The 57,671-nt window shown below is 55.6% G+C and carries 42 protein-coding genes, 7 tRNA genes, 5 rRNA genes and 1 riboswitch (2 of these 55 cut by a window edge); of the genes, 38 read left to right on the top strand and 16 right to left on the bottom strand.

The features are described from left to right. A protein-coding gene (gene ubiD / locus ACR809_RS24435; RefSeq protein ID WP_009309755.1) for a 4-hydroxy-3-polyprenylbenzoate decarboxylase crosses the window boundary here: on the top strand, positions 1-1,065 show its 3' portion. It extends 411 nt beyond the left edge of the window; the window shows 1,065 of its 1,476 coding nt (coding positions 412-1,476); its start codon lies off the left edge, out of view; its stop codon occupies positions 1,063-1,065. Between the two features lie 49 nt (positions 1,066-1,114). Then, positions 1,115-1,816: an NAD(P)H-flavin reductase gene (gene fre / locus ACR809_RS24430; RefSeq protein ID WP_002883448.1), complete on the top strand. Its 702-nt coding sequence runs from the start codon at positions 1,115-1,117 to the stop codon at positions 1,814-1,816. Between the two features lie 106 nt (positions 1,817-1,922). Here fre and fadA read toward each other — a convergent pair whose 3' ends face one another. Both fadA and fadB read right to left on the bottom strand, forming a co-directional pair. Continuing rightward, complete coding sequence (gene fadA, locus ACR809_RS24425) at positions 1,923-3,086, bottom strand: acetyl-CoA C-acyltransferase FadA (protein ID WP_023287002.1); 1,164 nt, start codon at positions 3,084-3,086, stop codon at positions 1,923-1,925. Between the two features lie 9 nt (positions 3,087-3,095). Next, complete coding sequence (gene fadB / locus ACR809_RS24420) at positions 3,096-5,285, bottom strand: fatty acid oxidation complex subunit alpha FadB (RefSeq protein WP_122051617.1); 2,190 nt, start codon at positions 5,283-5,285, stop codon at positions 3,096-3,098. 191 nt (positions 5,286-5,476) lie between these two features. Here fadB and pepQ point away from each other — a divergent pair, with 191 nt between their 5' ends. The 11 genes from pepQ (at position 5,477) to birA (ending at position 17,429) form a co-directional block, all read left to right on the top strand. Beyond that, the gene (gene pepQ / locus ACR809_RS24415; protein WP_004152060.1) at positions 5,477-6,808 is read left to right on the top strand and encodes a Xaa-Pro dipeptidase; all 1,332 of its coding nucleotides are present in this window, start codon (positions 5,477-5,479) and stop codon (positions 6,806-6,808) included. Further along, positions 6,808-7,422: an IMPACT family protein gene (locus tag ACR809_RS24410; RefSeq protein WP_002883449.1), complete on the top strand. Its 615-nt coding sequence runs from the start codon at positions 6,808-6,810 to the stop codon at positions 7,420-7,422. The genes pepQ and ACR809_RS24410 overlap by 1 nt, the downstream gene beginning before the upstream one ends. 38 nt (positions 7,423-7,460) lie before the next feature. Then, a complete protein-coding gene (gene trkH, locus ACR809_RS24405) occupies positions 7,461-8,912 on the top strand; it encodes a Trk system potassium transporter TrkH (protein ID WP_002883450.1) in 1,452 nt (483 codons plus the stop codon). A gap of 11 nt (positions 8,913-8,923) precedes the next feature. Then, positions 8,924-9,457: a menaquinone-dependent protoporphyrinogen IX dehydrogenase gene (gene hemG / locus ACR809_RS24400; RefSeq protein WP_002883453.1), complete on the top strand. Its 534-nt coding sequence runs from the start codon at positions 8,924-8,926 to the stop codon at positions 9,455-9,457. A gap of 387 nt (positions 9,458-9,844) precedes the next feature. Continuing rightward, positions 9,845-11,384: ribosomal RNA gene (locus tag ACR809_RS24395) — 16S ribosomal RNA — on the top strand. A 69-nt stretch (positions 11,385-11,453) separates the two neighbouring features. Further along, a tRNA-Ile gene (locus ACR809_RS24390) sits at positions 11,454-11,530 on the top strand. A gap of 36 nt (positions 11,531-11,566) precedes the next feature. Further along, positions 11,567-11,642: transfer RNA gene (locus ACR809_RS24385), tRNA-Ala, on the top strand. 169 nt (positions 11,643-11,811) lie between these two features. Next, positions 11,812-14,713 (top strand): 23S ribosomal RNA (locus tag ACR809_RS24380). A gap of 195 nt (positions 14,714-14,908) precedes the next feature. Beyond that, positions 14,909-15,024, top strand: a 5S ribosomal RNA gene (gene rrf / locus ACR809_RS24375). The 16S, 23S and 5S rRNA genes sit together here with 2 tRNA genes alongside, the layout of an rRNA operon. A 417-nt stretch (positions 15,025-15,441) precedes the next feature. Further along, complete coding sequence (murB, locus tag ACR809_RS24370; protein WP_002883510.1) at positions 15,442-16,470, top strand: UDP-N-acetylmuramate dehydrogenase; 1,029 nt, start codon at positions 15,442-15,444, stop codon at positions 16,468-16,470. Continuing rightward, the gene (gene birA / locus ACR809_RS24365) at positions 16,467-17,429 is read left to right on the top strand and encodes a bifunctional biotin--[acetyl-CoA-carboxylase] ligase/biotin operon repressor BirA (RefSeq protein WP_002883521.1); all 963 of its coding nucleotides are present in this window, start codon (positions 16,467-16,469) and stop codon (positions 17,427-17,429) included. Before murB ends, birA begins: the two co-directional genes overlap by 4 nt. Before the next feature lie 25 nt (positions 17,430-17,454). Here the strand turns inward: birA and coaA are convergent, their stop codons facing one another. Continuing rightward, on the bottom strand, positions 17,455-18,405 hold the full coding sequence (coaA, locus tag ACR809_RS24360) for a type I pantothenate kinase (RefSeq protein WP_002883524.1): 951 nt from the start codon (positions 18,403-18,405) through the stop codon (positions 17,455-17,457). A gap of 428 nt (positions 18,406-18,833) precedes the next feature. On the opposite strand from coaA, the gene ACR809_RS24355 reads away from it, so the two are divergent. The 14 genes from ACR809_RS24355 (at position 18,834) to dcuB (ending at position 34,872) form a co-directional block, all read left to right on the top strand. Then, positions 18,834-18,909 (top strand) — tRNA-Thr (locus tag ACR809_RS24355). Between the two features lie 10 nt (positions 18,910-18,919). Further along, positions 18,920-19,004, top strand: a tRNA-Tyr gene (locus ACR809_RS24350). Between the two features lie 115 nt (positions 19,005-19,119). Further along, positions 19,120-19,194: transfer RNA gene (locus tag ACR809_RS24345), tRNA-Gly, on the top strand. Between the two features lie 5 nt (positions 19,195-19,199). Then, positions 19,200-19,275 (top strand) — tRNA-Thr (locus tag ACR809_RS24340). A gap of 115 nt (positions 19,276-19,390) precedes the next feature. Next, positions 19,391-20,575: an elongation factor Tu gene (tuf, locus tag ACR809_RS24335; protein ID WP_004174069.1), complete on the top strand. Its 1,185-nt coding sequence runs from the start codon at positions 19,391-19,393 to the stop codon at positions 20,573-20,575. A 336-nt stretch (positions 20,576-20,911) separates the two neighbouring features. Then, positions 20,912-21,295: a preprotein translocase subunit SecE gene (gene secE / locus ACR809_RS24330; RefSeq protein ID WP_002883772.1), complete on the top strand. Its 384-nt coding sequence runs from the start codon at positions 20,912-20,914 to the stop codon at positions 21,293-21,295. Position 21,296: 1 nt separating this feature from the next. Further along, positions 21,297-21,842, top strand: coding sequence for a transcription termination/antitermination protein NusG (nusG, locus tag ACR809_RS24325; RefSeq protein WP_001287521.1), 546 nt, complete (start codon positions 21,297-21,299; stop codon positions 21,840-21,842). A 156-nt stretch (positions 21,843-21,998) separates the two neighbouring features. Then, positions 21,999-22,427 (top strand): 50S ribosomal protein L11, encoded by a 429-nt coding sequence (gene rplK / locus ACR809_RS24320; protein WP_002884034.1) that lies wholly within the window; start codon positions 21,999-22,001, stop codon positions 22,425-22,427. A gap of 3 nt (positions 22,428-22,430) precedes the next feature. Beyond that, positions 22,431-23,135: a 50S ribosomal protein L1 gene (gene rplA, locus ACR809_RS24315; RefSeq protein WP_002884036.1), complete on the top strand. Its 705-nt coding sequence runs from the start codon at positions 22,431-22,433 to the stop codon at positions 23,133-23,135. Positions 23,136-23,548: 413 nt separating this feature from the next. After that, a complete protein-coding gene (gene rplJ / locus ACR809_RS24310) occupies positions 23,549-24,046 on the top strand; it encodes a 50S ribosomal protein L10 (protein ID WP_001207203.1) in 498 nt (165 codons plus the stop codon). A 66-nt stretch (positions 24,047-24,112) separates the two neighbouring features. Next, positions 24,113-24,478, top strand: a complete 366-nt coding sequence (gene rplL / locus ACR809_RS24305; RefSeq protein WP_002884142.1) for a 50S ribosomal protein L7/L12 — start codon at positions 24,113-24,115, stop codon at positions 24,476-24,478. Between the two features lie 324 nt (positions 24,479-24,802). Then, positions 24,803-28,831: a DNA-directed RNA polymerase subunit beta gene (rpoB, locus tag ACR809_RS24300; protein WP_004901914.1), complete on the top strand. Its 4,029-nt coding sequence runs from the start codon at positions 24,803-24,805 to the stop codon at positions 28,829-28,831. 76 nt (positions 28,832-28,907) lie between these two features. Then, on the top strand, positions 28,908-33,131 hold the full coding sequence (gene rpoC / locus ACR809_RS24295; protein WP_002884146.1) for a DNA-directed RNA polymerase subunit beta': 4,224 nt from the start codon (positions 28,908-28,910) through the stop codon (positions 33,129-33,131). Between the two features lie 400 nt (positions 33,132-33,531). Further along, positions 33,532-34,872 carry an anaerobic C4-dicarboxylate transporter DcuB gene (dcuB, locus tag ACR809_RS24290; protein WP_004192681.1) on the top strand — a complete coding sequence of 447 codons (1,341 nt, stop codon included), beginning with the start codon at positions 33,532-33,534 and terminating at the stop codon, positions 34,870-34,872. Positions 34,873-34,914: 42 nt separating this feature from the next. On the opposite strand, the gene ACR809_RS24285 is transcribed toward dcuB, so the two are convergent. The 10 genes from ACR809_RS24285 to ACR809_RS24240 all read right to left on the bottom strand — a co-directional run bounded on the left by ACR809_RS24285 (position 34,915) and on the right by ACR809_RS24240 (position 43,687). Further along, on the bottom strand, positions 34,915-35,232 hold the full coding sequence (locus tag ACR809_RS24285; protein WP_004212847.1) for a PTS lactose/cellobiose transporter subunit IIA: 318 nt from the start codon (positions 35,230-35,232) through the stop codon (positions 34,915-34,917). A gap of 3 nt (positions 35,233-35,235) precedes the next feature. Then, positions 35,236-35,541, bottom strand: coding sequence for a PTS sugar transporter subunit IIB (locus tag ACR809_RS24280; protein ID WP_002884150.1), 306 nt, complete (start codon positions 35,539-35,541; stop codon positions 35,236-35,238). Positions 35,542-35,713: 172 nt separating this feature from the next. Continuing rightward, positions 35,714-37,246 (bottom strand): sensor domain-containing diguanylate cyclase, encoded by a 1,533-nt coding sequence (locus ACR809_RS24275; protein ID WP_004171439.1) that lies wholly within the window; start codon positions 37,244-37,246, stop codon positions 35,714-35,716. Between the two features lie 316 nt (positions 37,247-37,562). Then, entirely contained in the window at positions 37,563-38,696 is a 1,134-nt protein-coding gene (gene thiH / locus ACR809_RS24270; protein WP_023283120.1) for a 2-iminoacetate synthase ThiH, read from the bottom strand. Further along, positions 38,693-39,463 carry a thiazole synthase gene (gene thiG, locus ACR809_RS24265; RefSeq protein WP_004152308.1) on the bottom strand — a complete coding sequence of 257 codons (771 nt, stop codon included), beginning with the start codon at positions 39,461-39,463 and terminating at the stop codon, positions 38,693-38,695. Before thiG ends, thiH begins: the two co-directional genes overlap by 4 nt. Before the next feature lies 1 nt (position 39,464). Further along, the gene (gene thiS / locus ACR809_RS24260) at positions 39,465-39,665 is read right to left on the bottom strand and encodes a sulfur carrier protein ThiS (RefSeq protein ID WP_002884183.1); all 201 of its coding nucleotides are present in this window, start codon (positions 39,663-39,665) and stop codon (positions 39,465-39,467) included. Beyond that, positions 39,649-40,404, bottom strand: a complete 756-nt coding sequence (gene thiF / locus ACR809_RS24255; protein ID WP_004177871.1) for a thiazole biosynthesis adenylyltransferase ThiF — start codon at positions 40,402-40,404, stop codon at positions 39,649-39,651. The genes thiS and thiF overlap by 17 nt, the downstream gene beginning before the upstream one ends. Then, positions 40,397-41,032, bottom strand: coding sequence for a thiamine phosphate synthase (thiE, locus tag ACR809_RS24250; protein WP_004152310.1), 636 nt, complete (start codon positions 41,030-41,032; stop codon positions 40,397-40,399). Before thiE ends, thiF begins: the two co-directional genes overlap by 8 nt. Further along, a complete protein-coding gene (gene thiC, locus ACR809_RS24245; protein ID WP_009485012.1) occupies positions 41,032-42,927 on the bottom strand; it encodes a phosphomethylpyrimidine synthase ThiC in 1,896 nt (631 codons plus the stop codon). Before thiC ends, thiE begins: the two co-directional genes overlap by 1 nt. An 85-nt stretch (positions 42,928-43,012) precedes the next feature. Next, positions 43,013-43,137, bottom strand: a riboswitch (TPP riboswitch). A gap of 52 nt (positions 43,138-43,189) precedes the next feature. Further along, positions 43,190-43,687, bottom strand: a complete 498-nt coding sequence (locus tag ACR809_RS24240; RefSeq protein WP_002884324.1) for an Rsd/AlgQ family anti-sigma factor — start codon at positions 43,685-43,687, stop codon at positions 43,190-43,192. A 93-nt stretch (positions 43,688-43,780) separates the two neighbouring features. Here ACR809_RS24240 and nudC point away from each other — a divergent pair, with 93 nt between their 5' ends. The 6 genes from nudC to ACR809_RS24210 all read left to right on the top strand — a co-directional run bounded on the left by nudC (position 43,781) and on the right by ACR809_RS24210 (position 48,143). Continuing rightward, positions 43,781-44,554: an NAD(+) diphosphatase gene (gene nudC / locus ACR809_RS24235; protein ID WP_002884327.1), complete on the top strand. Its 774-nt coding sequence runs from the start codon at positions 43,781-43,783 to the stop codon at positions 44,552-44,554. Positions 44,555-44,594: 40 nt separating this feature from the next. Beyond that, positions 44,595-45,659: a uroporphyrinogen decarboxylase gene (hemE, locus tag ACR809_RS24230; protein WP_002884329.1), complete on the top strand. Its 1,065-nt coding sequence runs from the start codon at positions 44,595-44,597 to the stop codon at positions 45,657-45,659. A 12-nt stretch (positions 45,660-45,671) separates the two neighbouring features. Beyond that, positions 45,672-46,343, top strand: coding sequence for a deoxyribonuclease V (nfi, locus tag ACR809_RS24225; protein ID WP_004152311.1), 672 nt, complete (start codon positions 45,672-45,674; stop codon positions 46,341-46,343). A gap of 42 nt (positions 46,344-46,385) precedes the next feature. Next, positions 46,386-46,976: a YjaG family protein gene (locus ACR809_RS24220; RefSeq protein WP_002884331.1), complete on the top strand. Its 591-nt coding sequence runs from the start codon at positions 46,386-46,388 to the stop codon at positions 46,974-46,976. Between the two features lie 186 nt (positions 46,977-47,162). Further along, complete coding sequence (gene hupA / locus ACR809_RS24215) at positions 47,163-47,435, top strand: nucleoid-associated protein HU-alpha (protein WP_002884342.1); 273 nt, start codon at positions 47,163-47,165, stop codon at positions 47,433-47,435. Between the two features lie 12 nt (positions 47,436-47,447). Then, positions 47,448-48,143 carry a DUF1481 domain-containing protein gene (locus ACR809_RS24210; protein ID WP_004895020.1) on the top strand — a complete coding sequence of 232 codons (696 nt, stop codon included), beginning with the start codon at positions 47,448-47,450 and terminating at the stop codon, positions 48,141-48,143. A 3-nt stretch (positions 48,144-48,146) separates the two neighbouring features. On the opposite strand, the gene zraP is transcribed toward ACR809_RS24210, so the two are convergent. Beyond that, positions 48,147-48,584 carry a zinc resistance sensor/chaperone ZraP gene (gene zraP, locus ACR809_RS24205; protein ID WP_002884346.1) on the bottom strand — a complete coding sequence of 146 codons (438 nt, stop codon included), beginning with the start codon at positions 48,582-48,584 and terminating at the stop codon, positions 48,147-48,149. Between the two features lie 259 nt (positions 48,585-48,843). Here zraP and zraS point away from each other — a divergent pair, with 259 nt between their 5' ends. Both zraS and zraR read left to right on the top strand, forming a co-directional pair. After that, positions 48,844-50,238 (top strand): two-component system sensor histidine kinase ZraS, encoded by a 1,395-nt coding sequence (gene zraS, locus ACR809_RS24200; protein WP_040245145.1) that lies wholly within the window; start codon positions 48,844-48,846, stop codon positions 50,236-50,238. Beyond that, positions 50,225-51,556, top strand: a complete 1,332-nt coding sequence (gene zraR / locus ACR809_RS24195; protein ID WP_004895015.1) for a sigma-54-dependent response regulator transcription factor ZraR — start codon at positions 50,225-50,227, stop codon at positions 51,554-51,556. The genes zraS and zraR overlap by 14 nt, the downstream gene beginning before the upstream one ends. Here the strand turns inward: zraR and purD are convergent. After that, entirely contained in the window at positions 51,546-52,841 is a 1,296-nt protein-coding gene (purD, locus tag ACR809_RS24190) for a phosphoribosylamine--glycine ligase (RefSeq protein WP_004192662.1), read from the bottom strand. The two genes, zraR and purD, sit on opposite strands and share 11 nt — an antisense overlap. A 15-nt stretch (positions 52,842-52,856) precedes the next feature. After that, positions 52,857-54,446 (bottom strand): bifunctional phosphoribosylaminoimidazolecarboxamide formyltransferase/IMP cyclohydrolase, encoded by a 1,590-nt coding sequence (gene purH / locus ACR809_RS24185; RefSeq protein ID WP_002884359.1) that lies wholly within the window; start codon positions 54,444-54,446, stop codon positions 52,857-52,859. A 627-nt stretch (positions 54,447-55,073) separates the two neighbouring features. Here purH and ACR809_RS24180 point away from each other — a divergent pair. The 3 genes from ACR809_RS24180 to ACR809_RS24170 all read left to right on the top strand — a co-directional run. Beyond that, a 16S ribosomal RNA gene (locus ACR809_RS24180) occupies positions 55,074-56,613 on the top strand. A gap of 86 nt (positions 56,614-56,699) precedes the next feature. Further along, positions 56,700-56,775, top strand: a tRNA-Glu gene (locus ACR809_RS24175). 190 nt (positions 56,776-56,965) lie between these two features. After that, positions 56,966-57,671 (top strand): 23S ribosomal RNA (locus ACR809_RS24170) (it continues 2,197 nt past the right edge of the window).

Genomic DNA, 57,671 nt, shown 5'->3' with positions numbered 1-57,671 from the left:
GATCTGAATAAAATCCCGATTATGACCTGCTGGCCGGAAGATGCCGCGCCGCTGATCACCTGGGGGTTGACGGTAACCCGCGGGCCGCACAAAGAGCGGCAGAACCTGGGAATTTATCGCCAGCAGCTGATCGGCAAAAACAAACTGATTATGCGCTGGCTGTCTCATCGCGGCGGCGCGCTGGATTTCCAGGAGTGGTGCGCGGCGCGTCCGGGCGAACGCTTCCCGGTTTCCGTGGCGCTTGGCGCCGATCCGGCAACCATTCTTGGCGCGGTGACGCCGGTGCCCGATACCCTGTCGGAATATGCCTTTGCAGGCCTGCTGCGCGGCACCAAGACCGAAGTGGTTAAGTGCGTCTCCAATGACCTTGAAGTGCCGGCCAGCGCGGAAATTGTGCTAGAAGGCTACATTGAGGCCGGTGAAATGGCGCCGGAAGGCCCGTATGGCGACCACACCGGTTACTACAATGAAGTAGACCAGTTCCCGGTGTTTACGGTAACCCATATTACCCAGCGTGAAGACGCGATTTATCATTCTACCTATACCGGCCGACCGCCCGATGAGCCAGCGGTGCTGGGCGTGGCGCTGAATGAAGTCTTCGTCCCGATCCTGCAAAAGCAGTTCCCGGAAATCGTTGATTTCTATCTGCCGCCGGAAGGGTGCTCCTATCGCCTGGCGGTGGTGACCATGAAAAAACAGTACGCGGGACATGCCAAGCGCGTAATGATGGGCGTCTGGTCGTTCCTGCGCCAGTTTATGTATACCAAGTTCGTGATTGTCTGCGATGACGACGTCAACGCACGCGACTGGAACGATGTGATTTGGGCGATCACTACCCGTATGGACCCGGCTCGTGATACGGTACTGGTAGAGAATACGCCAATTGATTATCTGGATTTTGCCTCGCCGGTTTCCGGCCTGGGTTCAAAAATGGGGCTGGATGCCACCAATAAATGGCCTGGCGAAACCCAGCGTGAATGGGGTCGCCCAATCAAAAAAGATCCTGCCGTTACGGCGCGTATTGACGCCATCTGGGATGAACTGGCCATCTTTAAACAACAGTAAGCGGGGCTAACGCCGCTGTTTTGCTCTATTGACCCGACAGAGGGGACGCATGACAACCTTAAGCTGTAAAGTGACCTCGGTGGAGGCGATTACCGATACCGTATATCGTGTTCGATTAGTGCCGGAAGCGGCATTTTCCTTCCGTGCCGGCCAGTATCTGATGGTGGTAATGGATGAGCGCGACAAGCGCCCGTTCTCCATGGCTTCCACGCCGGCGGAACAGGAATTTATCGAGCTGCATATCGGCGCCTCGGAGCTCAATCTGTACGCGATGGCGGTCATGGATCGCATTCTGAAAGAGCGTGAAATTGAGGTTGATATTCCGCATGGCGAAGCGTGGCTGCGCGATGACGAAGATCGCCCGCTGATTCTGATCGCCGGCGGTACCGGATTCTCTTATGTGCGTTCTATTCTGTTAAGCGCGCTGGCGCGTAACCCGGATCGCGATATCGCCATTTATTGGGGCGGCCGCGAGGCTAAGCATCTGTACGATCTGGCCGAGCTGGAAGCGTTAAGCATCAAGCATCCGAATCTGCGCATCGAGCCGGTGGTCGAACAGCCGGAAGAAGGGTGGCGTGGTCGCTCCGGTACGGTACTCACCGCCGTGCTGCAGGATTACGGTACGCTGGCCGAGCATGACATCTACATTGCCGGTCGTTTTGAGATGGCGAAGATCGCTCGCGACCTGTTCTGTAATGAGCGCGGCGCGCGTGAAGATCGCCTGTTTGGCGATGCGTTTGCGTTTATCTGAAAATAAAAAACCCGCCCCTGACAGGCGGGAAGAACGGCAACTAAACCTGCTCTCTTCGCCATAGCCGCCAGGTTCTGGTGGCAATGGCGTTGAGATACCCTTTCGCTTAAACCCGCTCAAACACGGTAGCGATCCCTTGTCCCAGGCCGATACACATGGTGGCGAGGCCGAACTGAGCGTCTTTGCGCTCCATCTGGTTGATCAGCGTGGTGCTAATACGCGCCCCGGAACAGCCCAGCGGATGACCGAGCGCGATCGCCCCGCCGTTGAGGTTGATCTTCTCATCGATCTGCTCCATTAAGCCCAGATCTTTAATACACGGTAGGATCTGCGCGGCAAATGCTTCATTCATTTCAAAAACGTCGATATCGCTGGTGGATAAGCCCGCTTTTTTCAGCGCCAGCTTTGAGGCCGGAACCGGGCCATAACCCATAATGGACGGGTCGCAGCCGACCACCGCCATTGAACGGACGCGAGCGCGCGGCTTCAGCCCCAGCTCGCGAGCGCGGCTTTCGCTCATCAGCAGCATCGCCGCTGCGCCATCGGAAAGGGCGGAAGAGGTACCCGCCGTTACCGTACCGGTCACCGGGTCAAACGCCGGTTTAAGCGTGGACAGCGTCTCGACGGTGGTTTCCGGGCGGATCACCTCGTCATAGTTAAAGGACTTGAGTACGCCATCGGCATCGTGGCCGCCGGTGGGGATAATCTCCGCTTTGAATGCGCCGGACTGGGTTGCGGCCCAGGCACGAGCGTGAGAGCGCGCGGCGAACTGATCCTGCATCTCGCGGCTAATACCGTGCAGACGCGCCAGCATCTCCGCAGTCAGCCCCATCATCCCTGCCGCCTTTGCCACGTTGCGGCTCAGGCCCGGATGGAAATCGACGCCATGGCTCATTGGCACATGGCCCATGTGCTCGACGCCGCCAATCAGGCAGACGCTGGCATCGCCGGCCATGATCATACGGGCCGCATCGTGCAGCGCCTGCATGGAAGAACCGCACAGACGGTTGACCGTATTTGCTGGTACCGAATGCGGGATCTCCGCCAGCAGCGCCGCGTTTCGGGCGATGTTAAAACCCTGCTCGAGGGTTTGCTGCACGCAACCCCAGTAGATATCGTCTATCGCGCTTGCCTCAAGCGACGGATTGCGCGACAGCAGGCTACGCATCAGGTGCGCGGAGAGGTCTTCCGCGCGCACGTGGCGAAATGCGCCGCCCTTCGAACGGCCCATCGGGGTGCGAATTGCATCGACAATGACAACCTGTTCCATTGTGACTCCTTAAGCCGTTTTCAGAGCGCCAACCGGACGGGCTGGCTCTACCTGGGGATAATACGCTTCGTTATGGCGCGCTTTGTCACGCAGACCGGCTGGCACTTCATACAGCGGGCCAAGGTGCTGGTATTGCTGTGCCATATCGAGATACTTCGCGCTGCCGATGGTGTCCAGCCAGCGGAATGCGCCGCCGTGGAACGGAGGGAAGCCCAGGCCGTATACCAGCGCCATATCCGCTTCCGCCGGGCTGGCGATAATGCCTTCTTCCAGGCAGCGGACGACTTCGTTAACCATCGGGATCATCATGCGGGCGATAATCTCTTCATCGCTGAAATCGCGCTTCGACTGGCTGACGTCGGCCAGCAGGCTGTCGACGGCAGCATCTTCTTCTTTCTTCGGCTTACCTTTGCTGTCGTCTTTATAGCGCCAGAAGCCGAGGCCGTTCTTCTGGCCGAAACGGTTGGCGTCAAACAGGGCGTCGATGGCGTCGCGATAATCTTTCTGCATCCGCTGCGGGAAGCCCGCCGCCATGACCGCCTGAGCATGGTGCGCGGTATCGATGCCGACCACGTCCAGTAGATAAGCCGGGCCCATCGGCCAGCCAAACTGTTTCTCCATCACTTTGTCGACTTTGCGGAAGTCCGCTCCGTCGCGCAGCAGCTGGCTGAAGCCGGCGAAGTAGGGGAACAGTACCCGGTTGACGAAGAAGCCGGGACAATCATTCACCACAATCGGCGTTTTGCCCATTTTGCTGGCCCAGGCCACCACTTTGGCAATGGTATTATCCGAGGTTTTTTCGCCGCGGATCACTTCAACCAGCGGCATGCGATGCACCGGGTTAAAGAAGTGCATACCGCAGAAGTTTTCCGGGCGCTGCAGAACGCTGGCCAGCTCGCTGATGGGGATCGTTGAGGTGTTGGACGCCAGCACGGTATCCGGGCGCACTTTTGTCTCGGTTTCCGCTAGTACGGCTTTCTTCACTTTCGGGTTTTCCACCACCGCTTCAACGACGACGTCCACGCGGTCAAAACCGCTGTATTCCAGGGTTGGCTGAATGGTGCTAATCACTCCGGCCAGCTTCAGACCGTCGATTTTGCCGCGTTCCAGCTGTTTATTCAGCAGTTTCGCCGCTTCGGTCATACCCAGGGTCAGCGATTTGTCGCTGATGTCTTTCATCACCACCGGCACGCCCTTCCAGGCCGACTGGTAAGCGATACCGCCGCCCATAATGCCAGCGCCCAGGACGGCAGCATGCTTCGGCGTCTCGACATCTTTGGTCAGCTTTTTCGCTTTCGCTTTGACGTACTGGTCGTTCAGGAAGATACCAACCAGCGCGCGGGCCTCATTGGTATGGGCCAGCGGGACAAAGCTTTTATTTTCCAGCACCAGGGCTTCTTCACGACCAAGACGCGCGGCGGCTTCAATGGTTTTGACCGCGGTGATCGGCGCCGGGTAATGCTTCCCGGCGGTTTGCGCGACCATGCCTTTGGCAATCGTGAAGCTCATGGCGGCTTCAATTTTGCTGAGCTTCAGCGGCTCCAGCTTCGGCTGACGTTTCGCTTTCCAGTCCAGGTCGCCATTCATGGCCTGACGTAGGATCGCCAGCGCGCCGTCGCGTAGTTTTTCCGCAGCGACCACGCCATCCACCAGGCCGATTTTCAGTGCTTGATCGGCGCCGACGTCTTTCCCGGCGGCAATAATTTCCAGCGCGCTATCGGCGCCGAGCAGGCGCGGCAGACGCACGGAACCGCCGAAGCCGGGCATAATGCCGAGCTTGGTTTCCGGCAGCCCAATGCGCAGATCCGGCGTCGCCAGGCGGTAATCGGTCGCCAGCACACATTCGCAACCGCCGCCCAGCGCATAGCCATTGACGGCAGAGATTGTGGGGACGGGGAGATCTTCCAGACGATTGAAGACGCTGTTAGCAAAATGCAGCCACTGGCTTAACTGCTCCTCAGGGACCAGGAACAGCGAGAGGAATTCGGTGATATCCGCGCCGACGATAAATGCCGCTTTTTCAGAGCGCAGCAGCAGACCTTTGAGATCGCTTTGTTTTTCCAGTACGTCCAGCGCATGACTGAGGCTGGCTACGGTTGCGGTATCAAGCTTGTTGACCGAACCTGGGGCATCGAACACCAGTTCGGCGATGCCATCTTCCAGCCAGTCGAGGTACAGGGTGTCGCCTTTGTAGAGCATGTCAGTCTCCTGAATCCAGCAATATGATCTGGTCATACCAGATGAAACGGAGTGTGGAATTTATGTTAAAGAATTGCAAATTAGTCTTTAAATAATTGCTGGTCGGATCACATCCGGCGGAAATCACCCGCACGCAGGTCGATGTGCTAAGATGCGGTGTATCACGATCCCATAAAAGCAAAGGATAAAAGATGGAATCCCTGGCCGCGCTCTATAAAAATCATATTGTTACCCTACAAGAACGTACCCGCGACGTCCTGGCCCGTTTTCAAATGGATGCTCTGCTGATTCACTCCGGCGAGCTGGTTAACGTCTTCCTTGATGACCATCCGTACCCGTTCAAGGTCAATCCGCAGTTCAAAGCCTGGGTGCCTGTGACTCAGGTGCCTAACTGCTGGCTGCTGGTGGACGGTGTGAATAAACCGAAGCTGTGGTTCTATCTGCCGGTAGATTACTGGCATAACGTTGAGCCGTTGCCGACCTCTTTCTGGACCGAAGAGATAGACGTGATCGCGCTACCGAAGGCCGATGGCATCGGCAGCCAGCTGCCTGCTGCTCGCGGTAATATTGGCTATATCGGCCCGGTGCCTGAGCGCGCGCTGGGCCTGGGTATCGCCGCGGATAAGATCAACCCGAAAGGGGTTATCGACTACCTGCATTACTACCGGGCTTACAAAACCGATTACGAGCTGGCCTGCATGCGTGAAGCGCAGAAGTCGGCGGTGAATGGTCATCGTGCGGCCTACGAAGCTTTCCAGTCGGGGATGAGCGAATTCGATATCAACCAGGCCTATCTCACCGCCACCGGCCATCGTGATACCGACGTGCCTTACAGCAATATTGTCGCGCTGAATGAGCATGCCTCCGTCCTGCACTACACCAAACTGGACCATCGTGCCCCGGCGGAGATGCGCAGTTTCCTGCTCGACGCCGGTGCGGAATATAACGGCTATGCCGCAGATCTGACGCGCACCTGGGCGGCGCACGGCGATAACGACTTTGCCCATCTGATCAAAGACGTTAACGATGAGCAGCAGGCGCTGATTAGTACCATGAAGGCCGGTACCAGTTACATTGATTACCATATCCAGTTCCATCAGCGTATCGCGAAGCTGTTGCGTAAACACCAGTTGGTTACCGACATGAGCGAAGAGGCGATGGTGGAGAATGACCTGACCGGGCCGTTTATGCCGCACGGGATTGGCCATCCGCTGGGTCTGCAGGTGCATGATGTCGCTGGCTTTATGCAGGATGACACCGGTACGCATCTGGCGGCGCCGTCGAAATACCCGTATCTGCGCTGCACCCGTATTATCGAGCCGCGGATGGTGTTAACTATTGAACCCGGCATCTACTTCATCGAGTCGTTACTGGCGCCGTGGCGTGAAGGCCCGTTCAGCAAGCACTTTAACTGGCAAAAAATTGACGCCATGAAGCCGTTCGGTGGGATCCGTATCGAAGATAACGTGGTGATTCACGAAAACAGTATCGAAAATATGACGCGCGATCTGAAGCTGGCCTGATGGAGAGCTGGTTAATCCCGGCGGCGCCGGTTACCGTCGTTGAGGAGATTAAAAAAAGCCGTTTTATCACGCTGTTGGCGCATACCGACGGCGTGGCGGCGGCAAAAGCTTTTGTCGAGTCCGTCAGAGCGGATCACCCTGATGCCCGCCACCACTGCGTGGCGTGGGTCGCGGGGCCGCCTGATGATTCGCAACAGCTGGGGTTTTCAGACGATGGCGAACCGGCGGGAACGGCGGGTAAACCGATGCTGGCGCAGCTGATGGGAAGCGGCGTCGGCGAGATAACCGCTGTCGTCGTGCGTTACTACGGTGGTATCCTGCTGGGCACCGGCGGTCTGGTTAAGGCCTATGGCGGCGGGGTGCATCAGGCGCTGGCGCAGCTGACGACGCTGCGCAAGACGCCGTTAACGGCATATACTTTGCAGTGTGAGTATGGGCAACTGGCCGGCGTCGAAGCGCTGCTCGCCCAATTCTCCGGAAACGTCGTTGAAAGCGAATATCTGGCGTCAGTTCGGCTGCGCGTGGCGCTTCCCCAGGCCGAAGTGGCGGCTTTTTCAGCAAGACTGGCTGATTTTAGTCGTGGTTCATTGCAATTACTGAAGATTAACGAATAATCCCCTCTGTTTTTTGCCTATCAAAGGAAGCGCCAGAGATGCATTTTCGCGCCATAACCCGAATCGTTGGACTGCTGGTCATCTTGTTTTCGGGGACGATGATCGTCCCGGGATTAGTGGCCCTGATATATCGCGATGGCGCGGGACGGGCCTTCACTCAAACCTTCTTTGTCGCTCTGGCGATCGGCTCCATGCTGTGGTGGCCGAACCGTAAGCAAAAAGGCGAACTGAAATCTCGTGAAGGGTTTCTGATCGTGGTGCTGTTCTGGACCGTGCTGGGGAGCGTGGGGGCCTTGCCCTTTATCTTCTCCGAACAGCCGAACCTGACGGTGACAGATGCCTTCTTCGAGTCATTTTCCGGCCTGACGACGACCGGGGCGACCACTCTGGTGGGGCTGGACTCGCTTCCGCACGCTATCCTCTTTTATCGCCAGATGCTGCAGTGGTTCGGCGGCATGGGGATCATTGTGCTGGCGGTAGCGATTCTGCCTATCCTCGGCGTCGGGGGGATGCAGCTCTACCGCGCGGAAATGCCCGGCCCGCTGAAGGATAACAAGATGCGTCCGCGTATTGCCGAGACGGCGAAGACATTGTGGCTCATCTATGTGTTACTCACAATCGCCTGCGCATTGGCGCTCTGGTTTGCCGGTATGCCGGCGTTCGATGCGATCGGGCACAGTTTCGCCACCATCGCCATCGGCGGTTTCTCGACTCACGATGCCAGCGTCGGCTATTTCAACAGCCCGATGATCAACTCCATCATTGCCATCTTCCTGCTGATCTCCGGCTGTAACTACGGTCTGCATTTTTCGTTGTTGAGCGGACGCAGCCTGAAGGTGTACTGGCGCGACCCCGAATTTAGGATGTTCATTGGCGTCCAGTTGACGCTGGTCATCGTCTGTACGCTGGTGCTATGGCTTCATAACGTGTACGGCTCGGTGTTGACGACGCTGAACCAGGCGTTTTTCCAGGTGGTGTCGATGGCGACCACCGCGGGGTTCACCACCGATAGCATTGCACGCTGGCCGCTGTTCCTTCCGGTGCTGTTGCTGTGCTCCGCATTTATCGGCGGCTGCGCTGGCTCCACGGGCGGTGGATTAAAAGTGATCCGTATCCTGTTGCTGTTCAAACAGGGCAACCGTGAGCTGAAGCGGTTGGTGCACCCGAATGCGGTGTATAGCATTAAATTAGGTAACCGCGCGCTGCCGGAACGTATTCTGGAAGCAGTATGGGGATTCTTCTCCGCCTATGCGCTGGTCTTTATCATTAGTATGCTGGCGATTATCGCCACCGGGGTGGATGACTTCTCTGCTTTCGCCTCCGTGGTGGCGACATTGAACAACCTCGGGCCTGGGCTCGGCGTCGTCGCGGATAACTTTGCCACCATGAACCCGGTCGCGAAATGGATCCTGATTGCTAATATGCTGTTTGGTCGTCTGGAAGTGTTCACCTTACTGGTGCTCTTTACCCCCACTTTCTGGCGCGAATAACAGGAGTGCTCGTGAAAACTTTAATTCTCTTCTCCACCCGCGACGGGCAGACCCGTGAAATCGCTTCGTTTCTCGCCTCTGAGCTTAAAGAGCTGGGCATCGATGCGGACACCCTGAACCTGAACCGTACCGATGTCGTCGAATGGCATCACTACGATCGGGTGGTCATTGGCGCGTCGATTCGCTACGGGCACTTTCATCCGGCGGTGGACCGCTTTGTGAAAAAGCATCTGGCAGCATTGCAGGCGCTGCCGGGGGCATTCTTTTCGGTTAACCTGGTGGCGCGTAAACCCGAGAAGCGCACGCCGCAGACCAACAGCTATACGCGTAAGTTTCTGCTGAACTCGCCGTGGCAGCCGCAGAGCTGCGCGGTATTTGCCGGCGCGCTGCGCTACCCGCGCTACAGCTGGTACGATCGGTTTATGATCCGCCTGATTATGAAAATGACCGGGGGTGAAACGGATACCCGCAAAGAAGTGGTCTATACCGACTGGCAACAGGTATCCCGGTTTGCTCGGGAAATCGCACAAATGGCGCGCAAATAGCGCGTAAAACTCGCGTTGTGATGGAAAATCGAGCGAACGAAAAGTTTTTTTGCATTTCCCCTTGCCACCTCAGAATTACTCCCTATAATGCGCCTCCACTGACACGGAACAACGGCAAACAAGCCGCCGGGTCAGCGGGGTTCCGGTGAGAACCTCGCAGAGAAAAGCAAAAATAAATGCTTGACTCTGCAGCGGGAAAGCGTAATATGCACACCCCGCGCCGCAGCGAAAACGAAGCGGCACTGCTCTTTAACAATTTATCAGACAATCTGTGTGGGCACTCAAAGTGACATGGATTCTTAACGTCCTCGGACGAAAAATGAATACCAAGTCTCAAGAGTGAACACGTAATTCATTACGAAGTTTAATTCTTTGAGCATCAAACTTAAATTGAAGAGTTTGATCATGGCTCAGATTGAACGCTGGCGGCAGGCCTAACACATGCAAGTCGAGCGGTAGCACAGAGAGCTTGCTCTCGGGTGACGAGCGGCGGACGGGTGAGTAATGTCTGGGAAACTGCCTGATGGAGGGGGATAACTACTGGAAACGGTAGCTAATACCGCATAATGTCGCAAGACCAAAGTGGGGGACCTTCGGGCCTCATGCCATCAGATGTGCCCAGATGGGATTAGCTAGTAGGTGGGGTAACAGCTCACCTAGGCGACGATCCCTAGCTGGTCTGAGAGGATGACCAGCCACACTGGAACTGAGACACGGTCCAGACTCCTACGGGAGGCAGCAGTGGGGAATATTGCACAATGGGCGCAAGCCTGATGCAGCCATGCCGCGTGTGTGAAGAAGGCCTTCGGGTTGTAAAGCACTTTCAGCGGGGAGGAAGGCGTTAAGGTTAATAACCTTGGCGATTGACGTTACCCGCAGAAGAAGCACCGGCTAACTCCGTGCCAGCAGCCGCGGTAATACGGAGGGTGCAAGCGTTAATCGGAATTACTGGGCGTAAAGCGCACGCAGGCGGTCTGTCAAGTCGGATGTGAAATCCCCGGGCTCAACCTGGGAACTGCATTCGAAACTGGCAGGCTAGAGTCTTGTAGAGGGGGGTAGAATTCCAGGTGTAGCGGTGAAATGCGTAGAGATCTGGAGGAATACCGGTGGCGAAGGCGGCCCCCTGGACAAAGACTGACGCTCAGGTGCGAAAGCGTGGGGAGCAAACAGGATTAGATACCCTGGTAGTCCACGCCGTAAACGATGTCGATTTGGAGGTTGTGCCCTTGAGGCGTGGCTTCCGGAGCTAACGCGTTAAATCGACCGCCTGGGGAGTACGGCCGCAAGGTTAAAACTCAAATGAATTGACGGGGGCCCGCACAAGCGGTGGAGCATGTGGTTTAATTCGATGCAACGCGAAGAACCTTACCTGGTCTTGACATCCACAGAACTTTCCAGAGATGGATTGGTGCCTTCGGGAACTGTGAGACAGGTGCTGCATGGCTGTCGTCAGCTCGTGTTGTGAAATGTTGGGTTAAGTCCCGCAACGAGCGCAACCCTTATCCTTTGTTGCCAGCGGTCCGGCCGGGAACTCAAAGGAGACTGCCAGTGATAAACTGGAGGAAGGTGGGGATGACGTCAAGTCATCATGGCCCTTACGACCAGGGCTACACACGTGCTACAATGGCATATACAAAGAGAAGCGACCTCGCGAGAGCAAGCGGACCTCATAAAGTATGTCGTAGTCCGGATTGGAGTCTGCAACTCGACTCCATGAAGTCGGAATCGCTAGTAATCGTAGATCAGAATGCTACGGTGAATACGTTCCCGGGCCTTGTACACACCGCCCGTCACACCATGGGAGTGGGTTGCAAAAGAAGTAGGTAGCTTAACCTTCGGGAGGGCGCTTACCACTTTGTGATTCATGACTGGGGTGAAGTCGTAACAAGGTAACCGTAGGGGAACCTGCGGTTGGATCACCTCCTTACCTTAAAGAACCTGCCTTTGCAGTGCTCACACAGATTGTCTGATGAAAAACAGCAGTAAAAACCTCTACAGGCTTGTAGCTCAGGTGGTTAGAGCGCACCCCTGATAAGGGTGAGGTCGGTGGTTCAAGTCCACTCAGGCCTACCAAATTTGCGAAGCAAATTTGAAGAGGTTGCAAACGATGGGGCTATAGCTCAGCTGGGAGAGCGCCTGCTTTGCACGCAGGAGGTCTGCGGTTCGATCCCGCATAGCTCCACCATCTTTACTGCGAACACAAGAAAACTTCAGAGTGAACCTGAAAAGGTGCACTGCGAAGTTTTGCTCTTTAAAAATCTGGATCAAGCTGAAAATTGAAACGATACACAGTTAATGTGTGTTCGAGTCTCTCAAATTTTCGCAATCAGAAGTGAAACATCTTCGGGTTGTGAGGTTAAGCGACTAAGCGTACACGGTGGATGCCCTGGCAGTCAGAGGCGATGAAGGACGTGCTAATCTGCGAAAAGCGTCGGTAAGGTGATATGAACCGTTATAGCCGGCGATGTCCGAATGGGGAAACCCAGTGTGATTCGTCACACTATCGTTAACTGAATACATAGGTTAACGAGGCGAACCGGGGGAACTGAAACATCTAAGTACCCCGAGGAAAAGAAATCAACCGAGATTCCCCCAGTAGCGGCGAGCGAACGGGGAGCAGCCCAGAGTCTGAATCAGCTTGTGTGTTAGTGGAACGGTCTGGAAAGTCCGACGGTACAGGGTGATAGTCCCGTACACCAAAATGCACAGGTTGTGAACTCGAAGAGTAGGGCGGGACACGTGGTATCCTGTCTGAATATGGGGGGACCATCCTCCAAGGCTAAATACTCCTGACTGACCGATAGTGAACCAGTACCGTGAGGGAAAGGCGAAAAGAACCCCGGCGAGGGGAGTGAAAAAGAACCTGAAACCGTGTACGTACAAGCAGTGGGAGCACCTTCGGGTGTGACTGCGTACCTTTTGTATAATGGGTCAGCGACTTATATTCTGTAGCAAGGTTAACCGTATAGGGGAGCCGCAGGGAAACCGAGTCTTAACTGGGCGTTAAGTTGCAGGGTATAGACCCGAAACCCGGTGATCTAGCCATGGGCAGGTTGAAGGTTGGGTAACACTAACTGGAGGACCGAACCGACTAATGTTGAAAAATTAGCGGATGACTTGTGGCTGGGGGTGAAAGGCCAATCAAACCGGGAGATAGCTGGTTCTCCCCGAAAGCTATTTAGGTAGCGCCTCGTGAATTCATCTTCGGGGGTAGAGCACTGTTTCGGCTAGGGGGTCATCCCGACTTACCAACCCGATGCAAACTACGAATACCGAAGAATGTTATCACGGGAGACACACGGCGGGTGCTAACGTCCGTCGTGAAGAGGGAAACAACCCAGACCGCCAGCTAAGGTCCCAAAGTCATGGTTAAGTGGGAAACGATGTGGGAAGGCACAGACAGCCAGGATGTTGGCTTAGAAGCAGCCATCATTTAAAGAAAGCGTAATAGCTCACTGGTCGAGTCGGCCTGCGCGGAAGATGTAACGGGGCTAAACCATGCACCGAAGCTGCGGCAGCGACACTATGTGTTGTTGGGTAGGGGAGCGTTCTGTAAGCCTGCGAAGGTGTGCTGTGAGGCATGCTGGAGGTATCAGAAGTGCGAATGCTGACATAAGTAACGATAAAGCGGGTGAAAAGCCCGCTCGCCGGAAGACCAAGGGTTCCTGTCCAACGTTAATCGGGGCAGGGTGAGTCGACCCCTAAGGCGAGGCCGAAAGGCGTAGTCGATGGGAAACAGGTTAATATTCCTGTACTTGGTGTTACTGCGAAGGGGGGACGGAGAAGGCTATGTTAGCCGGGCGACGGTTGTCCCGGTTTAAGCATGTAGGCTGATTGTCCAGGCAAATCCGGATAATCAAGGCTGAGGTGTGATGACGAGGCACTACGGTGCTGAAGTAACAAATGCCCTGCTTCCAGGAAAAGCCTCTAAGCATCAGGTAACATTAAATCGTACCCCAAACCGACACAGGTGGTCAGGTAGAGAATACCAAGGCGCTTGAGAGAACTCGGGTGAAGGAACTAGGCAAAATGGTGCCGTAACTTCGGGAGAAGGCACGCTGGTGTGTAGGTGAAGTCCCTGCGGATGGAGCTGAGACCAGTCGAAGATACCAGCTGGCTGCAACTGTTTATTAAAAACACAGCACTGTGCAAACACGAAAGTGGACGTATACGGTGTGACGCCTGCCCGGTGCCGGAAGGTTAATTGATGGGGTTATCCGTAAGGAGAAGCTCTTGATCGAAGCCCCGGTAAACGGCGGCCGTAACTATAACGGTCCTAAGGTAGCGAAATTCCTTGTCGGGTAAGTTCCGACCTGCACGAATGGCGTAATGATGGCCAGGCTGTCTCCACCCGAGACTCAGTGAAATTGAACTCGCTGTGAAGATGCAGTGTACCCGCGGCAAGACGGAAAGACCCCGTGAACCTTTACTATAGCTTGACACTGAACATTGAGCCTTGATGTGTAGGATAGGTGGGAGGCTTTGAAGCGTGGACGCCAGTCTGCGTGGAGCCAACCTTGAAATACCACCCTTTAATGTTTGATGTTCTAACGTTGGCCCCTTACCGGGGTTGCGGACAGTGTCTGGTGGGTAGTTTGACTGGGGCGGTCTCCTCCCAAAGCGTAACGGAGGAGCACGAAGGTTAGCTAATCCTGGTCGGACATCAGGAGGTTAGTGCAATGGCATAAGCTAGCTTGACTGCGAGCGTGACGGCGCGAGCAGGTGCGAAAGCAGGTCATAGTGATCCGGTGGTTCTGAATGGAAGGGCCATCGCTCAACGGATAAAAGGTACTCCGGGGATAACAGGCTGATACCGCCCAAGAGTTCATATCGACGGCGGTGTTTGGCACCTCGATGTCGGCTCATCACATCCTGGGGCTGAAGTAGGTCCCAAGGGTATGGCTGTTCGCCATTTAAAGTGGTACGCGAGCTGGGTTTAGAACGTCGTGAGACAGTTCGGTCCCTATCTGCCGTGGGCGCTGGAGAATTGAGGGGGGCTGCTCCTAGTACGAGAGGACCGGAGTGGACGCATCACTGGTGTTCGGGTTGTCATGCCAATGGCACTGCCCGGTAGCTAAATGCGGAAGAGATAAGTGCTGAAAGCATCTAAGCACGAAACTTGCCCCGAGATGAGTTCTCCCTGAGACTTTAAGTCTCCTGAAGGAACGTTGAAGACGACGACGTTGATAGGCCGGGTGTGTAAGCGCAGCGATGCGTTGAGCTAACCGGTACTAATGAACCGTGAGGCTTAACCTTACAACGCCGAAGATGTTTTGGCGATTTGAGAAGATTTTCAGCTTAGATTCAGAGTTGAGTACGCAATAATTTGCGCAGCAGCAAGGCGACAAGCGACGGAAAGGAAGGAGCATACTGAAGTATGTGACTGACTTTACGAGCGCAGGCAACGCAGCTGATGCGATAAAGAATTGCGTACTGAGCACAAAGAATTTGCCTGGCGGCACTAGCGCGGTGGTCCCACCTGACCCCATGCCGAACTCAGAAGTGAAACGCCGTAGCGCCGATGGTAGTGTGGGGTCTCCCCATGTGAGAGTAGGGAACTGCCAGGCATCAAATAAAGCAGAAAGCCCGGTCGAAAGACCGGGCTTTTTGTTTTATCTGTTGTTTGTCGGTGAGCGCTCTCCAGAGTAGGACAAATCCGCCGGGAGCGGATTTGAACGTTGCGCAGCAACGGCCCGGAGGGTGGCGGGCAGGACGCCCGCCATAAACTGCCAGGCATCAAACAAGTGAAGAGCCCATCCTGCCGGATGGGCTTTTTGCGTTTCTGTCGTCCGGCCAGCGTGCCGGCATGTCTCCCCGGTGGCGCTGCGCTTACCGGGGCTACGGGCCTGTCGCGTTCTGTCGCCCGCACCGGTACACCACATCACCACCGGTAACGCCCCGCAATATCATTGCCCCTGTAATCAGACAAGCCTTCCCCCGCCAGATACGATAAACTAACGCCGATTTTGCATCAGGAAGCTACTATGAACCACTCCCTCAAACCCTGGAATACCTTTGGCATTGAACGCTTCGCCAAGACGATAGTACGCGCCGAAACTGAGCAACAGTTGCTAAGCGCCTGGCAAACCGCTGCCGCGGCAGGCGAACCCACGCTGATCCTTGGGGAAGGCAGTAATGTCCTGTTTCTGAACGACTATGCCGGTACGGTGATCCTCAACCGGATTATGGGGATCGAGGTGAGCGAAACGCCGGAAGCCTGGCGCTTGCACGTCGGCGCCGGCGAAAACTGGCATCAGTTGGTGCAGTTCACGCTACAGCATGCGATGCCAGGTCTGGAAAATCTGGCGTTAATCCCTGGCTGTGCAGGATCTTCGCCGATCCAGAATATTGGCGCCTACGGCGTTGAGCTACAGCGGGTTTGCGAATATGTTGACTGCATTGAGCTGGAAACCGGGCGTAAGCAACGTCTTTCAGCCGCGGAATGCCGTTTTGGCTATCGCGACAGTATCTTCAAACATGAATATCAGGACCGCTATGCCATCGTCGCGATTGGCTTATCGTTAGCGAAAACATGGCAGCCTGTACTGAGTTACGGTGATTTAACGCGTCTCGATCCGCAGACCGTCACGCCGCAGCAGGTATTTGATGCGGTCTGTCATATGCGAATGACTAAATTGCCGGATCCAAAGATTAACGGTAATGCCGGCAGCTTTTTTAAGAATCCGATCGTCAGCGCTCAGGTTGCGGAAGCGCTGCTGGCGCAGTTCCCTCATGCACCGCACTATCCGCAGGCAAATGGCAGCGTCAAGCTGGCCGCTGGCTGGCTAATCGATCAATGTGAGCTCAAAGGACAACGCATCGGCGGCGCGGCCGTCCATCGACAGCAGGCGCTGGTACTGATTAATGAAGATCGAGCGACCAGCGAGGATGTGGTAAAACTTGCTCATTATGTTCGCCAGCGGGTGGGTGCGAAATTCGATGTATGGCTTCAGCCCGAGGTGCGCTTCATTGGCACGCATGGTGAAGTCAACGCAGAGGAGAGCATTGCGTGAAAGACCATACTATCCCTTTAACGCTAATTTCTATCCTTGCTGATGGCGAGTTTCACTCTGGCGAACAGCTTGGTGAGCAGTTAGGCATGAGCCGGGCGGCGATTAATAAGCACATCCAGACCTTACGTGACTGGGGCGTCGATGTGTTTACTGTGCCGGGCAAGGGTTACAGCCTGCCGGAGCCTATTCATCTATTAGATGAGAAAAAGATTTCTCAAGAGATAGACCATGGTCGAGTGACGGTCCTTCCCGTCATCGACTCTACTAACCAGTATTTGCTGGACAGGCTTGATGAGCTGACGTCCGGAGATGCCTGTGTGGCTGAATATCAGCAAGCAGGGCGAGGCCGGCGAGGCAGAAAATGGTTTTCGCCCTTTGGCGCGAATCTCTATCTCTCGATGTACTGGCGTCTGGAGCAGGGCCCGGCAGCGGCTATTGGCCTAAGCCTGGTGATCGGTATTGTGATCGCTGAAGTTCTGCAGCAGCTCGGGGCCGAACAGGTTCGCGTGAAATGGCCAAACGATATTTACCTGCAGGATCGTAAGCTGTCAGGGATCCTCGTGGAACTGACGGGGAAAACGGGCGATGCCGCACAAATCGTCAGCGGCGCGGGTATCAACCTTGTGATGCGTCGCGTGGAGTCTGATGTCGTCAATCAGGGATGGATCAGCCTTCAGGAAGCGGGGGTGGTCATCGACCGTAACCTCCTCGCCGCGCGCCTGATTAAAGAGCTGCGCCTGGGACTGGAGCTGTTCGAGCAGGAAGGATTGGCTCCCTATCTACCGCGCTGGGAAAAACTGGATAACTTTATTCATCGCCCGGTGAAACTGATTATCGGTGATAAAGAAATTTACGGCATTTCGCGTGGCATTGACGCCCAGGGCGCACTATTGCTGGAGCAGGATGGTGTAATAAAAGCCTGGGTGGGTGGTGAAATATCATTGCGCAGTGCAGAATAAAAAAGGGAGCTTCGGCTCCCTTATTTTATTTACGTAAGCGTACCTGATTCACTGAGTGATTGGCGCTCTTAGTCATGATCAGGCTGGCGCGCTCGCGAGTTGGAAGGATATTTTCTTTAAGATTCATTAGGTTGATTTCATTCCATAGCGAAGTGGCAATATCTACCGCTTCTTCCTTCGAGAGCTTAGCGTAATTATGGAAATAGGAATCCGGATCGGTAAACGCCCCTTCCCGGAATTTAAGAAAGCGGTTGATATACCAGCTTTTCAATAATTCTTCCGGGGCATCGACATAAATAGAAAAGTCGACAAAATCGGAAACGAATACATGATGGGGATCGTGCGGATAATCCATTCCACTTTGCAGAACATTCAGCCCTTCAAGAATTAAAATATCCGGTTGCGCGACGGTTTTGTCACCGTTGGGAATAACATCATAAATCAGATGGGAATAAACCGGCGCGGTTGCCTGCGGTACCCCTGATTTGAGGTCGGAGACAAACTTCACCAGGCGATGCATATCATAGGACTGCGGAAAGCCTTTTTTCTTCATTAACCCACGTTCTTTTAAAACCGAGTTAGGGTGCAAAAAACCGTCGGTGGTAATGAGTTCGACATGGCGATGCTCCGGCCAACGACTAAGCAAAGCTTGCAGAACGCGGGCGGTGGTGCTTTTTCCTACCGCAACGCTGCCAGCGATACTGATAATATAGGGAATTCGCTGACCATTGGTGCCAAGAAATTGTTCGAGAACAGCCTGGCGACGCAGGTTAGAACTGATATAGAAGTTGAGCAAACGCGACAGCGGCAAATAGATCTCGGCAACCTCTTCCAGAGAGAGATCTTCGTTGATGCCTTTTAACCGCGTGATTTCTTCCTCGGTTAACGTCATCGGGACAGAATCACGAAGTGCAGCCCATTGGTGGCGGTTAAATTGTAGGTACGGTGTCATTAACGTCTGCTCTTTTTGGCTCATAAGCATGTTCTTACTATCACCGAATACCTTGAAACGGTGATGCTTCACACGAGTTAATCAGGACAATGGGCAGGAGGGTAACACCAGATTGCCGGGAATAATAAGAAAAAAACTCATTGAATGCTGCTTTCTCGCGCCAGCATCACAAGAGAAGAATAAGTTTCTTATTCTTTGCAAAGCATGGCCTTTGCTAACAGGCTAGGCTAGCGGCCTGAATCCTTTCCGTCAGCGGTCAGCATGCGATAGAGGTAACCGGAGATGATCGGACAGCGCCTGAAGCGCCGAATTATTGGCGAATATTTGCACTCCGCTGCTTGAAATTACACCGTTTTTTCGCGTAAGAGCACAAAATGTGAGCAAGAGAACGTTTTATGCAAATTTTTAGTTGCATGAACTCGCTCCTCTCCCTAGAATGCGCGCTACTTGATGCCGACTTAGCTCAGTAGGTAGAGCAACTGACTTGTAATCAGTAGGTCACCAGTTCGATTCCGGTAGTCGGCACCATAACAATTTGGGTGGGGTTCCCGAGCGGCCAAAGGGAGCAGACTGTAAATCTGCCGTCATCGACTTCGAAGGTTCGAATCCTTCCCCCACCACCACTTTCTGGCGACGCTTTGCGGAGCCGGAGTTGGTTGGGTAAACTAATCAGCTCAATACTAAAGAGAGCAGTCTCTTTAGTATTACAGAAAGAACTGGGTAGCCGAGTTTCAGGATGCGGGCATCGTATAATGGCTATTACCTCAGCCTTCCAAGCTGATGATGCGGGTTCGATTCCCGCTGCCCGCTCCAGACGTGCTGATATGGCTCAGTTGGTAGAGCGCACCCTTGGTAAGGGTGAGGTCCCCAGTTCGACTCTGGGTATCAGCACCACTTCTTTTCTCTCCTTCCCTGTTTCTCTTCTGTTATGTTCATTCAACAAGTCGGGCATGTTGCCTGGTTGATGTGGTGATATCACCGATTTATCCGTGTCTTAGAGGGACAATCGATGTCTAAAGAAAAGTTTGAACGTACAAAACCGCACGTTAACGTCGGTACTATCGGCCACGTTGACCATGGTAAAACAACGCTGACCGCTGCCATCACTACCGTACTGGCTAAAACCTACGGTGGTTCCGCTCGCGCATTCGACCAGATCGATAACGCGCCGGAAGAAAAAGCTCGTGGTATCACCATCAACACCTCTCACGTTGAATATGACACCCCGACTCGCCACTACGCGCACGTAGACTGCCCGGGCCACGCCGACTATGTTAAAAACATGATCACCGGTGCTGCGCAGATGGACGGCGCGATCCTGGTTGTTGCTGCGACTGACGGCCCGATGCCGCAGACTCGTGAGCACATCCTGCTGGGTCGTCAGGTAGGCGTTCCGTACATCATCGTGTTCCTGAACAAATGCGACATGGTTGATGACGAAGAGCTGCTGGAACTGGTTGAGATGGAAGTTCGTGAACTGCTGTCTCAGTACGATTTCCCGGGCGACGACACCCCGATCGTTCGTGGTTCTGCTCTGAAAGCGCTGGAAGGCGACGCAGAGTGGGAAGCGAAAATCATCGAACTGGCTGGCCACCTGGATACCTATATCCCGGAACCAGAGCGTGCGATTGACAAGCCGTTCCTGCTGCCGATCGAAGACGTATTCTCCATCTCTGGTCGTGGTACCGTTGTTACCGGTCGTGTAGAGCGCGGTATCATCAAAGTAGGTGAAGAAGTTGAAATCGTTGGTATCAAAGAAACCGCGAAAACCACCTGTACTGGCGTTGAAATGTTCCGCAAACTGCTGGACGAAGGCCGTGCTGGTGAGAACGTAGGTGTTCTGCTGCGTGGTATCAAACGTGAAGAAATCGAACGTGGTCAGGTACTGGCTAAGCCGGGCACCATCAACCCGCACACCAAGTTCGAATCTGAAGTGTACATCCTGTCCAAAGATGAAGGCGGCCGTCACACTCCGTTCTTCAAAGGCTACCGTCCGCAGTTCTACTTCCGTACTACTGACGTGACTGGCACCATCGAACTGCCGGAAGGCGTAGAGATGGTAATGCCGGGCGACAACATCAAAATGGTTGTTACCCTGATCCACCCGATCGCGATGGACGACGGTCTGCGTTTCGCAATCCGTGAAGGCGGTCGTACCGTTGGCGCGGGCGTGGTTGCTAAAGTTCTCGGCTAATCGCTGATAACATTTGACGCAATGCGCAATAAAAGGGCATCATTTGATGCCCTTTTTGCACGCTTTCACACCAGAACCTGGCTCATCAGTGATTTTATTTGTCATAATCATTGCTGAGACAGGCTCTGAAGAGGGCGTTTATACACCAAACCATTCGAGCCTCAGGGTGACGGCTAATCAACTCCTTCTTTGCAACAGCAGGGCAGGGGTGACACCACCGTCAACATTGAAGCAATTTGAATAGTTAAGTGTATAATCCGAAACTTAATTTCGGTTTGGATCGCCTCGCCCCCGCGGGGTGAAATTGTTTGTAGAATACTTCTGACAGGTTGGTTTATGAGTGCGAATACCGAAGCTCAAGGGAGCGGGCGCGGCCTGGAAGCGATGAAGTGGATTATCGTTGCCGTGCTGCTGATCGTGGCGATCGTGGGCAACTTCCTTTATCGTGACATTATGCTGGCGGTGCGTGCGCTGGCCGTGGTTATTCTTATTGCTGCTGCCGGTGGCGTCGCGCTGTTGACGACGAAAGGTAAGGCGACCGTTGCTTTTGCTCGCGAAGCGAGAACCGAAGTTCGTAAAGTGATTTGGCCGACTCGCCAGGAAACGCTGCATACTACGCTGATTGTTGCTGCCGTGACTGCAGTAATGTCACTGATCCTGTGGGGACTGGATGGTATTCTGGTTCGCCTGGTCTCCTTTATCACTGGCCTGAGGTTCTGAGATGTCTGAAGCTCCTAAAAAGCGCTGGTACGTCGTTCAGGCGTTTTCCGGTTTTGAAGGTCGCGTAGCCACGTCGCTGCGTGAACATATCAAATTACACAACATGGAAGAGTTATTTGGCGAAGTCATGGTCCCGACCGAAGAAGTGGTTGAGATCCGTGGCGGCCAGCGTCGCAAAAGCGAACGTAAATTCTTCCCGGGCTATGTCCTGGTTCAGATGGTCATGAACGACGCAAGCTGGCACCTGGTGCGCAGCGTACCGCGCGTGATGGGCTTCATCGGCGGCACCTCTGACCGTCCGGCGCCGATCAGCGACAAAGAAGTCGACGCTATCATGAATCGTCTGCAGCAGGTTGGCGATAAGCCGCGTCCGAAAACGCTGTTTGAACCGGGTGAAATGGTTCGCGTTAACGACGGTCCGTTCGCTGACTTTAACGGCGTGGTGGAAGAAGTGGACTATGAGAAGTCCCGCCTGAAAGTTTCCGTTTCTATCTTCGGTCGTGCGACCCCGGTAGAACTGGACTTCAGCCAGGTTGAGAAGGCGTAAGCCGGCGATCAAAAAAGCAGCGATTTAATCGTTGCATAGGGCGCGAAATTGGCATACAATTTCGCGCCTTTTGTTTTTATGGGCCCGGCCCGTAAAACGATGTTTAATCACGGGGAGCTTCTCTGAAGCGTTAATACCCATTTTGAGGATTTAAGAATGGCTAAGAAAGTCCAAGCCTACGTCAAGCTGCAGGTTGCAGCTGGTATGGCGAACCCGAGCCCGCCGGTCGGCCCAGCACTGGGTCAGCAGGGCGTGAACATCATGGAATTCTGCAAAGCGTTCAACGCCAAAACTGATTCCCTGGAGAAAGGTCTGCCGATCCCGGTTGTTATCACCGTTTACGCTGACCGTTCCTTTACCTTTGTTACCAAGACTCCGCCGGCTGCTGTTCTGCTGAAGAAAGCTGCAGGCATCAAGTCTGGTTCCGGTAAGCCGAACAAAGATAAAGTGGGTAAAATCTCCCGCGCTCAGCTGCAGGAAATCGCGCAGACCAAAGCTGCCGACATGACTGGTGCCGACATTGAAGCGATGACTCGCTCCATCGAAGGTACTGCACGTTCCATGGGCCTGGTAGTGGAGGACTAAGAAATGGCTAAACTGACCAAGCGCATGCGCGTGATCCGTGAGAAAGTTGATGCAACTAAACAGTACGACATCAACGAAGCCATTGCTCTGCTGAAAGAGCTGGCCACCGCTAAATTTACCGAAAGCGTAGACGTTGCCGTTAACCTCGGCATCGACGCTCGTAAATCTGACCAGAACGTCCGTGGCGCAACTGTACTGCCGCACGGTACTGGCCGTTCCGTTCGCGTAGCCGTATTTACCCAGGGCGCAAACGCTGAAGCTGCTAAAGCTGCAGGCGCTGAGCTGGTAGGTATGGAAGATCTGGCTGAGCAGATCAAAAAAGGCGAAATGAACTTTGACGTTGTTATTGCTTCCCCGGATGCAATGCGCGTTGTTGGCCAGCTGGGCCAGGTTCTGGGTCCGCGTGGCCTGATGCCGAACCCGAAAGTAGGTACCGTAACTCCGAACGTTGCTGAAGCGGTTAAAAACGCGAAAGCAGGCCAGGTTCGTTACCGTAACGACAAAAACGGCATCATCCACACCACCATCGGTAAAGTGGACTTTGACGCTGACAAACTGAAAGAAAACCTGGAAGCTCTGCTGGTTGCGCTGAAAAAAGCAAAACCGACTCAGGCGAAAGGCGTGTACATCAAGAAAGTTAGCATCTCCACCACTATGGGTGCAGGTGTTGCAGTAGATCAGGCTGGCCTGAACGCTTCTGCAAACTAATGCCTTTACGTGGGCGGTGATTTTGTCTACAATCTTACCCCCACGATTCTGTCAATAAGACAGACGCTATGCGAGTCATTTGAATTGCAGCAAGGCAGCAATCGAGTGAATCACCGGGAGTGTAGTTAACTACATGACCGGTGTGAACGAGAGCAGCTAACGCCGCTGCGGTTCGAAGGACGAAGTCATAGGAAGAATTTGTTCGTTGGAGCCTGGCCTATCCAGGCCTCCGTCGAAGACCGCAGGTGTTTCGCAAGAAACTTAATCCCCTGCGTAGACGGTGACAGAACGCTAAGATTATTTTTGGATATTCTGGCTTGTTTCTGCTCACCGTATTTAGACGCTCTTTTCGTTGAATTGAGTGAAGTGAGTTCCAGAGCATAGGCTCTGGCAAACATCCAGGAGCAAAGCTAATGGCTTTAAATCTTCAAGACAAACAAGCGATTGTTGCTGAAGTCAGCGAAGTAGCCAAAGGCGCGCTGTCTGCAGTAGTTGCGGATTCCCGTGGCGTAACTGTAGATAAAATGACTGAACTGCGTAAAGCAGGTCGTGAAGCTGGCGTATACATGCGTGTTGTTCGTAACACCCTGCTGCGCCGCGTCGTTGAAGGTACTCAGTTCGAGTGCCTGAAAGACACGTTTGTTGGTCCGACCCTGATTGCATACTCTATGGAACACCCGGGCGCTGCTGCTCGTCTGTTCAAAGAGTTCGCGAAAGCGAATGCAAAATTTGAGGTCAAAGCCGCTGCCTTTGAAGGTGAGCTGATCCCGGCGTCGCAGATCGACCGCCTGGCAACTCTGCCGACCTACGAAGAAGCAATTGCACGCCTGATGGCAACCATGAAAGAAGCTTCGGCTGGCAAACTGGTTCGTACTCTGGCTGCTGTACGCGATGCGAAAGAAGCTGCTTAATCGCAGTTATCTTTGTAAAGCATTCGCTTACGTATAAACTTATTCTGATATTCAGGAACAATTTAAATGTCTATCACTAAAGATCAAATCATTGAAGCAGTATCCGCTATGTCCGTAATGGACGTTGTTGAGCTGATCTCTGCAATGGAAGAAAAATTCGGTGTTTCCGCTGCTGCTGCTGTAGCTGTAGCTGCTGGCCCGGTTGAAGCTGCTGAAGAAAAAACTGAATTCGACGTAATTCTGAAAGCTGCTGGCGCTAACAAAGTTGCTGTTATCAAAGCAGTACGTGGCGCAACTGGCCTGGGTCTGAAAGAAGCTAAAGACCTGGTAGAATCTGCTCCGGCTGCACTGAAAGAAGGCATCAGCAAAGACGACGCTGAAGCTCTGAAAAAATCTCTGGAAGAAGCTGGCGCTGAAGTTGAAGTTAAATAAGCCAACCCTTCCGGTTGCAGCCTGAGAAATCAGGCTGAGGCTGGTGACTTTTTGGTCACCAGCCTTTTTGCGCTGTAAGGCGCCAGTAGCGTTTCACGCTGTTTGACTACTGGTTTGCCTCTCAATGCTTGTTTCTATCGACGACTTAATATACTGCGACAGGTTAGGGTTCCTGGGCTGTGTAAATCGCAATGAAATGGTTTAAGCGTGATAGCAACAGGCATTGCGGAAAGTGTTCCATTTTCCGGTCAACAAAATAGTGTTGCATAAAAAACTGCCCTCTGCGGGCAGATGGGTCGACTTGTCAGCGAGCTGAGGAACCCTATGGTTTACTCCTATACCGAGAAAAAACGTATTCGTAAGGATTTTGGTAAACGTCCACAAGTTCTGGATGTGCCATATCTCCTTTCTATCCAGCTTGACTCGTTCCAGAAGTTTATCGAGCAAGATCCTGAAGGGCAGTATGGTCTGGAAGCTGCTTTCCGTTCCGTATTCCCGATTCAGAGCTACAGCGGTAATTCCGAGCTGCAATACGTCAGCTACCGTCTGGGCGAACCGGTTTTTGACGTTAAAGAATGTCAGATCCGTGGCGTGACTTATTCTGCACCGCTGCGCGTAAAACTGCGTCTGGTGATCTACGAGCGCGAAGCGCCAGAAGGCACCGTCAAAGACATTAAAGAACAAGAAGTCTACATGGGCGAAATTCCGCTCATGACCGACAACGGTACCTTTGTTATCAACGGTACCGAGCGTGTTATCGTTTCTCAGCTGCACCGTAGCCCGGGCGTCTTCTTTGACAGTGACAAAGGTAAGACCCACTCCTCCGGTAAGGTTCTGTATAACGCACGTATCATCCCTTACCGCGGTTCCTGGCTGGACTTCGAATTCGACCCGAAAGACAACCTGTTCGTTCGTATCGACCGTCGTCGTAAGCTGCCGGCTACCATCATCCTGCGCGCGCTGAATTACACCACTGAGCAGATCCTTGACCTGTTCTTCGAAAAAGTGGTCTTTGAAATTCGCGACAACAAGCTGCAGATGGAGCTGATTCCGGAGCGTCTGCGCGGTGAAACTGCCTCCTTCGATATCGAAGCCAACGGCAAAGTGTACGTTGAGAAAGGCCGTCGCATCACGGCTCGTCATATCCGTCAGCTGGAAAAAGACGATATCAAGCATATCGAAGTGCCAGTTGAATATATCGCGGGCAAAGTGGCGGCTAAAGACTATATCGATGAAGCGACTGGCGAACTGATCTGCCCGGCGAACATGGAGCTGAGCCTGGATCTGCTGGCTAAGCTGAGCCAGTCTGGCCACAAGCGTATCGAAACGCTGTTCACCAACGATCTGGACCACGGCCCGTACATCTCTGAAACGGTACGCGTCGACCCGACTAACGATCGTCTGAGCGCGCTGGTAGAAATCTACCGCATGATGCGCCCTGGCGAGCCGCCGACTCGTGAAGCCGCTGAAAGTCTGTTTGAGAACCTGTTCTTCTCTGAAGACCGCTACGATCTGTCCGCGGTTGGTCGTATGAAGTTCAACCGTTCTCTGCTGCGCGACGAAATCGAAGGTTCCGGTATCCTGAGCAAAGACGACATCATCGAAGTGATGAAGAAGCTCATCGATATCCGTAACGGTAAAGGCGAAGTGGATGATATCGACCACCTCGGCAACCGTCGTATCCGTTCCGTTGGCGAAATGGCGGAAAACCAGTTCCGCGTTGGCCTGGTACGTGTAGAGCGTGCGGTGAAAGAGCGTCTGTCTCTTGGCGATCTGGATACCCTGATGCCTCAGGATATGATCAACGCCAAGCCGATTTCCGCAGCAGTGAAAGAGTTCTTTGGTTCCAGCCAGCTGTCTCAGTTTATGGACCAGAACAACCCGCTGTCTGAGATTACGCACAAACGTCGTATCTCCGCACTCGGCCCAGGCGGTCTGACCCGTGAGCGCGCAGGCTTCGAAGTTCGAGACGTACACCCGACCCACTACGGTCGCGTATGTCCGATCGAAACGCCTGAAGGTCCGAACATCGGTCTGATTAACTCCCTGTCCGTGTACGCGCAGACCAACGAATATGGCTTCCTTGAGACGCCGTATCGTAAAGTGACCGACGGTGTGGTTACTGACGAAATTCACTACCTGTCTGCTATCGAAGAAGGCAACTACGTTATCGCTCAGGCGAACTCCAACCTGGATGAAAACGGCCACTTCGTAGAAGATCTGGTTACCTGCCGTAGCAAAGGCGAATCCAGCTTGTTCAGCCGCGACCAGGTTGACTACATGGACGTATCCACCCAGCAGGTGGTATCCGTCGGTGCGTCCCTGATCCCGTTCCTGGAACACGATGACGCCAACCGTGCATTGATGGGTGCGAACATGCAACGTCAGGCGGTTCCGACTCTGCGCGCTGATAAGCCGCTGGTTGGTACCGGTATGGAACGTGCTGTTGCCGTTGACTCCGGTGTTACTGCCGTGGCTAAACGTGGCGGTACCGTTCAGTACGTGGATGCTTCCCGTATCGTTATCAAAGTTAACGAAGACGAGATGTACCCGGGCGAAGCAGGTATCGACATCTATAACCTGACCAAGTACACCCGTTCTAACCAGAACACCTGCATCAACCAGATGCCTTGCGTGTCCCTGGGCGAACCTATTGAGCGCGGCGACGTGCTGGCAGACGGCCCGTCCACCGACCTCGGTGAGCTGGCGCTGGGTCAGAACATGCGTGTAGCGTTCATGCCGTGGAACGGTTACAACTTCGAAGACTCCATCCTCGTTTCCGAGCGTGTTGTCCAGGAAGACCGTTTCACCACTATCCACATTCAGGAACTGGCGTGCGTGTCCCGTGACACCAAGCTGGGGCCGGAAGAGATCACCGCTGACATCCCGAACGTGGGTGAAGCTGCGCTCTCTAAACTGGATGAATCCGGTATCGTTTATATCGGTGCGGAAGTGACCGGCGGCGACATTCTGGTTGGTAAGGTAACGCCGAAAGGTGAAACCCAGCTGACGCCGGAAGAGAAACTGCTGCGCGCGATCTTCGGTGAGAAAGCGTCTGACGTTAAAGACTCTTCTCTGCGCGTACCGAACGGTGTCTCTGGTACCGTTATCGACGTTCAGGTCTTTACCCGTGACGGCGTAGAAAAAGACAAACGTGCTCTGGAAATCGAAGAGATGCAGCTGAAGCAGGCCAAAAAAGACCTGTCTGAAGAACTGCAGATCCTCGAAGCCGGTCTGTTCAGTCGTATCTACGCGGTGCTGGTCTCCGGTGGCGTTGAAGCTGAGAAGCTCGACAAGCTGCCTCGCGATCGCTGGCTGGAACTGGGCCTGACCGACGAAGAGAAACAAAATCAGCTGGAACAGCTGGCTGAGCAGTATGACGAACTGAAACACGAGTTCGAGAAAAAACTCGAAGCGAAACGCCGTAAAATCACCCAAGGCGACGATCTGGCACCGGGCGTGCTGAAGATTGTTAAGGTATATCTGGCCGTTAAACGCCGTATCCAGCCTGGTGATAAGATGGCGGGTCGTCACGGTAACAAGGGTGTTATCTCTAAGATCAACCCGATCGAAGATATGCCGCACGATGCTAACGGTACGCCGGTAGATATCGTACTGAACCCGCTGGGCGTACCGTCTCGTATGAACATCGGTCAGATCCTTGAAACTCACCTGGGTATGGCTGCAAAAGGCATCGGCGATAAGATCAACGCCATGCTGAAACAGCAGCAGGAAGTCGCGAAACTGCGCGAATTCATCCAGCGTGCTTACGATCTGGGCGCTGACGTTCGCCAGAAAGTTGACCTGAATACCTTCAGCGATGAAGAAGTTCTGCGTCTGGCTGAAAACCTGCGTAAAGGCATGCCGATCGCAACGCCGGTATTCGACGGTGCGAAAGAAGCTGAAATCAAAGAGCTGCTGCAGCTGGGCGACCTGCCGACTTCCGGTCAGATCACCCTGTTTGATGGCCGCACCGGTGAACAGTTCGAACGTCCGGTAACCGTGGGTTACATGTACATGCTGAAACTGAACCACCTGGTCGACGACAAAATGCACGCTCGTTCCACCGGTTCTTACAGCCTGGTTACTCAGCAGCCGCTGGGTGGTAAGGCACAGTTCGGTGGTCAGCGCTTCGGTGAGATGGAAGTGTGGGCGCTGGAAGCATACGGCGCGGCCTACACCCTGCAGGAAATGCTCACCGTTAAGTCTGATGACGTGAACGGTCGTACCAAGATGTATAAAAACATCGTGGACGGCAATCACCAGATGGAACCGGGCATGCCGGAATCCTTCAACGTACTGTTGAAAGAAATTCGCTCGCTGGGCATCAACATCGAACTGGAAGACGAGTAATTCTCGCTCAAACAGGTCACTGCTGCCGGGTTAACGCCCGGCAGCGGAATGTGCTAACTCCGACGGGAGCAAATCCGTGAAAGACTTATTAAAGTTTCTGAAAGCGCAAACTAAAACCGAAGAGTTTGATGCGATCAAAATTGCTCTGGCTTCGCCAGACATGATCCGTTCATGGTCTTTCGGTGAAGTTAAAAAGCCGGAAACCATTAACTACCGTACGTTCAAGCCTGAGCGTGACGGCCTTTTCTGCGCCCGTATCTTTGGGCCGGTAAAAGATTATGAGTGCCTGTGCGGTAAGTACAAGCGCCTGAAACACCGCGGTGTGATCTGTGAGAAGTGCGGCGTTGAAGTGACCCAGACTAAAGTGCGTCGTGAGCGCATGGGCCACATCGAGCTGGCATGTCCGACTGCGCACATCTGGTTCCTGAAATCCCTGCCGTCCCGTATCGGTCTGCTGCTGGATATGCCGCTGCGCGATATCGAACGTGTACTGTACTTTGAATCCTATGTGGTTATCGAAGGTGGCATGACCAACCTCGAACGCAACCAGATTCTGACGGAAGAACAGTACCTGGACGCGCTGGAAGAGTTCGGTGACGAATTCGACGCGAAAATGGGCGCGGAAGCGATCCAGGCGCTGCTGCGCAATATGGATCTGGAGCAGGAATGCGAGCAGCTGCGTGAAGAGCTGAACGAAACCAACTCCGAAACCAAGCGTAAAAAGCTGACCAAGCGCATTAAGCTGCTGGAAGCTTTCGTTCAGTCTGGCAACAAGCCGGAGTGGATGATCCTGACCGTTCTGCCGGTACTGCCGCCAGATCTGCGTCCGCTGGTTCCGCTGGACGGTGGTCGTTTCGCGACGTCTGACCTCAACGATCTGTATCGTCGCGTGATCAACCGTAACAACCGTCTGAAACGTCTGCTGGATCTGGCTGCGCCGGATATCATCGTACGCAACGAAAAACGTATGCTGCAGGAAGCGGTTGACGCCCTGCTGGATAACGGTCGTCGCGGTCGTGCGATCACCGGTTCTAACAAACGTCCTCTGAAATCTTTGGCTGATATGATCAAAGGTAAACAGGGTCGTTTCCGTCAGAACCTGCTCGGTAAACGCGTTGACTACTCCGGTCGTTCTGTTATCACCGTAGGTCCATACCTGCGTCTGCATCAGTGCGGTCTGCCGAAGAAAATGGCGCTGGAGCTGTTCAAACCGTTCATCTACGGCAAGCTGGAACTGCGTGGCCTGGCCACCACCATCAAAGCCGCTAAGAAGATGGTTGAGCGCGAAGAAGCTGTCGTTTGGGATATCCTGGACGAAGTTATCCGCGAACACCCGGTCCTGCTGAACCGTGCGCCAACCCTGCACCGTCTGGGTATTCAGGCATTCGAACCGGTTCTGATCGAAGGTAAAGCCATCCAGCTGCACCCGCTGGTTTGTGCGGCATACAACGCCGACTTCGATGGTGACCAGATGGCTGTTCACGTACCGCTGACGCTGGAAGCCCAGCTGGAAGCGCGTGCGCTGATGATGTCTACCAACAACATCCTGTCCCCGGCGAACGGCGAACCAATCATCGTTCCGTCTCAGGACGTTGTACTGGGTCTGTACTACATGACCCGTGACAGTGTTAACGCCAAAGGCGAAGGCATGGTGCTGACTGGCCCGAAAGAAGCTGAGCGTATTTATCGCGCCGGCCTGGCCTCTCTGCATGCGCGCGTTAAAGTGCGTATCACTGAATACGAAAAAGACGACAATGGTGAGTTTGTCGCGAAAACCAGCCTGAAAGACACGACCGTTGGCCGTGCCATTCTGTGGATGATCGTACCGAAAGGTCTGCCGTTCTCTATCGTGAACCAGGCGCTTGGTAAGAAAGCGATCTCCAAGATGCTGAACACCTGTTACCGTATTCTGGGTCTGAAACCGACCGTTATTTTTGCGGACCAGACGATGTACACCGGCTTTGCTTACGCAGCGCGTTCAGGTGCATCCGTTGGTATCGATGACATGGTCATCCCGGAGAAAAAATACGAAATCATCAGCGAAGCGGAAGCGGAAGTTGCTGAGATTCAGGAACAGTTCCAGTCCGGTCTGGTGACCGCGGGCGAACGCTACAACAAAGTTATCGATATCTGGGCTGCGGCGAACGATCGTGTATCCAAAGCGATGATGGATAACCTGCAAACCGAAACCGTGATTAACCGTGACGGTCAGGAAGAGCAGCAGGTTTCCTTCAACAGCATCTACATGATGGCCGACTCCGGTGCGCGTGGTTCTGCGGCACAGATTCGTCAGCTGGCTGGTATGCGTGGTCTGATGGCGAAGCCGGATGGCTCCATCATCGAAACGCCGATCACCGCGAACTTCCGTGAAGGTCTGAACGTACTCCAGTACTTCATCTCCACCCACGGTGCTCGTAAAGGTCTGGCGGATACCGCACTGAAAACAGCGAACTCCGGTTACCTGACTCGTCGTCTGGTTGACGTTGCGCAGGACCTGGTCGTCACTGAAGACGACTGCGGCACCCTGGAAGGCATCACCATGACGCCGGTTATCGAAGGTGGCGACGTTAAAGAGCCGCTGCGCGATCGCGTACTGGGTCGTGTGACTGCGGAAGATGTTCTGAAGCCGGGTACCGCGGATATTCTGGTTCCACGCAACACGCTGCTGCATGAGCACTGGTGTGACCTGCTGGAAGCGAACTCCGTTGACTCCGTCAAAGTGCGTTCCGTTGTATCCTGTGACACCGACTTTGGCGTCTGCGCGCACTGCTATGGTCGTGACCTGGCGCGTGGCCACCTCATCAACAAAGGTGAGGCTATCGGCGTTATCGCGGCACAGTCCATCGGTGAGCCGGGTACACAGCTGACGATGCGTACGTTCCACATCGGTGGTGCGGCATCTCGTGCGGCTGCTGAATCCAGCATCCAGGTGAAAAACAAAGGTAGCATCAAGCTCAGCAACGCGAAGTCGGTTGTGAACTCCAGTGGTAAGCTGGTTATCACTTCCCGTAATACCGAGCTGAAGCTGATCGACGAATTCGGTCGTACCAAAGAGAGCTATAAAGTACCTTACGGTGCGGTTATGGCGAAAGGCGACGGTGAGCAGGTTGCCGGCGGTGAAACCGTCGCAAACTGGGATCCGCACACCATGCCGGTTATCACCGAAGTTAGCGGTTTCATCCGTTTCACTGACATGATCGACGGCCAGACCATTACTCGTCAGACTGACGAGCTGACCGGTCTGTCTTCGCTGGTGGTTCTGGACTCTGCAGAACGTACCGCAGGTGGTAAAGATCTGCGTCCAGCACTGAAAATTGTTGATGCTCAGGGCAACGACGTTCTGATCCCAGGCACTGATATGCCTGCTCAGTACTTCCTGCCGGGTAAAGCGATTGTTCAGCTGGAAGATGGCGTACAGATCAGCTCGGGTGACACCCTGGCGCGTATTCCGCAGGAATCCGGCGGTACCAAGGATATCACCGGTGGTCTGCCGCGCGTTGCGGACCTGTTCGAAGCACGTCGTCCGAAAGAGCCGGCTATCCTGGCTGAAATCAGCGGTATCATTTCCTTCGGTAAAGAAACCAAAGGGAAACGTCGCCTGGTTATCACCCCGGTAGACGGTAGCGAGCCGTACGAAGAGATGATCCCGAAATGGCGTCAGCTCAACGTGTTCGAAGGTGAACGTGTGGAACGTGGTGATGTGGTTTCCGACGGTCCGGAAGCACCGCACGACATTCTGCGTCTGCGTGGCGTACATGCTGTGACCCGTTACATTGTTAACGAAGTCCAGGACGTATACCGTCTGCAGGGCGTTAAGATTAACGATAAGCACATCGAAGTTATCGTTCGTCAGATGCTGCGTAAAGCCACCATCGAAAGCGCAGGCAGCTCCGACTTCCTCGAAGGCGAGCAGGTGGAATACTCCCGCGTCAAGATCGCGAACCGCGAACTGGAAGCGAACGGCAAAGTGGGCGCAACGTTCTCCCGCGATCTGCTGGGTATCACCAAAGCGTCTCTGGCCACCGAGTCCTTCATCTCCGCGGCATCGTTCCAGGAGACCACTCGCGTGCTGACCGAAGCAGCCGTTGCGGGCAAACGCGACGAACTGCGCGGTCTGAAAGAGAACGTCATCGTGGGTCGTCTGATCCCGGCCGGTACCGGTTATGCGTATCACCAGGATCGTATGCGCCGTCGCGCTGCTGGCGAGCTGCCGGCGGCACCGCAGGTGAGCGTGGAAGAAGCGTCTGCCAACCTGGCAGAGCTGCTGAACGCAGGTCTGGGCGGTTCTGACAACGATTAATCGTTGATGCACTGCTAAAAAGCCGGTCAGGTTTCCTGACCGGCTTTTTTTATTGTCTATTTTTCGCCGCTTTCCCGGCCCTTAATTACATTTACGACATATTAAATCTTCATTTTCTTAGCAATTAATTCATGCAAAATATCTATTAGAAGCCTTTTTCTAAAACCTTTCTTTATGTATGGGTAAAACTTCTACTCATATCAAAAAATAATCAATTCAAAGGGTATATATTCAAAATACCTGATGAATCATGGGATTACTTCTGTTGCTGTATCTTCGGCGCGACGGCGCTGGAGAGGGATAGCCGCATCTCATGCTTCTCCCGGTCTGGCGCAGAAATAATCCCGAGAGGCAGGTAGGGATCATTTTTAGATCTGAGTGGACAGGCTCTGGGGGCTGCATGGAATTCGCGATACAACTCATTATTATATTAATTTGTCTGTTTTATGGTGCCCGAAAAGGGGGGATTGCGCTGGGGCTGCTGGGCGGCATCGGTTTGGTGATCCTCGTCTTTGTTTTTCATCTCCAGCCGGGCAAACCGCCGGTTGATGTGATGCTGGTGATCATTGCAGTGGTAGCCGCCTCGGCGACCCTGCAGGCGTCCGGCGGGTTAGACGTGATGCTGCAGATTGCCGAGAAGCTGCTGCGGCGTAACCCGAAATATGTTTCTATCGTGGCGCCTTTCGTCACCTGCACGCTGACCATCCTCTGCGGTACCGGCCACGTGGTGTATACCATCCTGCCGATTATCTACGATGTGGCGATTAAGAATAACATTCGTCCGGAGCGTCCGATGGCCGCCAGCTCCATTGGCGCTCAGATGGGGATCATCGCCAGCCCGGTCTCGGTGGCGGTGGTATCGCTGGTGGCGATGCTGGGAAATTTTACCTTTAACGGGAAACACCTGGAGTTTCTCGATCTGCTGGCGATAACCATTCCGTCCACGCTGCTGGGTATTTTAGCCATCGGTATCTTCAGCTGGTTCCGCGGCAAAGACCTGGATCAGGACGAAGCCTTCCAGGCGTTTATTGCGCTCCCGGAGAACCGCCATTACGTCTATGGCGATACGGCGACGCTGCTGGACAAAAAGCTGCCGACCAGCAACTGGATAGCAATGTGGATTTTTCTGGCCTCTATCGCCGTGGTGGCGCTGCTTGGCGCTTTTTCTGAACTGCGCCCGGCCTTTGACGGTAAACCACTGTCGATGGTGCTGGTTATCCAGATGTTTATGCTGCTCTCCGGAGCGCTGATCATCATCATTACAAAAACTAACCCGGCATCGATTTCCAAAAATGAGGTCTTTCGTTCGGGAATGATCGCTATCGTCGCGGTGTACGGCATCGCGTGGATGGCGGAGACCATGTTTGGCGCGCACATGACCGAGATTAAAGGCGTGCTTGGTGAAATGGTAAAAGAGTATCCGTGGGCTTATGCCATCGTGCTGCTACTGGTTTCGAAATTTGTGAACTCCCAGGCGGCAGCGCTGGCGGCGATTGTGCCAGTAGCCCTGGCCATCGGCGTCGACCCGGCCTATATCGTGGCTTCTGCGCCGGCCTGCTATGGCTACTATATTCTGCCGACCTACCCAAGCGATCTGGCGGCGATCCAGTTTGATCGCTCAGGGACCACCCATATCGGCCGCTTTGTGATTAACCACAGCTTTATCCTGCCCGGGCTCATCGGCGTCGGCGTCTCCTGCGTGTTTGGCTGGATATTCGCGGCGATGTACGGCTTTCTGTAAGAAGGACGGGCGCCGGCAGCGACGCCCGTTAAATCCGTGAGATTATTGCGCGAGGGGCAGACGACGATAGAGTTCAATCATGTCGGTCGCCAGATCCTGAATGACCATAGCGTTCATCAGATGGTCCTGGGAATGCACGGTGATCAGGTTGACCGGCAATTTACCGCTGCCTTCATCCATGCCGATAAGCTGGGTCTGAATTTTATGCGCATGTTTGACGAACTCATGGGATTCAGCCATGGCCTGCTCCGCGGCGGCAAAATCGCCTTTTCGCGCCAGCTGTAGCGCCGTCAGCGCCGCGCTACGTGCGGAACCCGCGTTAACCAGCAGCTCCATGATGATCGTTTCTAAATCTTCCATCGATTACTCCAGCATCTTAAGGGCTTTATCCAGAACGGCATCACCTTTCATCATGCCGTAGTCCATCATATCGATCACGGCGACCTTCTTGCCGAACGGGTCGGCCAGCGCCTGCAGCTTCGCCTGCTCATATTTCACCTGCGGGCCGAGCAAAATAATGTCGGCGGCGGCCAGATTATCTTTAAACTCAGCGACCGGTACGGCCTTGATAGAGACCTCAACACCCTTCTTCTGCGCGGCATCTTGCATACGCTGAACCAGCATGCTGGTAGACATACCGGCGGCACAGCACAAAACGATATTCTTCATAGTCAGTGGCCCTTGTGTTCCGTGATGTCTTATCTTTATCGCGGCCCTGGCGATGCGACAACCGCTTTACCGTGATTGTGTGTAAGGCATCACACAATAATTGAAACCGGTTTCATTTTTTCCGGAAAAAATAAAAAAGCCCACCGAAGTGGGCGGTGGCGGCGCTGAAGTCTTACGCGCGCAGGATACGGTTTTTACCCTGCTGTTTGGCTTTGTACAGCGCTTCATCGACGCTCACCACCAGCTTATCCAGTGGCTCCATATTCCATTCCCCGAGGCCGGCGCTGAAGGTGACCGTCAGGCCATCTTCGCGCCAGGTGCGTCGTTCGACGTTTACCCGCCATGTTTCCAGCAGCGTGCGGGCGTTATCGATATGTTCGGCAGGAAAGACCACCGCGAACTCTTCGCCGCCGTAGCGATAGAGGGATATCTCCAGCGGCTGGAGGACCTGTAGCCCTTCGCGAGCGACGTTACGCAGGACGATATCGCCATTGAGGTGGCCCCAGGTGTCGTTGATCGATTTAAAGTTATCGATATCGACCAGCGCGAGGGCGAACGGCTGGTGATCGTTCATCAGGGCGGCAATATCGCTGTCGAAGGCGCGGCGGTTTTTGCAGCCGGTGAGAGCGTCGATGGTCGCCTGGCGGACGTAGGACAGTTCGCGCTGTTTATTGGTTTCAATCGCTTTACTCAGCATCGCCTCAAGGCGCGGGGCGCGTTTGACGTCACCGGTTTTAATCGCATTGATGATATTCATCAGCACGGTACGGGAAGCATGACGCAGATAAAGACCGAACAGGATAATAATGATCGCTGCGAGAGTGAAACCGCCGATCACTAAATTGGTCTCATGACGTGTCAGATTGACCAGGGTGGCGTTATCGACACGGAAAATCACAAACCAGTCGGGATTGGTAAAGGAGTAATAGTAATACCAGGTGTCGCTCCCGGGATCGTAAAGCTGCCCCTCTCCGCTGGTCATTTTATCCATCAGCTCGTCCCTGACGAAGGGTTTAAACAGCGCGCCCGGGTCGGAGTGCAGGACCACTTTGCCATCCCGTTGCACCACAAAAAATTCCCCCTGTACGGGCGCCACCATCTGGCGCAGCGCGAACCCCATGGAGGTGAGATCGAGATGAAAGGCCAGGCTGCCCTTGAGTTTCCCTTCCGGGGTAATGATGGGTTTGAAAATGGTAATCGTCGGATGGTGGGTGAAATAATCCATATACGGACTGGTGTAGTGGCTGAAGGTGCTGGCTTCCGCCTGTTTGATAAACCAGGGCCGTGTTTTGGGATCGAAAGCCCGGCTGTCTTCGTTTTCCAGCACCTCCGGGGCGCGCAGATAGTGGCCCTCGGTATCCGCCAGCGAGATGGATGAGACGCTTGGCATCATGTTCTGTAACTGCATCAGCGTGGTTAACCCTTTCTCCGGCTCCACATTGACTGCGCGATTCAGTTCGTCATTGCGGGCAAAGAAGGCGGCTGCGCGCCCGAGGATAAAATCATTTTCCCGCAGCAGGGTTTCCGTATAGTTGATCGCCAGGTTATGGGTAAAATTGCGGTTAATATCGTGATAATCTTCGAGAAAATCTTTCTGTTGCGCCAGAGTCACAAAAATAGCGATCAGCATAAAACTGAGCAAAATACCGGCAAACCCCACGACGATCGGCGTCGTAAAAGAGAGCTTTCTGTTGTGTAGAGCCATGAATCGTTAATCGTCCCGGATGTATAAACCATGGGTCCGAACGCAGGTTGCGTCTGGGACGCCTGCCGATCGAATCAGTTCACTATTGCTCAATTATAACTCTGAGGCCTTCATGTATCGTGATTTATATTCGGCGATAATGTGCAGGCCTCTGCTCAGCGCGGAGAGGCAGGGCGAAAATGAGGAAGAAAAGGTTCGCCCTGGTCAGCGTCCGCTGCTGACCAGGGCAGAATAGAAAAACGGCGTCGGGCGGGCCAGCCTCCGTTTTTCATCTCTCGTGCAGGCGCGCAAAATTATCAGGCGTTTACACTGTACATCATGAGGTTTGCGAAGCGCGTCCCAGCCAGCTATCCCAGTCTTTCCATACCGGCTGCAGGCCGCGGGCGGCCAGCGCGCTGGCGACCTCTTCAGGGCGGCGATCGTCGTGCGGGGCAAATTGCTCGAGCTCCGGATGATCGTCGGCGTAGCCGCCGGGCTGGGTTTTAGAGAAGGCGCTGACGTTATTGATCGCCAGCGGGATCACCCGGTCGCGGAACCAGGGTGATTCGCGGGTGGATAGCGACAGCTCAACCTCTGGCGCCAGCAGGCGGAAGGCGCAGATAGTTTGCACCAGCTGGCGCTCATCCATCAGCGAAGCCGGTTCAATACCGCCGGCGCAGGGACGCAGGCGCGGGAAGGAGACCGAATAGCGGCTGCGCCAGTAGCGCTGCTGCAGCCACAGCAGGTGCTCAGCGACTATAAAGCAGTCCACTCGCCAGCTGTCGGAAAGGCCGATGAGCGCGCCAAGGCCGATCTTATCGATCCCCGCCGCGCCTAAGCGATCCGGCGTATCCAGCCGCCAGAAGAAATCCTGCTTTTTTCCTTTCAGATGGTGTTGGGCGTACATGCTTTCATGATAGGTCTCCTGATAGACCATCACCCCGTCGAGCCCCAGGGTTTTCAGCTCGGCATACTCTTCAGTCGCCAGCGGCTGCACTTCCATATGCAGCGAGGCAAACTGGCTGCGGATAGCCGGTAGGTGCTGACGGAAATAATCCATTCCCACCTTACCCTGATGTTCGCCGGTCACCAGCAGCAGATGCTCAAAGCCCAGGTTGCGGATTGCGGCGCACTCGCGGGCAATCTCGGCGGCATCCAGCGTCTTGCGCTTAATGCGGTTGCTCATCGAGAAGCCACAGTAGGTGCAGTCGTTAGCGCACAGGTTGGAGAGATACAGCGGCACGTAGAAGCTGACGGTATTGCCGAAGCGCTGCCGGGTGAGGCGCTGCGCGCGCTGGGCCAGCGGTTCAAGGTAATTGGCCGCGGCAGGCGAGAGCAGGGCCATCATATCATCGCGGGTGAGCTGTTTGGCCGCCAGCGCCCGTTCGACGTCGACGGCGGTTTTGCTGTTGATGCGCAGGCGGATATCGTCCCACTCCAGCTGCCGCCAGCGATCGCTAAAGGTTTTCATGCCAGCGCCTCCAGGAATCCGGTGAGCGGGCTGGTGGCCTGCGCCTGCGTACTGCGTGCCCCCGGTCCGGCCTGACGCGCCAGTAATCCGGCATCGATCGCCATACGGAAGGCGCGGGCCATGGCCACGGGGTCGTCGGCGACGGCAATGGCGGTATTGACCAGCACCGCGTCCGCGCCCATCTCCAGCGCCTGCGCCGCATGGCTCGGGACGCCGATCCCGGCGTCGACCACCACCGGGACCGTCGCCTGCTCGATAATAATCTCCAGCATGGCTTTGGTTTCCAGCCCCTGATTGGAGCCGATCGGCGCACCCAGCGGCATCACCGCCGCGCAGCCTACCTCTTCCAGTCGTTTACACAGCACCGGATCGGCGCCGCAGTAGGGCAGCACCACGAACCCTTCGCGGACCAGCAGCTCCGCCGCTTTCAGGGTTTCAATCGGGTCGGGCAGCAGCCAGCGGGCGTCCGGGTGGATCTCCAGCTTCAGCCAATGGGTACCCAGGGCTTCCCGCGCCAGGCGGGCGGCAAACACCGCCTCTTCCGCCGTCTTGGCGCCTGAGGTATTCGGCAGCAGGTTAACCCCCGCCGCCAGCAGCGGGGCGAGGATGGCGTCATTGCGCTGGCGTAAATCGACGCGCTTCATCGCCAGGGTTACCAGCTGGCTGCCCGAGGCGCGAATCGCCTCGACCATCACCTCCGGGGCGGCGAATTTGCCGGTACCGGTGAAAAGATGGGATTCAAACGTTTTGTCTGCAATACGTAACATGTCAGCCTCCAGCGATAACCTGAAAAAGCAGGACCCGATCGCCTTCCTGCAAGAGATGATCTTCCCACCGGTCGCGCGGCAGGATGTGTTGATTGAGCGCCAGCGCAACGCCCGGCTGCTGCTGTTCGAGCTGGGTCAGCAGGGCGCTGACGCTGAGATTGTCGGCGCACGCCAGCGGCTCGTCGTTAAACCAGATCTGCATGCCGCCCTCCGCACACCGGGCAGCTCCGGGAACGCTGTAGCGCAAGGGCGCGCCAGTTGCTGGTGCGGGCGTCGAACAGCCGCAGGGTGTTGCGCGGCGTCGCCATGCCGCTGAGCAGCTTAATTGTCTCCAGCGCCTGCAGGGTGCCCATCATGCCGACCACCGGGCCGACGATCCCCGCGGTGCGGCAGTTGCGCTGCGGTTCATCGCTTTCCGGCCACAGGCAGCGATAGCAGCCCTGCGTCCAGGGCGGGGTGAGCACCATCAGCTGACCGCCGAAGCCCACGGCGCTGGCGGTCACTAACGGGGTATCGAGGGCCACACAGGCGGCATTGATCGCCTGGCGGGTGACCATATTATCGGTACAGTCCAGCACCACGTCCGCTTTCGCCACTTCGGCGCGTAGCGCCTCGCCGCTTAAGCGCTGCTGGAGCGCTACCAGTTTGATCTGCGGGTTTAGCTGGCTGAGCCGGGTCTGTGCCGCTGCGGCTTTTGGCCGATCGATATCCGCGCTGGTGAACAAGATCTGCCGTTGCAGGTTGCTGAGATGCACCGCGTCGTCATCGGCCAGGGTCAGCGTCCCGACGCCAGCCCCGGCCAGATAGAGCGCCGCCGGGGAGCCCAGCCCGCCAAGGCCAATAATCAGCACTCGACTGGCTAACAGCTTCTGCTGCCCTTCGATGGCAATATCCTCCAGCAGCAGCTGGCGGCTATAGCGCATAAAGTCGTGATCATTCATCGCCCGCTCCCGCCAGCGCCAGCAGTTGGTCGGTCGCTGCCCGCCAGTCCGCCGCCTGGGTGATGGCGCTGACCACCGCGATGCTGCCGACGCCGGTCGCCAGTACCCCCGGCGCCTTTTCCAGGCTAATTCCGCCGATCGCCACGGTGGGGTAATCCGCCAGGCGTTGAATATGTCTGGCAAGCTGCTCGAGGCCCTGCGGCGCGGAAGGCATCTGTTTGGTTTGCGTCGGGAAGACGTGACCTAGCGCGATGTAAGAGGGGCGCGCCGCAAGGGCGACATCAATTTCCATATCATCGTGAGTAGAGACGCCAAGACGCAGCCCGGCCTGGCGGATAGCGCTCAGATCGGTGGTTTCCAGATCTTCTTGTCCGAGATGCACGCCATAGGCCTGATGCTTAATCGCCAGCTGCCAGTAATCGTTAATGAACAGTCGGGCGTGATAGCGGCGACCAAGGGCGATGGCGGCGATCACGTCATCCTCCACTTCGCTGTCGCGCCGGTCTTTGATGCGTAACTGAAGGGTACGTACCCCAGCTTCGAGCAGGCGCTCAATCCACGCCACGCTGTCCACCACCGGGTAGAGTCCGAGACGAAACGGGACGGGTGGAAAATCAGGTTGATACATCAGGCTTCCTCCTGTTTCAGGTAGATTTCGCCGCCGCGGGCGCGGAAGTTATTCGACATATCGGCCATGCCGGCTTCGATACTTTGCTTCGCGGCGTAGTCGCGGACCTCCTGAGTGATTTTCATCGAACAGAATTTCGGCCCGCACATGGAGCAGAAGTGGGCGACTTTGCCGGACTCCTGCGGCAGGGTTTCATCGTGATAGGCCCGCGCAGTGAACGGGTCGAGCGCGAGGTTGAACTGGTCTTCCCAGCGGAATTCAAAACGCGCTTTTGACATCGCGTTGTCGCGGATCTGCGCCCCGGGATGGCCTTTCGCGAGGTCGGCGGCGTGGGCGGCGATTTTGTAGGTAATCAGCCCCTGTTTGACATCCTCTTTGTTGGGCAGGCCGAGATGCTCTTTCGGCGTGACATAGCACAGCATGGCGCAGCCGAACCAGCCGATCATTGCCGCGCCGATACCGGAGGTGAAATGGTCGTAGCCCGGCGCGATGTCAGTGGTGAGCGGCCCCAGGGTGTAGAACGGCGCTTCGTGGCAGTGCTCCAGCTGTTCGGTCATATTGCGGCGGATCATCTGCATCGGCACGTGGCCAGGGCCTTCAATCATCACCTGCACGTCATATTCCCAGGCGATTTTCGTCAGTTCGCCGAGGGTGCGCAGCTCGGAAAACTGCGCCTCGTCGTTGGCATCCTGAATGGAGCCGGGGCGCAGGCCATCGCCCAGCGACAGCGACACGTCATAGGCGGCGCAGATTTCGCAGATTTCGCGGAAATGCTGGTAGAGGAAGTTTTCCTGATGATGCGACAGGCACCACTTAGCCATGATTGAGCCGCCGCGCGAGACGATACCGGTCAGGCGCTTCGCCGTCATCGGGACGTAGCGCAACAGTACGCCGGCGTGAATCGTGAAGTAGTCGACGCCTTGCTCGGCCTGTTCCAGCAGGGTATCGCGGAAGACTTGCCAGGTGAGATTCTCGGCGATGCCGTTGACCTTCTCCAGCGCCTGGTAAATCGGCACGGTACCAATCGGCACCGGGCTGTTGCGCAGGATCCACTCGCGGGTTTCGTGGATATAGCGGCCGGTGGAGAGGTCCATCACCGTGTCGGCGCCCCAGCGGGTTGACCAGACCAGTTTCTCGACCTCTTCTTCGATGGAAGAGGTCACCGCCGAGTTGCCGATATTGGCATTCACTTTCACCAGGAAGTTGCGGCCGATAATCATCGGTTCAGACTCCGGGTGGTTGATGTTGGCGGGGATGATGGCGCGTCCGGCGGCCACTTCATCGCGAACGAACTCGGGGGTGATGTTTTCCGGTAGGTGGGCGCCGAAGCCTTCACCTGCGTGCTGCTGGCGCAGAACCTCGCTGCGGATACGTTCGCGACCCATGTTTTCGCGAATGGCGATGAACTCCATCTCCGGGGTGACTATCCCCTGGCGGGCGTAGTGCAGCTGGGTAACGCATTTGCCAACGACGGCGCGTTTGGGCGTCAGCAGGCCGCTGAAGCGCAGCTCATCGAGACCGTCGTCGGCCAGCCGCGCTTTGGTATAGGCCGAGCTGCGTTCGCTGAGCGGCGCGCAGTCGTTACGCGCGTCGATCCACGGCTGGCGCAGCTTTGCCAGCCCCTGGCGGACATCAATGCTAATATCCGGGTCGCCATACGGCCCGGAGGTGTCATACACCGGGATCGGTTCGTTGGTTTCGTACCGGGGGTTATCTTTATCGCCGCCGACGAGAGTTGGGCTGAGCTGAATTTCACGCATCGGGACGCGGATATCCGCTTGTGAGCCGTGAACATAGATGCGGCGTGAATTAGGAAAAGCGGTACCCGCCAGCGTATCAATGAATCGCTGCGCGTGCTCGCGTTGTTCCCGACGGGTTAGTTTGGTAGTAGACATAGCGCATTCCAGTTAAAAAAGGACATGGCTTGTCAGACGACGGATGGAGTAACAGATGCGATCGGCCCTGACGGACTGACGCGAACAGCAGTTTACTCTTGTTCCCTTCGCAGGTATTAGCCTGATCAGGTTCCGCGGATCCCGAATTAACGGTCTCAGCCTTTTCCACGTTAGCCTGCGCATGGAAAATAGGCACTCCGACAAGATGAAATCCCTCCGCAGAGGGATAATGTACGTAAATTACGCGTTAACGGTTCACAACTCAAGCGGTCGGCGCAATATTATCGCGCACGTCATTGCTCAGGTTATGGGCGACAGCCAGGGCGATCAGTTTATCTTCCAGCGCGAAACGCGCCTCCAGCGACTCGCCGATATCCGACAGCGCCTGCTGAAATTCAAGATAGTTATCGTGATCGATGGCGTTTTCGAGGCAGGTATCGTAGTAGTCCATCATCTGCTGGGTATTGGCTTCCAGCTGCGGGTAAAGCCGGGTGGCGGCTAAAAGAGGGGTATCGCCTTCCATTTCGCCAATAATGCGTTCATAAATACTAAAATGACCGGATGAGAGGTAATCCACCAGACTTTGGCAAAAGTCATCCAGCGCCTTTTCGTTTAGCCGCATAAACGACTCTTTGCCCGGTTTCAGGCCAACCAGGTTGTAGTAAGCCACGAGCAGATGCTTACGCACTTGTAGCCAGCGATCGACCAGTTCATTACTACCGCCAACGCGCTCCGTCAGATTTTCCAGCTGGTTTAGCATGATTGACTCCGCTAGTTTTGATTTAAATCTGCTCACCAAAATGTAAATATAATGTTAACAACATGCCAGTGAAGCAAAGGTAGTGCAATAGATATGGATCGTATTATTGAAAAATTAGATCGCGGCTGGTGGGTTGTCAGTCACGAACAAAAATTATGGTTGCCTGGTGGAGAATTACCACATGGCGAAGCGGTTAATTTCGATCTTGTCGGCCAGCATGCGCTGCATATTGGCGAGTGGCAGGGCGAGTCCGTGTGGATGGTGCGCCAGGATCGTCGCCATGACATGGGATCGTTGCGCCAGGTGCTGGATCAGGATCCGGGACTCTTCCAGCTGGCTGGGCGGGGGATCCAGCTCGCCGAATTTTATCGCTCGCATAAATTTTGCGGTTACTGCGGCCACCCGATGCATGCCAGCAAAAGCGAATGGGCGATGCTGTGCAGCCACTGCCGTGAACGTTACTACCCGCAAATTGCCCCCTGCATTATCGTGGCAATCCGTCGCGACGATGCGATCCTGCTGGCGCAACATACGCGCCATCGCAACGGCGTGCACACCGTGCTGGCCGGCTTTGTCGAGGTCGGCGAAACCCTTGAGCAGGCGGTGGCTCGCGAGGTGATGGAGGAGAGCGGTATTCGGGTAAAAAATCTGCGTTACGTGACCTCTCAGCCATGGCCGTTCCCGCAGTCGCTGATGACCGCCTTTATGGCGGATTACGCAGATGGCGAGATCGTGGTCGACAAAAAAGAGTTACTGACCGCGGACTGGTATCGCTATGACGACCTGCCGCTTCTGCCGCCGCCGGGGACAGTGGCGCGGCGGCTTATCGAAGATACCGTCGCGATGTGTCGGGCAGAGTTCGAGTGACATGTTACACTGGGCGTATCAACGCTAAAGGAATGTAAAAATGACCGAACTGAAGAACGATCGTTACCTGCGCGCGCTGCTGCGTCAGCCGGTTGATGTCACCCCGGTGTGGATGATGCGCCAGGCGGGCCGCTATTTACCGGAGTACAAAGCCACCCGTGCGCAAGCGGGCGACTTTATGTCGCTGTGTAAAAATGCCGAGCTGGCCTGCGAAGTGACGCTCCAGCCGCTGCGCCGTTACCCGCTGGACGCGGCGATCCTCTTTTCGGACATCCTGACCATCCCGGACGCCATGGGGCTGGGGCTGTACTTTGAAGCTGGCGAAGGTCCGCGCTTCACCTCGCCGGTAAAAAGTAAAGCCGACGTCGACAAGCTGCCGATCCCGGATCCGGAGCAGGAGCTGGGCTATGTAATGAACGCCGTGCGCACCATTCGCCGCGAACTGAAAGGCGAAGTGCCGCTGATCGGTTTTTCCGGTAGTCCATGGACGCTGGCTACGTACATGGTGGAGGGCGGCAGCAGCAAGGCTTTCACCGTGATTAAAAAGATGATGTACGCCGAGCCGCAGGCGCTGCATGCGCTGCTGGATAAGCTGGCGAAGAGCGTTACCCTGTATCTCAACGCGCAGATCAAAGCCGGCGCGCAGTCGGTGATGATTTTTGACACCTGGGGCGGGGTGCTGACCGGCCGCGACTATCAGCAGTTCTCCCTCTACTACATGCATAAGATCGTCGATGGCCTGCTGCGGGAAAACGAAGGCCGCCGCGTGCCGGTGACTCTGTTCACCAAAGGCGGTGGTCAGTGGCTGGAAGCGATGGCGGAGACCGGCTGCGATGCGTTGGGTCTCGACTGGACCACCGATATTGCCGATGCTCGCCGTCGCGTGGGTAACAAAGTAGCGCTACAGGGCAATATGGATCCGTCGATGCTCTATGCGTCCGCCCCGCGTATTGAAGAAGAAGTGGCGACTATTCTTGCCGGCTTTGGCCAGGGGGAAGGCCACGTCTTTAACCTTGGACACGGTATTCATCAGGACGTTGACCCCGAGCATGCGGGCGTCTTTGTTGAGGCTGTGCACCGTCTGTCCGCACCCTATCACCAGTAGGAGATAAGCCCTATGGATTTAGCCGCACTACGTACCCAACAGCAACAGTTAGCCGCGTCGGTAGAGCGTGCGGATCGACTGGATCGCGACCCGCCGGCGTTGATCGGCGGCGCGGACGTCGGGTTTGAGCAGGAAGGGGAGATCACCCGGGCTGCGATGGTGCTGCTGACCTGGCCTGAGCTTGAGCTGGTGGAGTATCAGGTGGCGCGGGTCGCCACCTCTATGCCCTATATTCCCGGCTTTCTCTCGTTTCGCGAAACGCCTGCGCTGCTGGCGGCGTGGGAGCAGCTTTCGCAAAAACCGGACCTACTCTTCGTTGACGGACACGGCATTTCTCATCCCCGGAGATTGGGCGTCGCCAGCCATTTTGGCCTGATGATTGATGTGCCGACTATCGGAGTGGCGAAAAAACGCCTGTGCGGCAAAATCGGCGACCTGGGTGATGAGCCTGGCGCGCTGGCCCCGCTGATGGATAAAAATGAGCAACTGGCCTGGGTCTGGCGCAGCAAAGTGCGCTGCAACCCGCTGTTTATTAGCACCGGCCACCGGGTAGGCATGGACAGCGCTTTAATGTGGGTTGAGCGTTGCATGCGAGGCTACCGTCTGCCCGAGCCGACGCGCTGGGCCGATGCGGTGGCGTCCCGTCGTCCGTCGTTTGTGCGTTGGCAAGCAAATCACAGCTGATTCAGGTACACTGCGCCTAATTTCTGACTTCGAGAATTCATCATGTTACAAAACCCGATTCACCTGCGCCTGGAGAAGCTGGAAAGCTGGCAGCATGTCACTTTTATGGCCTGCCTGTGCGAACGTATGTATCCCAACTACGCGATGTTCTGCAAGCAAACCGAGTTTGGCGACGGCCTGCTTTATCGTCGTATCCTGGACCTGATCTGGGAAACGCTGACGGTTAAAGATGCGAAGGTGAATTTCGACAGCCAGCTGGAGAAGCTGGAAGAGGCGATCCCGGCGGCAGATGATTTCGACATGTACGGTGTCTATCCGGCCATAGACGCTTGCGTGGCGTTGAGTGAACTGATTCATTCTCGTCTGAGCGGCGAAACGCTCGAGCACGCGATCGAGGTGAGCAAGACCTCCATCACCACCGTGGCGATGCTGGAAATGACCCAGGAAGGTCGCGAAATGACCGACGAAGAGTTGAAAGCGAATCCGGCGGTAGAGCAGGAATGGGATATTCAGTGGGAAATTTTCCGCCTGCTGGCCGACTGTGAAGAGCGTGATCTTGAGCTGATAAAAGGCCTGCGCGCGGACCTGCGCGAGGCTGGCGAGAGCAATATTGGTATAAATTTTCAGCAGTGAGACCAGAAAACGTGATTTACCGCCTGAATTGTAGCGTCTGAAGGCTTCCATTCCGCCCCCCGTCTGGTCTACATTTGGAGGGCGAAAAAAAGTGGCTATCGGTGCGTGTATGCAGGAGGGTGCTTTTTTGGCATTTCCGTCGCACTCGATGCTTAGCAAGCGATAAACACATTGTAAGGATAACTTATGAACAAGACTCAACTGATTGATGTAATTGCGGACAAAGCTGACCTGTCCAAAGCACAGGCTAAAGCTGCCCTGGAATCTACCCTGGCTGCAATTACTGAGTCTCTGAAAGAAGGTGATGCTGTTCAACTGGTTGGTTTCGGTACCTTCAAAGTGAACCACCGCGCTGAGCGTACTGGCCGCAACCCGCAGACCGGTAAAGAGATCAAAATCGCTGCAGCTAACGTGCCGGCATTTGTTTCTGGCAAAGCACTGAAAGACGCAGTTAAGTAAGACCGCGTGGCAGTGAACAGTTTTATCGAAGGGGCTATTAAGCCCCTTTTGTCTGTCTGGCGCCGGCCTCTGGCGCTGGCGGGCATCCTGTTGCTGACTGCCTGCAGCCACGACACGTCGCTACCGCCGTTTACCGCCAGCGGATATGCGGACAATCAGGGAGCGATGCGCATCTGGCGTAAAGATTCTGGCGATGAAGTCCATCTTCTCGCCGCCTTCAGCCCGTGGCGTCACGGGGACACCTCGACCAGCGAATATCGCTGGCAGGGCGATCAACTGGCGCTTATCGAACTCAATGTCTATGGCAAACCGCCGGAACATATTCGCGCCCGTTTCGACGCGCAGGGCGATCTGAGCTTTATGCAACGGGAAGTGGACGGGCAGAAGCAGCAGCTCTCCAGCGACCAGGTCGCGCTATATCGTTATCGCGCCGAACAGATCCGCCAGACCAGCGACGCCCTCCGCCAGGGGCGGGTCGTCCTGCGCCAGGGACGCTGGAACGCTGCCGCGCATACCGTGCTGACCTGCGAAGGGCAGACGGTTACGCCCGACCTCGATAGCCGGGCCCTGGCGCACATTGAACGCCGCCAGAGCCACGCTTCCGCCGCAGTGAGCATTGCCTGGCTGGAGGCGCCGGAAGGCTCTCAACTGCTGCTGGTCGCCAATGAAAACTTCTGCACCTGGCAGCCGACGGAAAAAAACTTCTAACCTTTACCAATGGTTCATGCCCATATGACCGCCGGCGCTACCGCGACAGCCGCCATATCCCATTCCTGCGCCGCGGGGAACGCCTGCCTCAGCCAGGGCGATATCAAACTTCACCCGCTGCTGATCCAGCTTCTGGCGTAAGCCTTCCATCTCCTGAGCGACAGCTTCAATCTTCCCGCTGTCCGGCTTTTGCGCCGTGAGCAGCGCATTGTACTCATAGCGTTTGGACTGCAGCTGCTGGCGCAGGGCGCTGGTTTGCGCATAGTAATCGTTATGCAGCTTTTGCACGGTAGCCTGCTGCTCCTGGGTCAGCTGACTGTAGCCCTGGTTGCCCATCCCGTTATTGTTGCCCCAGTGGTGGTTGGCCCAGGCCGCGTTGCTGGCGAAGGTCAGCGCGGCAAAGGTAACGAGGGCGAGAGGTAAGGTACGGTTCCGTTTCATGGCATTTTCTCCTGTGTGGTTTCCCTCGGTATTGCATCTTCCATGCCAGTCTGAAAAAGCCCGTCTGTGTGGGCCTGCCGAAGCCTTTGCCGAGGAGAGCGAGTAAAAATGACCCGTTCCGCCAGGGTCAGGCGAGTCATTTTTACTCGCTTAAGCGCAGGCGATATGTTTGAGAGCAGGATTGGCCGCGCGGAAACATGGCATGATTTCTGCTGAAGGAGCCTGCAGATAGTGAAAAAGAGATGACAAGGACTCGCCGATGAAGATCAAATCTCTCTCCCGGGACGCCGCCGCTGGCGCGCTGAGCTGGCTGCTGACCGGCACGGTTGTGCTGCTGGTCATGCTGTTCTCCGCGATGATCGTCCGCGACTACGGTCGCGAGACGACCGCTGCCCGACAAACCATTGAAGAGAAAGGGAGCGTGCTGATCCGCGCGCTGGAGTCCGGCACGCGCGTCGGGATGGGGATGCGTATGCATCATGCGCAGCTGCAGGCCCTGCTGGAAGAGATGGCCTGGCAACCGGGCGTCCTGTGGTTCGCGGTGACCGATGAAAACGGTAAAATTATCGCCCATAGCGATCCGCAGCAGGTGGGTAAAACGCTGTATAGCCCGGCGCAGATGCGTGCGTTAGCGGTTGGCGAACAGGCCCGCTGGCGCCGGCTTAGCGAACCGCGGCCGGCGCTGGAGATCTATCGCCATTTTCGCCCGCTTAATCCGGCCCGCGGCCACCATATGGGAATGATGAACCGCGGCAATAGCGCCCTGGCTCAGGCCACCGTCCCGCAGGTGATTTTTATCGCCTTTGATAGCCGCGAGCTGGATGCCGCGCAGGCCCGCGGGCAGCGGAATATGGCCATCATGCTGGGTGCCGCCGCGCTGGTGATAGCGGCGACGATCCTCGCTCAGTTCTGGTTCCGCCGCTATCGTCGCTCGCGGAAACAGCTGCTGGAGGCGATGGCCCGCAAGGAAAAGCTGGTGGCGCTTGGCCATCTGGCGGCGGGGGTCGCGCACGAGATCCGCAACCCGCTCTCGTCGATTAAAGGGCTGGCGAAATATTTTGCCGAGCGCACGCCGCCTGGCGGCGAGTCGCATCAGTTAGCCCAGGTGATGGCCAAAGAGGCTGATCGCCTGAACCGGGTGGTCAGCGAGCTGCTGGAGCTGGTCCGGCCCGCCCATCTAAACTACCAGACAGTCGATATCAACGCGCTTATCCGCCACTCATTGCAGTTGGTAAGCCAGGATGCGCAGAGCCGCGGGATCGCGCTGCAATTTACTCCGCGACCTGAGTTAACCACGATCAGCGCCGACCCCGATCGCCTGAATCAGGTGCTGTTGAATCTGTACCTGAATGCAATGCAGGCGATTGGCCGTGACGGCGTCATTCGCGTAACAGCAAGCGAAGCCGATCGTCAGCGGGTGAAAATCGTCGTCACGGATAGCGGTAAGGGGATGAGCGATGAAGAGTTACAGGCTATCTTCACGCCGTATTTCACCACCAAGGCGGACGGCACCGGGCTGGGGCTGGCCGTAGTGCAGAATATTATCGAACAACATGGCGGGACGATCCGCGCCGAAAGTCAGCCGGGAGCTGGAGCGATATTTACGCTTTGGTTACCGGTGGATGCTCAACGGAGGGAAGATGAGCAGCGATAAAGTACAGATTCTGGTCGTTGATGATGACATCAGCCACTGCACGATCCTGCAGGCGCTGCTGCGCGGCTGGGGCTATCAGGTGGGGTTGGCTCACAACGGCCTGCAGGCGCTGGAGCAGATCCATCAGCAGGTCTTCGACCTGGTGCTGTGCGATATCCGTATGGCGGAGATGGACGGTATCGCAACGTTAAAAGAGATTAAGGCCTATAACCCGGCGATACCGGTGCTGATCATGACGGCGTTTTCCAGCGTCGGTACGGCGGTAGAAGCTATTAAGTCCGGGGCGCTGGATTATCTGGTTAAACCGCTGGATTTTGACACCCTGCAGCAGACGCTGGTTCAGGCATTGGCGCACACCCGGCAGAGCGAGAGCGACCCCAGCGTTGCGACGGATTCACGGTGGGGCATGATTGGCGACAGCCCGGCGATGCAGGCGCTTCTTAACGATATTACGCTGGTGGCCCCTTCGGACGCGACGGTGCTGATTTATGGGGAGTCGGGAACCGGTAAGGAGCTGGTGGCGCACGCCATCCACGCCTGCAGCGAGCGTCGTGACAAGCCGTTGGTCACGCTCAACTGCGCGGCGCTGAATGAGTCACTGCTGGAGTCGGAACTCTTCGGCCATGAAAAAGGGGCGTTTACCGGGGCGGATCGGCGGCGGGAAGGACGCTTTGTCGAAGCGGATGGCGGCACGCTGTTTCTTGATGAGATAGGCGATATCTCGCCAGTGATGCAGGTCCGCTTGCTGCGGGCGATTCAGGAGCGGGAGGTGCAGCGGGTCGGCAGCAACCAGACGCTTGCCGTTGATGTGCGGCTTATCGCCGCCACCCATCGCAACCTTGCGGAAGAGGTGAGCGCCGGGCGCTTTCGCCAGGATCTCTATTACCGACTCAACGTCGTGACCATCGAGATACCGCCGCTGCGCCGGCGACGGGAAGATATTCCGCAGCTGGCGCAGCATTTTCTCAAACGCTATACCGAACGCAATCGTAAGACGGTAAAGGGGTTCACGCCACAGGCGATGGACCTGCTGATCCACTACCCCTGGCCGGGCAATATACGCGAGCTGGAAAACGCGGTGGAGCGGGCGGTGGTGCTACTGACCGGAAACTATATCTCTGAGCGAGAACTGCCCCTGGCGATCGCCGGTACGCCGCTGCCATCAGGCGGGAGCGAGGAGGGGGGAATTCAGCCGTTAGTGGAAGTGGAGAAAGAGGTGATTCTGGCGGCGCTGGAAAAAACGGGCGGCAACAAAACCGAAGCCGCCCGTCAGTTAGGCATTACGCGCAAAACGCTGCTGGCGAAACTTAGCCGTTAGCCTTTTCACGTTCGATGGCGCGCCAGCCGATATCGCTACGGCTAAAGCTACCGTCCCAGCGAATGTCGGTCAGCAGCTGATAGGCGCGCTGCTGCGCCTGCGCCACGGAGTCACCCAGCGCGGTGACGCACAGCACGCGCCCGCCGTTGGTGACCACGCGCTGGTCGTCAGACAGTTTGGTGCCGGCGTGGAAGACTTTACCGTCTGCGACTTCCTGCTGCGGCAGGCCGTAGATCTCATCGCCCGTATTGTAGCTGCCCGGATAGCCGCCGGCGGCAACCACCACGCCCAGCGACGCGCGGTCATCCCACTCGGAGGTTTTCCCGTCCAGCTTGCCCGCGCAGGCGGCGAGGCACAGCTCGACCAGGTCGGACTTCATGCGCAGCATGATCGGTTGGGTTTCCGGGTCGCCAAAGCGGCAGTTGAACTCAATCACCTTCGGGTTGCCCTGCTTGTCGATCATCAGACCGGCGTAGAGGAAACCGGTATAGGTGTTGCCTTCAGCGGCCATGCCTTTCACGGTTGGCCAGATAATCCGCTCCATGGTGCGCTGGTGGACTTCGTCAGTAACCACCGGTGCCGGGGAGTACGCCCCCATCCCGCCGGTGTTCGGGCCGGTATCGCCGTTGCCGACGCGCTTGTGATCCTGGCTGGTGGCCATCGGCAGGACGTGCTCGCCGTCGACCATCACAATAAAGCTAGCCTCTTCGCCATCGAGGAACTCTTCAATCACGATGCGGTGGCCTGCGTCGCCAAAGGCGTTGCCGGCCAACATATCTTTGACCGCCGCTTCGGCTTCCTCGAGGGTCATCGCCACGATAACGCCTTTACCCGCCGCCAGACCGTCGGCTTTGATGACGATCGGCGCGCCTTTCTCGCGCAGATAAGCCAGCGCAGGCTCCACTTCGGTGAAGTTCTGGTATTCCGCCGTCGGAATATGATGACGGGCGAGAAAATCTTTGGTGAAGGCTTTTGAGCCTTCCAGCTGCGCGGCGCCTTCGGTTGGCCCGAAGATGTTCAGCCCGGCGGCACGGAACGCGTCGACCACGCCAATGACCAACGGCGCTTCCGGGCCAACGATGGTCAGATCGATGTTCTCATCCTGCGCGAAGCGAAGCAGCGCCGGAATATCGGTGACGCCGATGGCGACGTTTTGCAGCGACGGCTCCAGGGCGGTACCGGCGTTGCCCGGCGCGACATAGACGGTATCAACCAGCGGCGACTGAGCCGCTTTCCAGGCCAGCGCGTGCTCGCGCCCGCCGTTACCGATTACTAATACTTTCATCTGCTGCTCCAGGAATTAATGGCGGAAGTGGCGCATGTCGGTGAAGATCATGGCGATGCCGTGTTCGTCAGCGGCGGCAATCACTTCGTCGTCACGGATAGAGCCGCCCGGCTGAATAACGCAGGTGATGCCTACCGCGGCTGCGGCATCGATGCCGTCGCGGAACGGGAAGAAAGCGTCAGAGGCCATGGCGGAACCTTTCACTTCCAGACCTTCATCACCGGCTTTAATTCCGGCGATTTTCGCCGAGTAGACGCGGCTCATCTGACCGGCGCCTATACCGATGGTCATATTATCTTTGGCATAAACGATGGCGTTGGATTTGACGAATTTCGCCACTTTCCAGCAGAACAGCGCATCGCGCAGTTCCTGCTCGGTTGGCTGACGTTTGCTGACCACGCGCAGTTCACCTGCGGTGACCATGCCGAGATCGCGGTCCTGAACCAGCAGACCACCGTTAACGCGTTTGAAATCGAGGCCGGCAACGCGAGTATCCCACTGGCCGCAGGTCAGTACGCGGACGTTCTGCTTCGCGGCGGTGATTTTCAGCGCTTCTTCGCTGGCGGACGGCGCGATGATCACTTCGACGAACTGGCGAGAGATGATCGCCTGCGCGGTTTCAGCATCCAGCTCGCGGTTAAAGGCAATGATGCCGCCGAACGCGGAGGTCGGGTCGGTTTTGTAAGCGCGATCGTAGGCGTCAAGAATCGAGTCGCTGACGGCAACGCCGCACGGGTTGGCATGCTTGACGATAACGCAGGCCGGCTCGTTGAACTCTTTCACGCACTCCAGCGCCGCATCGGTATCGGCAATGTTGTTATAGGAGAGCGCTTTGCCCTGCAGCTGAGTGGCGGTCGCCACGGAGGCCTCTTTTACATTCTCTTCTATATAGAAAGCCGCCTGCTGGTGGCTGTTTTCGCCGTAGCGCATATCCTGCTTCTTAATGAAGTTCAGATTCAGGGTACGCGGGAAGCGGCCAGCGGCTTCTTTGCTTTCGCCGTGATAGGCCGGAACCATGCTGCCGAAGTAGTTGGCGATCATGCTGTCGTAAGCGGCGGTGTGTTCGAAGGCTTTAATGGCGAGGTCGAAGCGGGTGGCCAGCGTGAGGGAACCTTCGTTGGCGTCCATCTCATTAATGATGGCGTCGTAGTCGCTGCTCTTAACCACGATGGCGACATCTTTATGGTTCTTCGCCGCAGAGCGCACCATAGTCGGGCCGCCGATATCGATGTTTTCCACCGCGTCTTCCAGCGAGCACCCTTCACGAGCGACGGTCTGGGCGAACGGGTAAAGGTTCACGACAACCATATCGATAGGCGCGATACCGTGTTGCTGCATGATACCGTCATCCTGACCGCGACGACCGAGGATGCCGCCGTGTACTTTCGGATGCAGGGTCTTCACGCGTCCATCCATCATTTCCGGGAAACCGGTGTAGTCAGAGACTTCGGTAACCGGCAGGCCTTTATCTGCCAGCAGGCGAGCGGTGCCGCCGGTGGACAGCAGCTCGACACCACGAGCGGAAAGCGCCTGCGCGAATTCGACGATACCGGCCTTGTCAGAAACACTGAGCAGAGCGCGGCGGACTGGACGACGTTGTTGCATGGTATTAAATCCCCAGGATTTGAACATTACAGAGAGCGTTAGGTGAGTTTTTGCCTAAAAACTCACCTAACGCACCCAACCGGGCATCCGTGTCATAGCGCGGCATTGTAACGAAAACGTTTGCGCAACGCTCGCGAATTTTTATGTTTCTCTCCAGGCCGGTGATTCTCCTTCTATATAGCTGGCGATCCACGGGGCTAGCGGTCATGTTTTTACGCTCTCCTGTGGATAATTCTGTGTGTAACGAGGTATAAAGCGGGGTTTTGCTGGGGAATGCAGCAGTCAGTCATTTTTCTGCCATTTTTCTATTGCGGACGCTCGAGAACTCCCTATAATGCGCCTCCATCGACACGGCGGATGTGAATCACTTCACACAAACAGCCGGTTCGGTTGCAGAGAAAAATCCTGAAAAACGGGTTGACTCTGAAAGAGGAAAGCGTAATATACGCCACCTCGCGACAGAGCGCTAAAGCGCGTCGCAACTGCTCTTTAACAATTTATCAGACAATCTGTGTGGGCACTCAAAGTGACATGGGTTCTTAACGTCCTCGGACGAAAAATGAATACCAAGTCTCAAGAGTGAACACGTAATTCATTACGAAGTTTAATTCTTTGAGCATCAAACTTAAATTGAAGAGTTTGATCATGGCTCAGATTGAACGCTGGCGGCAGGCCTAACACATGCAAGTCGAGCGGTAGCACAGAGAGCTTGCTCTCGGGTGACGAGCGGCGGACGGGTGAGTAATGTCTGGGAAACTGCCTGATGGAGGGGGATAACTACTGGAAACGGTAGCTAATACCGCATAACGTCGCAAGACCAAAGTGGGGGACCTTCGGGCCTCATGCCATCAGATGTGCCCAGATGGGATTAGCTAGTAGGTGGGGTAATGGCTCACCTAGGCGACGATCCCTAGCTGGTCTGAGAGGATGACCAGCCACACTGGAACTGAGACACGGTCCAGACTCCTACGGGAGGCAGCAGTGGGGAATATTGCACAATGGGCGCAAGCCTGATGCAGCCATGCCGCGTGTGTGAAGAAGGCCTTCGGGTTGTAAAGCACTTTCAGCGGGGAGGAAGGCGTTAAGGTTAATAACCTTGGCGATTGACGTTACCCGCAGAAGAAGCACCGGCTAACTCCGTGCCAGCAGCCGCGGTAATACGGAGGGTGCAAGCGTTAATCGGAATTACTGGGCGTAAAGCGCACGCAGGCGGTCTGTCAAGTCGGATGTGAAATCCCCGGGCTCAACCTGGGAACTGCATTCGAAACTGGCAGGCTAGAGTCTTGTAGAGGGGGGTGGAATTCCAGGTGTAGCGGTGAAATGCGTAGAGATCTGGAGGAATACCGGTGGCGAAGGCGGCCCCCTGGACAAAGACTGACGCTCAGGTGCGAAAGCGTGGGGAGCAAACAGGATTAGATACCCTGGTAGTCCACGCCGTAAACGATGTCGATTTGGAGGTTGTGCCCTTGAGGCGTGGCTTCCGGAGCTAACGCGTTAAATCGACCGCCTGGGGAGTACGGCCGCAAGGTTAAAACTCAAATGAATTGACGGGGGCCCGCACAAGCGGTGGAGCATGTGGTTTAATTCGATGCAACGCGAAGAACCTTACCTGGTCTTGACATCCACAGAACTTTCCAGAGATGGATTGGTGCCTTCGGGAACTGTGAGACAGGTGCTGCATGGCTGTCGTCAGCTCGTGTTGTGAAATGTTGGGTTAAGTCCCGCAACGAGCGCAACCCTTATCCTTTGTTGCCAGCGGTTAGGCCGGGAACTCAAAGGAGACTGCCAGTGATAAACTGGAGAAAGGTGGGGATGACGTCAAGTCATCATGGCCCTTACGACCAGGGCTACACACGTGCTACAATGGCATATACAAAGAGAAGCGACCTCGCGAGAGCAAGCGGACCTCATAAAGTATGTCGTAGTCCGGATTGGAGTCTGCAACTCGACTCCATGAAGTCGGAATCGCTAGTAATCGTAGATCAGAATGCTACGGTGAATACGTTCCCGGGCCTTGTACACACCGCCCGTCACACCATGGGAGTGGGTTGCAAAAGAAGTAGGTAGCTTAACCTTCGGGAGGGCGCTTACCACTTTGTGATTCATGACTGGGGTGAAGTCGTAACAAGGTAACCGTAGGGGAACCTGCGGTTGGATCACCTCCTTACCTTAAAGAACCTGCACTTTGTAGTGCTCACACAGATTGTCTGATGAACGTAAAGAAGCAAGGCGTCTTGCGATTGAGACTTCAGTGTCCCCTTCGTCTAGAGGCCCAGGACACCGCCCTTTCACGGCGGTAACAGGGGTTCGAATCCCCTAGGGGACGCCACTTGCTGGTTCGTGAGTGAAAGACGCGTGCCGAACTATCTCAAAACTCATCTTCGGGTGACGTTTGAGATATTTGCTCTTTAAAAATCTGGATCAAGCTGAAAATTGAAACGACACACAGTCAATGTGTGTTCGAGTCTCTCAAATTTTCGCGACACGATGATGTTTTACGAAACATCTTCGGGTTGTGAGGTTAAGCGACTAAGCGTACACGGTGGATGCCCTGGCAGTCAGAGGCGATGAAGGACGTGCTAATCTGCGAAAAGCGTCGGTAAGGTGATATGAACCGTTATAGCCGGCGATGTCCGAATGGGGAAACCCAGTGCAATTCGTTGCACTATCGTTAACTGAATACATAGGTTAACGAGGCGAACCGGGGGAACTGAAACATCTAAGTACCCCGAGGAAAAGAAATCAACCGAGATTCCCCCAGTAGCGGCGAGCGAACGGGGAGCAGCCCAGAGTCTGAATCAGCTTGTGTGTTAGTGGAACGGTCTGGAAAGTCCGACGGTACAGGGTGATAGTCCCGTACACCAAAATGCACAGGCTGTGAACTCGAAGAGTAGGGCGGGACACGTGGTATCCTGTCTGAATATGGGGGGACCATCCTCCAAGGCTAAATACTCCTGACTGACCGATAGTGAACCAGTACCGTGAGGGAAAGGCGAAAAGAACCCCGGCGAGGGGAGTGAAAAAGAACCTGAAACCGTGTACGTACAAGCAGTGGGAGCACCTTTATGGTGTGACTGCGTACCTTTTGTATAATGGGTCAGCGACTTATATTCTGTAGCAAGGTTAACCGTATAGGGGAGCCGCAGGGAAACCGAGTCTTAACTGGGCGTTAAGTTGCAGGGTATAGACCCGAAACCCGGTGATCTAGCCATGGGCAGGTTGAAG

Origin of the sequence: Klebsiella sp. CD33, from assembly GCF_051992865.1 — a bacterium.
Classification (GTDB): Bacteria; Pseudomonadota; Gammaproteobacteria; order Enterobacterales; family Enterobacteriaceae; genus Klebsiella; species Klebsiella pneumoniae.
Note: the sequence above shows the minus strand (reverse complement) of the source record. Positions and strands in the feature narration are given on the sequence as shown.

Coding starts and splice junctions, on each gene's coding strand:
- fre (WP_002883448.1), top strand. CDS start 1,115: ATGACAACCTTAAGCTGTAAAGTGACCTCGGTGGAGGCGATTACCGAT.
- fadA (WP_023287002.1), bottom strand. CDS start 3,086: ATGGAACAGGTTGTCATTGTCGATGCAATTCGCACCCCGATGGGCCGT.
- fadB (WP_122051617.1), bottom strand. CDS start 5,285: ATGCTCTACAAAGGCGACACCCTGTACCTCGACTGGCTGGAAGATGGC.
- pepQ (WP_004152060.1), top strand. CDS start 5,477: ATGGAATCCCTGGCCGCGCTCTATAAAAATCATATTGTTACCCTACAA.
- ACR809_RS24410 (WP_002883449.1), top strand. CDS start 6,808: ATGGAGAGCTGGTTAATCCCGGCGGCGCCGGTTACCGTCGTTGAGGAG.
- trkH (WP_002883450.1), top strand. CDS start 7,461: ATGCATTTTCGCGCCATAACCCGAATCGTTGGACTGCTGGTCATCTTG.
- murB (WP_002883510.1), top strand. CDS start 15,442: ATGAACCACTCCCTCAAACCCTGGAATACCTTTGGCATTGAACGCTTC.
- coaA (WP_002883524.1), bottom strand. CDS start 18,405: ATGAGCCAAAAAGAGCAGACGTTAATGACACCGTACCTACAATTTAAC.
- tuf (WP_004174069.1), top strand. CDS start 19,391: ATGTCTAAAGAAAAGTTTGAACGTACAAAACCGCACGTTAACGTCGGT.
- secE (WP_002883772.1), top strand. CDS start 20,912: ATGAGTGCGAATACCGAAGCTCAAGGGAGCGGGCGCGGCCTGGAAGCG.
- nusG (WP_001287521.1), top strand. CDS start 21,297: ATGTCTGAAGCTCCTAAAAAGCGCTGGTACGTCGTTCAGGCGTTTTCC.
- rplK (WP_002884034.1), top strand. CDS start 21,999: ATGGCTAAGAAAGTCCAAGCCTACGTCAAGCTGCAGGTTGCAGCTGGT.
- rplA (WP_002884036.1), top strand. CDS start 22,431: ATGGCTAAACTGACCAAGCGCATGCGCGTGATCCGTGAGAAAGTTGAT.
- rplJ (WP_001207203.1), top strand. CDS start 23,549: ATGGCTTTAAATCTTCAAGACAAACAAGCGATTGTTGCTGAAGTCAGC.
- rplL (WP_002884142.1), top strand. CDS start 24,113: ATGTCTATCACTAAAGATCAAATCATTGAAGCAGTATCCGCTATGTCC.
- rpoB (WP_004901914.1), top strand. CDS start 24,803: ATGGTTTACTCCTATACCGAGAAAAAACGTATTCGTAAGGATTTTGGT.
- dcuB (WP_004192681.1), top strand. CDS start 33,532: ATGGAATTCGCGATACAACTCATTATTATATTAATTTGTCTGTTTTAT.
- ACR809_RS24285 (WP_004212847.1), bottom strand. CDS start 35,232: ATGGAAGATTTAGAAACGATCATCATGGAGCTGCTGGTTAACGCGGGT.
- ACR809_RS24280 (WP_002884150.1), bottom strand. CDS start 35,541: ATGAAGAATATCGTTTTGTGCTGTGCCGCCGGTATGTCTACCAGCATG.
- ACR809_RS24275 (WP_004171439.1), bottom strand. CDS start 37,246: ATGGCTCTACACAACAGAAAGCTCTCTTTTACGACGCCGATCGTCGTG.
- thiH (WP_023283120.1), bottom strand. CDS start 38,696: ATGAAAACCTTTAGCGATCGCTGGCGGCAGCTGGAGTGGGACGATATC.
- thiG (WP_004152308.1), bottom strand. CDS start 39,463: ATGTTACGTATTGCAGACAAAACGTTTGAATCCCATCTTTTCACCGGT.
- thiS (WP_002884183.1), bottom strand. CDS start 39,665: ATGCAGATCTGGTTTAACGACGAGCCGCTGGCGTGCGCCGACAATCTC.
- thiF (WP_004177871.1), bottom strand. CDS start 40,404: ATGAATGATCACGACTTTATGCGCTATAGCCGCCAGCTGCTGCTGGAG.
- thiE (WP_004152310.1), bottom strand. CDS start 41,032: ATGTATCAACCTGATTTTCCACCCGTCCCGTTTCGTCTCGGACTCTAC.
- thiC (WP_009485012.1), bottom strand. CDS start 42,927: ATGTCTACTACCAAACTAACCCGTCGGGAACAACGCGAGCACGCGCAG.
- ACR809_RS24240 (WP_002884324.1), bottom strand. CDS start 43,687: ATGCTAAACCAGCTGGAAAATCTGACGGAGCGCGTTGGCGGTAGTAAT.
- nudC (WP_002884327.1), top strand. CDS start 43,781: ATGGATCGTATTATTGAAAAATTAGATCGCGGCTGGTGGGTTGTCAGT.
- hemE (WP_002884329.1), top strand. CDS start 44,595: ATGACCGAACTGAAGAACGATCGTTACCTGCGCGCGCTGCTGCGTCAG.
- nfi (WP_004152311.1), top strand. CDS start 45,672: ATGGATTTAGCCGCACTACGTACCCAACAGCAACAGTTAGCCGCGTCG.
- ACR809_RS24220 (WP_002884331.1), top strand. CDS start 46,386: ATGTTACAAAACCCGATTCACCTGCGCCTGGAGAAGCTGGAAAGCTGG.
- hupA (WP_002884342.1), top strand. CDS start 47,163: ATGAACAAGACTCAACTGATTGATGTAATTGCGGACAAAGCTGACCTG.
- zraP (WP_002884346.1), bottom strand. CDS start 48,584: ATGAAACGGAACCGTACCTTACCTCTCGCCCTCGTTACCTTTGCCGCG.
- zraS (WP_040245145.1), top strand. CDS start 48,844: ATGAAGATCAAATCTCTCTCCCGGGACGCCGCCGCTGGCGCGCTGAGC.
- zraR (WP_004895015.1), top strand. CDS start 50,225: ATGAGCAGCGATAAAGTACAGATTCTGGTCGTTGATGATGACATCAGC.
- purD (WP_004192662.1), bottom strand. CDS start 52,841: ATGAAAGTATTAGTAATCGGTAACGGCGGGCGCGAGCACGCGCTGGCC.
- purH (WP_002884359.1), bottom strand. CDS start 54,446: ATGCAACAACGTCGTCCAGTCCGCCGCGCTCTGCTCAGTGTTTCTGAC.